The organism is Microcystis sp. CS-574 (assembly GCF_028329095.1).
GTDB lineage: Bacteria > Cyanobacteriota > Cyanobacteriia > Cyanobacteriales > Microcystaceae > Microcystis > Microcystis ichthyoblabe_A.
Map to the genome: position 1 here is coordinate 1 of NZ_JAQMSY010000259.1, position 57,671 is coordinate 57,671.

53 protein-coding genes and 1 pseudogene (1 of these 54 running past the window's edge) are annotated in these 57,671 nt (G+C 43.0%); 20 read left to right on the forward strand and 34 right to left on the reverse strand.

From position 1 onward, the window contains the following. The 7 genes and pseudogenes from PN470_RS21320 to PN470_RS21350 form a co-directional block, all read right to left on the reverse strand. Window positions 1-1,017 (reverse strand): annotated as a pseudogene (locus PN470_RS21320) (tetratricopeptide repeat protein); the annotation flags it as partial. A 166-nt stretch (window positions 1,018-1,183) separates the two neighbouring features. Continuing rightward, window positions 1,184-1,612, reverse strand: coding sequence for a type II toxin-antitoxin system VapC family toxin (locus PN470_RS21325; RefSeq protein WP_271936686.1), 429 nt, complete (start codon window positions 1,610-1,612; stop codon window positions 1,184-1,186). Window positions 1,613-1,621: 9 nt separating this feature from the next. Continuing rightward, the gene (locus PN470_RS21330) at window positions 1,622-1,861 is read right to left on the reverse strand and encodes an antitoxin (protein WP_002776594.1); all 240 of its coding nucleotides are present in this window, start codon (window positions 1,859-1,861) and stop codon (window positions 1,622-1,624) included. 261 nt (window positions 1,862-2,122) lie between these two features. After that, on the reverse strand, window positions 2,123-2,944 hold the full coding sequence (locus PN470_RS21335) for a hypothetical protein (protein WP_271936689.1): 822 nt from the start codon (window positions 2,942-2,944) through the stop codon (window positions 2,123-2,125). After that, window positions 2,937-3,704: a hypothetical protein gene (locus tag PN470_RS21340; RefSeq protein WP_002739822.1), complete on the reverse strand. Its 768-nt coding sequence runs from the start codon at window positions 3,702-3,704 to the stop codon at window positions 2,937-2,939. Before PN470_RS21340 ends, PN470_RS21335 begins: the two co-directional genes overlap by 8 nt. A gap of 209 nt (window positions 3,705-3,913) precedes the next feature. Beyond that, window positions 3,914-4,795 carry a tetratricopeptide repeat protein gene (locus tag PN470_RS21345; RefSeq protein ID WP_130757391.1) on the reverse strand — a complete coding sequence of 294 codons (882 nt, stop codon included), beginning with the start codon at window positions 4,793-4,795 and terminating at the stop codon, window positions 3,914-3,916. Between the two features lie 34 nt (window positions 4,796-4,829). Beyond that, complete coding sequence (locus tag PN470_RS21350; protein WP_002740204.1) at window positions 4,830-4,976, reverse strand: hypothetical protein; 147 nt, start codon at window positions 4,974-4,976, stop codon at window positions 4,830-4,832. Here PN470_RS21350 and PN470_RS21355 point away from each other — a divergent pair. Next, on the forward strand, window positions 4,918-6,402 hold the full coding sequence (locus PN470_RS21355; RefSeq protein WP_272105052.1) for an efflux RND transporter periplasmic adaptor subunit: 1,485 nt from the start codon (window positions 4,918-4,920) through the stop codon (window positions 6,400-6,402). The genes PN470_RS21350 and PN470_RS21355 overlap by 59 nt on opposite strands. A 194-nt stretch (window positions 6,403-6,596) precedes the next feature. Further along, window positions 6,597-7,814, forward strand: coding sequence for an ABC transporter permease (locus PN470_RS21360; protein WP_272105053.1), 1,218 nt, complete (start codon window positions 6,597-6,599; stop codon window positions 7,812-7,814). 60 nt (window positions 7,815-7,874) lie between these two features. On the opposite strand, the gene PN470_RS21365 is transcribed toward PN470_RS21360, so the two are convergent. Next, window positions 7,875-8,306, reverse strand: a complete 432-nt coding sequence (locus PN470_RS21365) for an NUDIX domain-containing protein (protein ID WP_002743786.1) — start codon at window positions 8,304-8,306, stop codon at window positions 7,875-7,877. 276 nt (window positions 8,307-8,582) lie between these two features. Between PN470_RS21365 and PN470_RS21370 the strand changes: the two genes are divergently transcribed. Next, entirely contained in the window at window positions 8,583-9,512 is a 930-nt protein-coding gene (locus PN470_RS21370; RefSeq protein ID WP_271936699.1) for an NAD(P)H-dependent glycerol-3-phosphate dehydrogenase, read from the forward strand. 118 nt (window positions 9,513-9,630) lie between these two features. Here the strand turns inward: PN470_RS21370 and PN470_RS21375 are convergent, their stop codons facing one another. From PN470_RS21375 to sir, 3 genes are all read right to left on the reverse strand, one after another. Beyond that, entirely contained in the window at window positions 9,631-10,710 is a 1,080-nt protein-coding gene (locus PN470_RS21375) for an MAE_28990/MAE_18760 family HEPN-like nuclease (RefSeq protein WP_271936701.1), read from the reverse strand. A gap of 2 nt (window positions 10,711-10,712) precedes the next feature. Continuing rightward, a complete protein-coding gene (locus PN470_RS21380) occupies window positions 10,713-11,972 on the reverse strand; it encodes a DUF262 domain-containing protein (RefSeq protein WP_334310469.1) in 1,260 nt (419 codons plus the stop codon). Window positions 11,973-12,101: 129 nt separating this feature from the next. Next, window positions 12,102-14,039: a sulfite reductase, ferredoxin dependent gene (gene sir, locus PN470_RS21385; protein ID WP_272105055.1), complete on the reverse strand. Its 1,938-nt coding sequence runs from the start codon at window positions 14,037-14,039 to the stop codon at window positions 12,102-12,104. A gap of 196 nt (window positions 14,040-14,235) precedes the next feature. Between sir and PN470_RS21390 the strand changes: the two genes are divergently transcribed. After that, window positions 14,236-16,626, forward strand: coding sequence for an FHA domain-containing protein (locus PN470_RS21390; protein WP_272105056.1), 2,391 nt, complete (start codon window positions 14,236-14,238; stop codon window positions 16,624-16,626). Window positions 16,627-16,803: 177 nt separating this feature from the next. On the opposite strand, the gene msrA is transcribed toward PN470_RS21390, so the two are convergent. From msrA to PN470_RS21415, 5 genes are all read right to left on the reverse strand, one after another. Further along, window positions 16,804-17,466: a peptide-methionine (S)-S-oxide reductase MsrA gene (gene msrA, locus PN470_RS21395; protein ID WP_103111463.1), complete on the reverse strand. Its 663-nt coding sequence runs from the start codon at window positions 17,464-17,466 to the stop codon at window positions 16,804-16,806. Between the two features lie 134 nt (window positions 17,467-17,600). After that, window positions 17,601-19,241: a DUF6930 domain-containing protein gene (locus PN470_RS21400; protein ID WP_272105057.1), complete on the reverse strand. Its 1,641-nt coding sequence runs from the start codon at window positions 19,239-19,241 to the stop codon at window positions 17,601-17,603. Between the two features lie 76 nt (window positions 19,242-19,317). Continuing rightward, window positions 19,318-21,393 carry a caspase family protein gene (locus tag PN470_RS21405; RefSeq protein ID WP_272105058.1) on the reverse strand — a complete coding sequence of 692 codons (2,076 nt, stop codon included), beginning with the start codon at window positions 21,391-21,393 and terminating at the stop codon, window positions 19,318-19,320. After that, window positions 21,390-22,559, reverse strand: a complete 1,170-nt coding sequence (sat, locus tag PN470_RS21410) for a sulfate adenylyltransferase (protein WP_002739877.1) — start codon at window positions 22,557-22,559, stop codon at window positions 21,390-21,392. Before sat ends, PN470_RS21405 begins: the two co-directional genes overlap by 4 nt. Before the next feature lie 124 nt (window positions 22,560-22,683). Next, window positions 22,684-23,988 (reverse strand): calcium-binding protein, encoded by a 1,305-nt coding sequence (locus PN470_RS21415; protein WP_272105059.1) that lies wholly within the window; start codon window positions 23,986-23,988, stop codon window positions 22,684-22,686. Window positions 23,989-24,721: 733 nt separating this feature from the next. On the opposite strand from PN470_RS21415, the gene PN470_RS21420 reads away from it, so the two are divergent. Both PN470_RS21420 and hppD read left to right on the forward strand, forming a co-directional pair. Beyond that, on the forward strand, window positions 24,722-25,426 hold the full coding sequence (locus PN470_RS21420) for an SDR family oxidoreductase (protein ID WP_002740268.1): 705 nt from the start codon (window positions 24,722-24,724) through the stop codon (window positions 25,424-25,426). Window positions 25,427-25,545: 119 nt separating this feature from the next. After that, window positions 25,546-26,631, forward strand: a complete 1,086-nt coding sequence (gene hppD / locus PN470_RS21425; protein ID WP_271936717.1) for a 4-hydroxyphenylpyruvate dioxygenase — start codon at window positions 25,546-25,548, stop codon at window positions 26,629-26,631. Between the two features lie 136 nt (window positions 26,632-26,767). Here the strand turns inward: hppD and PN470_RS21430 are convergent, their stop codons facing one another. Together PN470_RS21430 and PN470_RS21435 are read right to left on the reverse strand one after the other, a co-directional pair. Beyond that, entirely contained in the window at window positions 26,768-27,328 is a 561-nt protein-coding gene (locus PN470_RS21430; protein WP_271936719.1) for a retropepsin-like aspartic protease family protein, read from the reverse strand. A gap of 83 nt (window positions 27,329-27,411) precedes the next feature. Then, complete coding sequence (locus tag PN470_RS21435; protein WP_271936721.1) at window positions 27,412-27,753, reverse strand: histidine triad nucleotide-binding protein; 342 nt, start codon at window positions 27,751-27,753, stop codon at window positions 27,412-27,414. Between the two features lie 181 nt (window positions 27,754-27,934). Here PN470_RS21435 and PN470_RS21440 point away from each other — a divergent pair, with 181 nt between their 5' ends. Beyond that, window positions 27,935-29,461 (forward strand): YifB family Mg chelatase-like AAA ATPase, encoded by a 1,527-nt coding sequence (locus PN470_RS21440; protein ID WP_271936723.1) that lies wholly within the window; start codon window positions 27,935-27,937, stop codon window positions 29,459-29,461. A 180-nt stretch (window positions 29,462-29,641) separates the two neighbouring features. Here the strand turns inward: PN470_RS21440 and PN470_RS21445 are convergent, their stop codons facing one another. Further along, window positions 29,642-30,946 carry a hypothetical protein gene (locus PN470_RS21445; protein WP_271936725.1) on the reverse strand — a complete coding sequence of 435 codons (1,305 nt, stop codon included), beginning with the start codon at window positions 30,944-30,946 and terminating at the stop codon, window positions 29,642-29,644. 198 nt (window positions 30,947-31,144) lie between these two features. On the opposite strand from PN470_RS21445, the gene PN470_RS21450 reads away from it, so the two are divergent. Beyond that, window positions 31,145-31,573: a hypothetical protein gene (locus PN470_RS21450; protein ID WP_002740194.1), complete on the forward strand. Its 429-nt coding sequence runs from the start codon at window positions 31,145-31,147 to the stop codon at window positions 31,571-31,573. A 21-nt stretch (window positions 31,574-31,594) separates the two neighbouring features. Here the strand turns inward: PN470_RS21450 and PN470_RS21455 are convergent, their stop codons facing one another. From PN470_RS21455 to PN470_RS21465, 3 genes are all read right to left on the reverse strand, one after another. Continuing rightward, the gene (locus PN470_RS21455; protein ID WP_002793040.1) at window positions 31,595-32,179 is read right to left on the reverse strand and encodes a pseudouridine synthase; all 585 of its coding nucleotides are present in this window, start codon (window positions 32,177-32,179) and stop codon (window positions 31,595-31,597) included. Between the two features lie 166 nt (window positions 32,180-32,345). Beyond that, complete coding sequence (locus PN470_RS21460) at window positions 32,346-33,134, reverse strand: ABC transporter permease (RefSeq protein ID WP_103111453.1); 789 nt, start codon at window positions 33,132-33,134, stop codon at window positions 32,346-32,348. Between the two features lie 324 nt (window positions 33,135-33,458). Next, complete coding sequence (locus tag PN470_RS21465; RefSeq protein WP_024968674.1) at window positions 33,459-34,766, reverse strand: hemolysin family protein; 1,308 nt, start codon at window positions 34,764-34,766, stop codon at window positions 33,459-33,461. Window positions 34,767-35,034: 268 nt separating this feature from the next. Here PN470_RS21465 and PN470_RS21470 point away from each other — a divergent pair, with 268 nt between their 5' ends. The 3 genes from PN470_RS21470 to PN470_RS21480 all read left to right on the forward strand — a co-directional run bounded on the left by PN470_RS21470 (window position 35,035) and on the right by PN470_RS21480 (window position 38,376). Continuing rightward, window positions 35,035-36,519, forward strand: coding sequence for a glycosyl hydrolase family 57 (locus tag PN470_RS21470; RefSeq protein ID WP_271936730.1), 1,485 nt, complete (start codon window positions 35,035-35,037; stop codon window positions 36,517-36,519). 221 nt (window positions 36,520-36,740) lie between these two features. Beyond that, on the forward strand, window positions 36,741-37,208 hold the full coding sequence (locus tag PN470_RS21475; RefSeq protein WP_081330910.1) for a cobalamin biosynthesis protein: 468 nt from the start codon (window positions 36,741-36,743) through the stop codon (window positions 37,206-37,208). Beyond that, window positions 37,201-38,376 (forward strand): lipid-A-disaccharide synthase-related protein, encoded by a 1,176-nt coding sequence (locus PN470_RS21480; protein WP_271936732.1) that lies wholly within the window; start codon window positions 37,201-37,203, stop codon window positions 38,374-38,376. Before PN470_RS21475 ends, PN470_RS21480 begins: the two co-directional genes overlap by 8 nt. Before the next feature lie 251 nt (window positions 38,377-38,627). On the opposite strand, the gene PN470_RS21485 is transcribed toward PN470_RS21480, so the two are convergent. Further along, on the reverse strand, window positions 38,628-39,476 hold the full coding sequence (locus PN470_RS21485) for an alpha/beta fold hydrolase (protein WP_272105060.1): 849 nt from the start codon (window positions 39,474-39,476) through the stop codon (window positions 38,628-38,630). 58 nt (window positions 39,477-39,534) lie between these two features. On the opposite strand from PN470_RS21485, the gene PN470_RS21490 reads away from it, so the two are divergent. Then, on the forward strand, window positions 39,535-40,428 hold the full coding sequence (locus tag PN470_RS21490; RefSeq protein ID WP_103111450.1) for an alpha/beta fold hydrolase: 894 nt from the start codon (window positions 39,535-39,537) through the stop codon (window positions 40,426-40,428). Window positions 40,429-40,444: 16 nt separating this feature from the next. Here the strand turns inward: PN470_RS21490 and aroH are convergent, their stop codons facing one another. Both aroH and sppA read right to left on the reverse strand, forming a co-directional pair. Continuing rightward, the gene (gene aroH / locus PN470_RS21495) at window positions 40,445-40,846 is read right to left on the reverse strand and encodes a chorismate mutase (protein WP_043998359.1); all 402 of its coding nucleotides are present in this window, start codon (window positions 40,844-40,846) and stop codon (window positions 40,445-40,447) included. A 68-nt stretch (window positions 40,847-40,914) separates the two neighbouring features. Further along, window positions 40,915-41,736: a signal peptide peptidase SppA gene (sppA, locus tag PN470_RS21500; RefSeq protein WP_002739893.1), complete on the reverse strand. Its 822-nt coding sequence runs from the start codon at window positions 41,734-41,736 to the stop codon at window positions 40,915-40,917. 166 nt (window positions 41,737-41,902) lie between these two features. On the opposite strand from sppA, the gene PN470_RS21505 reads away from it, so the two are divergent. Together PN470_RS21505 and PN470_RS21510 are read left to right on the forward strand one after the other, a co-directional pair. Continuing rightward, on the forward strand, window positions 41,903-42,175 hold the full coding sequence (locus PN470_RS21505) for a DUF4160 domain-containing protein (RefSeq protein WP_233256324.1): 273 nt from the start codon (window positions 41,903-41,905) through the stop codon (window positions 42,173-42,175). Window positions 42,176-42,177: 2 nt separating this feature from the next. After that, window positions 42,178-43,002, forward strand: coding sequence for a DUF2442 domain-containing protein (locus PN470_RS21510; protein ID WP_272105061.1), 825 nt, complete (start codon window positions 42,178-42,180; stop codon window positions 43,000-43,002). 4 nt (window positions 43,003-43,006) lie between these two features. Here the strand turns inward: PN470_RS21510 and ligA are convergent, their stop codons facing one another. From ligA to PN470_RS21530, 4 genes are all read right to left on the reverse strand, one after another. Then, the gene (gene ligA, locus PN470_RS21515; protein WP_272105062.1) at window positions 43,007-45,016 is read right to left on the reverse strand and encodes an NAD-dependent DNA ligase LigA; all 2,010 of its coding nucleotides are present in this window, start codon (window positions 45,014-45,016) and stop codon (window positions 43,007-43,009) included. Between the two features lie 14 nt (window positions 45,017-45,030). Then, complete coding sequence (locus tag PN470_RS21520; protein ID WP_272105063.1) at window positions 45,031-45,597, reverse strand: Uma2 family endonuclease; 567 nt, start codon at window positions 45,595-45,597, stop codon at window positions 45,031-45,033. Window positions 45,598-45,619: 22 nt separating this feature from the next. Then, the gene (locus PN470_RS21525; RefSeq protein ID WP_272105064.1) at window positions 45,620-46,183 is read right to left on the reverse strand and encodes a Uma2 family endonuclease; all 564 of its coding nucleotides are present in this window, start codon (window positions 46,181-46,183) and stop codon (window positions 45,620-45,622) included. A gap of 128 nt (window positions 46,184-46,311) precedes the next feature. Beyond that, window positions 46,312-47,631: an aminopeptidase P N-terminal domain-containing protein gene (locus PN470_RS21530; RefSeq protein ID WP_123231059.1), complete on the reverse strand. Its 1,320-nt coding sequence runs from the start codon at window positions 47,629-47,631 to the stop codon at window positions 46,312-46,314. Window positions 47,632-47,692: 61 nt separating this feature from the next. Here PN470_RS21530 and PN470_RS21535 point away from each other — a divergent pair, with 61 nt between their 5' ends. Both PN470_RS21535 and PN470_RS21540 read left to right on the forward strand, forming a co-directional pair. Next, a complete protein-coding gene (locus PN470_RS21535) occupies window positions 47,693-48,166 on the forward strand; it encodes a hypothetical protein (RefSeq protein ID WP_272105065.1) in 474 nt (157 codons plus the stop codon). Between the two features lie 298 nt (window positions 48,167-48,464). Then, window positions 48,465-49,409, forward strand: a complete 945-nt coding sequence (locus PN470_RS21540; RefSeq protein WP_193979264.1) for a PhzF family phenazine biosynthesis protein — start codon at window positions 48,465-48,467, stop codon at window positions 49,407-49,409. A 95-nt stretch (window positions 49,410-49,504) separates the two neighbouring features. Here the strand turns inward: PN470_RS21540 and PN470_RS21545 are convergent, their stop codons facing one another. The 5 genes from PN470_RS21545 to PN470_RS21565 all read right to left on the reverse strand — a co-directional run bounded on the left by PN470_RS21545 (window position 49,505) and on the right by PN470_RS21565 (window position 53,545). Further along, complete coding sequence (locus PN470_RS21545) at window positions 49,505-50,275, reverse strand: peroxiredoxin-like family protein (RefSeq protein ID WP_002751310.1); 771 nt, start codon at window positions 50,273-50,275, stop codon at window positions 49,505-49,507. Next, window positions 50,272-51,408, reverse strand: coding sequence for an anhydro-N-acetylmuramic acid kinase (locus PN470_RS21550; RefSeq protein ID WP_272105066.1), 1,137 nt, complete (start codon window positions 51,406-51,408; stop codon window positions 50,272-50,274). Before PN470_RS21550 ends, PN470_RS21545 begins: the two co-directional genes overlap by 4 nt. A 33-nt stretch (window positions 51,409-51,441) precedes the next feature. Continuing rightward, on the reverse strand, window positions 51,442-51,651 hold the full coding sequence (thiS, locus tag PN470_RS21555) for a sulfur carrier protein ThiS (protein ID WP_002751314.1): 210 nt from the start codon (window positions 51,649-51,651) through the stop codon (window positions 51,442-51,444). A gap of 128 nt (window positions 51,652-51,779) precedes the next feature. Beyond that, the gene (locus PN470_RS21560) at window positions 51,780-52,796 is read right to left on the reverse strand and encodes a thiamine phosphate synthase (RefSeq protein WP_272105067.1); all 1,017 of its coding nucleotides are present in this window, start codon (window positions 52,794-52,796) and stop codon (window positions 51,780-51,782) included. Between the two features lie 137 nt (window positions 52,797-52,933). Next, on the reverse strand, window positions 52,934-53,545 hold the full coding sequence (locus PN470_RS21565; protein WP_002739943.1) for an IS607 family transposase: 612 nt from the start codon (window positions 53,543-53,545) through the stop codon (window positions 52,934-52,936). Window positions 53,546-54,336: 791 nt separating this feature from the next. On the opposite strand from PN470_RS21565, the gene hisIE reads away from it, so the two are divergent. From hisIE to PN470_RS21585, 4 genes are all read left to right on the forward strand, one after another. Continuing rightward, the gene (gene hisIE, locus PN470_RS21570; RefSeq protein WP_103111441.1) at window positions 54,337-54,972 is read left to right on the forward strand and encodes a bifunctional phosphoribosyl-AMP cyclohydrolase/phosphoribosyl-ATP diphosphatase HisIE; all 636 of its coding nucleotides are present in this window, start codon (window positions 54,337-54,339) and stop codon (window positions 54,970-54,972) included. A gap of 301 nt (window positions 54,973-55,273) precedes the next feature. Next, window positions 55,274-56,659, forward strand: coding sequence for a dihydrolipoyl dehydrogenase family protein (locus tag PN470_RS21575; protein WP_271938310.1), 1,386 nt, complete (start codon window positions 55,274-55,276; stop codon window positions 56,657-56,659). 27 nt (window positions 56,660-56,686) lie between these two features. Continuing rightward, a complete protein-coding gene (gene tmk / locus PN470_RS21580; protein WP_271938312.1) occupies window positions 56,687-57,310 on the forward strand; it encodes a dTMP kinase in 624 nt (207 codons plus the stop codon). 4 nt (window positions 57,311-57,314) lie between these two features. After that, window positions 57,315-57,671, forward strand: the 5' end (the start) of a protein-coding gene (locus PN470_RS21585) for a thymidylate synthase (RefSeq protein WP_016516092.1). Its footprint extends 1,137 nt past the window's final position; only the first 357 of its 1,494 coding nucleotides appear in the window; its start codon is at window positions 57,315-57,317; its stop codon lies off the right edge, out of view.

Genomic DNA, 57,671 nt, shown 5'->3' on the forward strand with positions numbered 1-57,671 from the left:
CAGATTATTGAGGGTTTGGGCTAAATCCCTTTCTAATCCGGGTTGGCGGAAGATGGTGGTGGCTTCGGTGTAGGCGGCGATCGCCCGTTCTAGGTTGGCTACCGGCTCTTTCCCTAGTCCGGCCTGGGTGAGGTAGGCTTTGCCCAGATTATTGAGGGTAACGGCTAAATCCCTTTCTAATCCGGGTTGGCGGCTGATGGTGGTGGCTTCGGTATAGGCGGCGATCGCCCGTTCTAGGTTAACTACCGGCTCTTTCCCTAGTTGGGACTGGGTGCGGTAGGCATTGCCCAGATTATTGAGGGTTTGGGCTAAATCCCTTTCTAATCCCGGTTGGCGGCGGATGGTGGTGGCTTCGTTGTAGGCGGCGATCGCCTGTTCTAGGTTGGCCACTGGCTCTTGCCCCAGTTGGGCTTGGGTGAGGTAGGCATTGCCCAGATTATTGAGGGTTGTGGCTAACTCCCTTTCTAATCCCGGTTGGCGTTCAGTTGCAGCACAAAACTCGTATCCATAGACGGCAATGGCTAGGTTAATGCGTGGATTACCTTTAGTAAACCTAGAAAAAGCATCAGCAAGACGATAGAGGAGTACCCCTAGTCCGTAAGTTTCCTCTGGACTGGCTTGTTCCTTGGTATCATTTCCCCAAGCACGGAGGAGGTTAACTAAGTTTTCATCTAAGAGATGGAGGTTATTGTCGAGCAGGGGATAAATTGCTTGGGGGTTTCCGTCACTTTCTGCGATAGTTTGCAGTAGGGTTTGTAAAAAACTGATGTAGAGGTCTTGGTTGTCTCTTGGTGGGTCTAAAATTTGCTCTAACTGTTGCGCCATATTCAGCAACCATCTCCCGTTATTGCTTTGTCCTTGCTGTTCTAAGAAGTCTGCATACTGCTTCATCACAGCGACTAAGCCTGCATCAACTAATTCCGCGTTAGCTTGTAATAGTGCTGGTTCCAGACCATTTTCGCACTGGAGGAGCGCTTGGATTAGGGCTAAGTAAGCTTCTATTCTTGCTTCGTTCATGATTGGTTTTAGGTTGTAGTAGGGTGCGCCCTTCGATAGCGTAACGCACCAAATAAATTAATGATAGATGTGGTGCGTTACGACGGATTGTTAGATTTAAGTTTAAGCAGAGATTATCGCCGTCTAACGCACCCTACATTTTACCATTCTACATTTTTTAATCTGATCAAATTTGACTGATTTTCTCATCATCAATCAACCAATTCTCTAACTTTAAACCAGGAACACGCTCAAATTCACGAATATTTGCGGTAACAAGAGTCAAATCAAGCGCTAGAGAATGAGCAGCAATCAGTAAATCATTTGGACCGATTGGGGTTCCTGCTTGCTCCAAATGTTTACGAATTAGGGCATAGTGCTTATCTACAGTTGATTCTAATGGCAAAACTGTCAAGAACTCAAGGATGCGTTCTAGTTGCTGTACCAGACGGTAGGAACCACTTTTAACCACTCCAAATCTTAATTCACACGCCACAATGATGCTCGTACAAACGCTTTCTTCGCCGACATCCACAATATGCTGGAAAACCTGACCTTGGGGATACCTGATCAAATGTGATAGGATGTTAGTATCAAGCAGATATTGATAGGTCATTGGGTGGTACTAAAATGTAATGTCATCAAGGGGAAGCAACCCTTCATCTATATCAGGAAAATTGTCTGTAATGTCTGGCAAAGTAGTCAGCAAAGAAATTAGAGAACCGGAAGAAATCGGCTCAATGATTAAGCGATGACCTTCTTTGCGTAACAAAACCTCTGTGCTTGATAAGGCAAGTTCAGGAGGAATATTTAAGACTTGCTCTTGTCCACTTGTTAGTAAAGAAACCTGACGTAAGTTTTGCATCTGTTGACCTCTTTTTTAATGATCACCTTACTATTTTATAACAGGGAACAGGGAACAGTATTAGTAGGGTGCGCCCTTCGATAGCGTAACGCACCAAGTAGTAGTTAAATTAATGATAGATGTGGTGCGTTACGACGGATTGTTAGATGATTGAGTAGGGGCGAAGCATTCGGACAATAACCTATTACTGAAACCCTAGATTTTCTATCCGAATGCTTCGCCCGTACCCCCAACGCACCCTACATTCTGATATTATTATTTTTAAATACATTTTCCCAATTCATCAAGCAAATCCATCGCCACCTCTAGCCAGTCCACCGCACCCTCTGAAGACGGCTCAGGCGTTGCTTCCTTTACCCCTTCCGGACGCGAGACTAAGGGTTTAAAATTCTCATGATTCTCGCTGGCCTTCTCTTCTAAAAACTCCTTTAATAGCGTCGGACGCTCATAGTCCTGCCGATAGTCCCAGACCCAGTTTAACACTGTGATTACCTCCGATCGCTGTTCCACTGACCAGCCTTGTTTATCGATATACTGCGCCATGATTTGCTGACAGTTTTCCCACCGACGGTAAGCCTCCCACAGCGCCGATATAGGTTTCCTCATCGCCAAGGACACCGCACCGCCTTCTGGGAAATCCTGACGCAGGTCCGAACTCAACAGAACCCCAGTTAACCAAGCTCCTCCTTCCCCTAACTCGATTAAAATATAGGCCAATGTTGCCGGATTTAGGTCAATTTCGACCCTAATTTGGCTTAAATCTAACAGTTCTTCACCAGAGTCTTGAGGAATCAATACAGCTTCCAGTTTACCTAGCTTGGGTAGTACCACTTGAGCATTATCAGCCGCCGCAGCATCTACCTCTATCCCATGCTCTTTTAGATAATCTGTCAGCACCGCCGCCGCTAAGGTGTTTTGGCGAAATTCCCCAAAGCTGGGATAGGGAACCCAAACAGAGTCGGCTAAATCTGTTTTAGGGTCTAAACCCGCAAGTTTAGCTAACTCAACCAGATCATCTGTATCTGCATTAGCAAGACGCAGGTACAGTTCTTCAACTTCTCGAATAAAATCTGCATCACTCATAACGTAATACCTGACGACTTAGATAGGGTTGGGTTTTATGCTTTAAAAATAACTTAGCTACTGCTAACTCAAATACGTTTAATTTGTGTCCAGAAATATCATCTTTAAATAAATTTTCTAAACCCGTAATCACAACCTGACGCATTTCATGAGTAAATGTCGCTTCAACGCTCCAGGGAACACCCGCAATTAACATTTTACCCAGGGAATCCGCTAATTCCCCAATCAAAACAGGCTCACCTGTCCTATTCTCGAACACCCACACAGGCTGATTATTTGCTCCCTTGTGACTAATTTGCGCTATTTTAAGCTGAAACTTATCCCCCTGGGACTCTTTCTGACGCTTTTCTCTAACTCCCTTTAAGCTTGCTTTCCATAAATCAGGAGTTGCAGAACCTTCTAGTTGAGACTTGCTTTCCTGTTCTCCCCCTAACTGACGTTCAATCTCTAATTCCCTTGCTAAAATCTTTTTCAACGCTTCATTTCTCAACTCAGAAGGCATTTGGCCATTCTCCAGTTTTAAGCGTAACTCTCCCCCCCGCAAACCAAACTTAACCCGTCCAAAGCGAAAATCAAGCCACTGCTGATTAAAAATAATCCGCACCGATAGGGAAAACGCCTCTGGTTCAGACTTTTTCAAAAGCGAAAAAAGTCCCTTCGACTCAGGCGCAACGGGTTCTCCCGAAATCTCCAAGTGCAGACATTCGGGACATTTATTATCATGTTCTGTTACCGCGATCGCCCCTGATTGCTTTGCCATCATCCTAGGCCTTTCAAACCCTTAACTGTAATAATTGTACTGTCTGTGGGGTTTGCGGCAAAAAATTTGTTGTTTTGCTAATAAAGTCCCAAAACCATTTTTTAGCAAAGCTGCTAACGATATTCAGCCAGCCCTAATTAGTTAGAGCAAGCCTCAAGAATTCCTAGCCAATTAACTAAGGGGTTATCTTAATGCTTGCTGCCATCAGCTTAATTTTCTTCGTCCGCTTCTGGGGTTGGTTGTGGCAAACGAGCGATAAAATCTTTCATTTGGGGATGATTAAACATTTTCTCCGTGTCTTGCAGAAGACGTTGACCCCAGAGATTTTCCTCTAAAAATTTTAGACTGACATAACGACTATCGCTAGTGAGAGCGGCCTGAGCTAATTTGATGCCCTCCTCGGTTTTTCCTTGACTATAAATAGCCACCGCAATAGCTAACTGAGGTTCCGGCTGTTTAGGATCAATTTTCAAAGCGGCCCGCCAATCTTTAAGAGCGGCTTCCTTATCACCCTGTTCGTATTTAACTAAACCAATATTATTAATAGCCGGCCAAAAATTTTTATCTTGACTAACAGCCTTTTCGTAAGCTGCGATCGCATCAGGATATTGTGCTAACTTGAGATAGGAATTACCGAGATCAAAAAGAGCGGGGGAGACATCGGGTTTAATTTGCAAACCCGCTTCAATCTGGGCAATAGCAGACTGGTAATCTTGATTCTGAAAATAAGCACTACCGAGAGAAAATTTAATATTAGCGTGGGCATCGGCGGGAGCAAGGGACAAAGATTGATTTAATGCCTCGATACCGGGTTGTACCTGATCGTCTTGCAGATATAAACTACCGAGAATAAACCAAGTTTGATAGAGATGAGGGGCCAACTGCACCGCTAACCTAGCCCGTCCGAGGGCTGCATCGGTACGGCGAAAACGAGCTAATTGGATAGCATCCTCAGCCATTTCAATTCCCGCTTGTTCCATCTGTTCTAACTCCGGTTCGATGGCGTAGGGGAGTAGCGCTTGGGAAAAAGCTGGCGGGCTGCCAGCGACGAAAAAAATGAGCAAAGAAATGATTAATCGAAGTTTTGGCACAGTTTACCCCTGGGATAGGCCTTTTTTAATCAGTCTATCTCGCTTGGGAGTTGTTGGCTAAAGAAACAACAAAGGCAACTCTAGAGACGTTAGTATATAACCAATTAACTTTTGGCTGATCGATGGCAATAACCGTGTTGGGAAAATCAAATCGCCCCCTATTTTGGATATTCGGACTCATGGCTAGTAGTTTTCTGGCGGTGGGAGTGGTTTCTTATCGTTTGTTGCAAACTCCTCCTCCTGGCGTAGAATTGGCGGAAATGACCGTTCCTGCTCAACGGGAAACCCTCGCTGTGGAAATTAAAGCTAGTGGTAGGGTGGAACCAATCCAAAGTGTCAACATTAGCCCGAAAAACCCTGGCCGATTAGTGCGATTATTGGTAGATCAGGGCATGATCGTTAAAAAGGGACAAACCCTCGCCGTCATGGATAATTTAGAGGTATATGCCCAAGGAATGCAGTCAGAAGCGCATCTACGGGAAGCTCTAGCCAGTCTGGAACAGGCTAAACGCAGTATTCCGGAAGATATCCGGCAATTACAAGCCCGATTTTATCAGGCCCAGGCCAGTTATAAGCAATTAGAAGCCCGTTTAGCTCAGGCCAAAGAAAGAATTCCGAAAGATTTAGACCAGCTGCAAGCTCAGGTACAAGCGGCCCAATCCCGGTTTCGACTAGCAGAAAATCGGGTTAAACGCAATGAAAATTTAGTCCGGGAAGGGGCGATCGCTCAAGACCAATTTGATGCCGTCCTCAATGAATATCTCAACGCTAAAGCCAATTTAGACGAATCGATCCGCCGTTTGGAACAAGCGGATAAAACCGCTTCCCCAGAAGTAGCCGGAATTGAGCAGGAAATGATAGGAGCGGCAGCAGCGATCGCAGAAGCAAAATTTGCCCTCGAACAACGCCAAAAAACCCAAGAAACCGAGCTGGCTCGACTAGAATCATCTGTAGCAGCTGCTAGGGCCAGTTTAGAGCAAATTAAGATTCAATACCGCGATACGGTTATTACTGCTCCCTTTGATGGCATCGTCACCCAAAAATACGCCACTGAGGGTTCTTTTGTCACTCCCACCACTTCGGCCTCTAGTACCGCTTCCGCCACTTCCACCTCGATTATCGCCCTAGCATCGGGATTGGAAGTGATTGCTAAAGTGCCGGAAGTAGATGTGGGTTTATTGCAGCGCGGCCAACCAGTGCGAATTGTCGCCGATGCTTTTCCTGAAGAAGTCTTTGAAGGTCGAGTTATTCTTGTGGCTCCCGAAGCAATTATCGAGAATAATGTTACTTCTTTTGAGGTCAGAATCGGTTTGGTAACGGGACGGGACAAACTCAAATCAAAAATGAATGTAGATGTAACTTTTGTCGGCCAGCAGTTAGATAATGCCCTCGTTGTGCCGACTGTCGCCATTGTCACCAGGGAAGGCAAGTCAGGGGTTTTAGTTCCCGATGCCGCAAATAAACCCGGTTTTAAACCCGTTTCGATCGGTTTGGTCTTAGACGATAAAACTCAAATTTTATCAGGTTTGGAAGTTGGAGAAAAGGTCTTTATCGATCTCCCCGAAGGGGCTGAAGATACCTCAAAAACTAATCAAAAATCTCAATAATTTTCTTTAACAAGTATTCCTAAATTGTCTTTTTTATGCTAGGTCAGGATTCGGGAAATGGGGGAATGGGGGAATGGGGAAATGGGGGAATTCAACTAATACCCCAAAACCCCAAAACCCTACAACTATCTAACTGATAACTGATAACTGATAACTGATAACTGATAACTGATAACTGATAACTGATAACTGATATGTTTATCATCGAAAGTTTAAAAATGGCCGTCTCCACCCTAAGGGCCAATAAAGTGCGTAGCGGCCTGACCATGTTAGGAATTATCATCGGTAACGCTTCGGTGGTGGCCATGATCGGTATTGGCCAAGGGGCGCAAACCTTAGCCAATGACCAGTTTGCTAACTTGGGACCCAATACCATTTTTGTGGTGCCGGGGTCGCGACAAGCACGCAATACAACCGTTGATTTACCGAAAACCCTAGTTTTAGCCGATGCTCAGGCGATCGCCAAACAGGTTCCCACCGTCGCCGAAGTCGCCCCAGAAATAAACGCTCGTTTCTTGATTTCCTATCGTAATCGCAACATGACGGCTCTAGTGACGGGAAGCACCCCAGAATACGCTTCTGTTCGCAATTTTACCCTAGAAAAAGGTCGTTTTATCAATAATATCGATCTAGCCCGCAACAAACGAGTAACGGTAATCGGCCGTGAAGTGGTAGCGCAACTTTTCCCCACCCAAAATCCCCTCGGTCAACAGCTGCGGATCAAAAATCTCAGTTTTGAGGTGATCGGGATTTTAGAGGCGAAAGGCTCCTTTTTTGGCAATAATCAGGATGAAATGCTGATTATTCCCCTTAGCACCATGAACTCGCAACTGGTGGGCAAAACCTCTGCCTACGGTGTCGAGTTGAGTTGGATTAGTCTCACCGCGCGATCGGGGGAGGAAATCCGGGCCGCTAAGTTCCAAATCCAGAATCTTCTGCGTTTACGCCATAAAATCGTCGCTGAGGATGATTTTCGCGTCGAAACTGCTAAACAGATGATCGAAATCTTCGGCACGATTACCCAGGGTCTCACCCTACTTTTGGCTCTAATCGCCGGTATTTCCCTGATTGTCGGGGGTATCGGGGTGATGAATATTATGCTCGTTTCGGTTTCGGAAAGAACTGGGGAAATCGGACTAAGAAAAGCGATCGGAGCCAGAGAACAGGATATTCTCTTACAATTCCTGATTGAATCAACTCTCGTTTCCATCGCTGGCGGTGCGCTTGGTATTCTCGTCGGTGCGGGAGCGATCGTTCTTGTCTCCAGTTTCTCCCCCCTGGCTGCCACTGTTTCCGCCACCGCCGTCGCCCTGTCTTTGAGCGTTTCCACGGGTATTGGTCTCTTTTTTGGCGTTTTTCCCGCCTATCGTGCCTCTAAATTGGAACCGATTGTCGCCCTCAGAAGTGTCTAATTTTTTAAGTTTTTTCGGGGACGTTTTTGGCAAGGATTGCTTTTATAGCTAAGTTGGGGTCTAATATGTGGGACGGATTTTATAATCCCGATAACGACGATAATCATTGAGGATGCGATCGTGATCAAAGCATAAAGGTTGGGGGAATTCCCAGAGATGAAAAATCCCGACTTTTTTGGCATCATCGGCAGCGATCGGTTTTCCTTTTGCCGTGGCGATAAAAACGATACTAATGGTGTGTTGACGTGCATCGCGGCTAGGATCGGAATAGACGTGAAATTGCTCGATTAACTGCACCTGCAAGCTGATTTCCTCGTAAGCTTCCCGAATGGCCGCCGTTTCCACCGATTCGCCGTAGTCCACGAATCCCCCCGGAATTGCCCAGCCAAAGGGCGGATTTTTTCTCTCAATTAGTACGATCGGACGGTGGGGCGAGTCGATCAGTTCGATGATAATATCAACAGTGGGGGCAGGATTGCGATAGGGTGTCATTTTTTTCAGTTATCAGGGAACAGTTAAGTAAGTAGTTATAATTAAATTGAAGATAGATTTTGTCTCTGATCCCCCCTGCCCCCCTTGATAAGGGGGGTGCCGATAGGCGGGGGGATCCCCCTTGCCCCCCTTGATAAGGGGGGATCAGACAACTTTTAACACCTACCTACTTATCAGGAATCGGTCAATAATTTCATTTAAGACTCATAACCTTACAATCGAATGCTTTCTAACCAGTCACTGATCAGGGATCACTAACAAGGAGGATCATAAAAGTTGTTAGAAAATGCCAAGAAAATTACGGTTATAGGTGGGGGAATTTGGGGACAAACTCTCGCTAATTTGGCTAGACGTAATCACTTAGCTGTTAGGGTTTGGTCGCGTCATACTGGGGAAGATTTAGGGACTATTATAGCAGATACTGATGTAATTATTTCAGCAGTTTCGATTAAAGGAGTTGTTCCCACGATCGAACAATTACAGCAATTACAATTAAATTCTTCCACAATTATCGTCACCGCCACTAAAGGATTAGAGCCAATCACCACTCGTACCCCTTTTCATCTCTGGAATCAAGCTTTTCCTGCTAATCCCCTTGTGGTTCTTTCCGGTCCTAATTTAGCTAAAGAAATTAATCAAGGTTTACCCGCTGCGACGGTGGTAGCAAGTTATCAGCAAAAAGCAGCAATATTGTTACAAAAATTATTATCTGGCGAATCTTTTCGGGTTTATCTGAATAGCGATCCCTTGGGGACTGAGTTAGGTGGCACTCTTAAAAATGTCATGGCGATCGCTTCTGGGGTTTGTGATGGTTTACAGTTAGGTACTAATGCCAAATCTGCCCTATTAACTCGCGCTTTACCGGAAATAATTCGGGTGGGAACTTGTCTAGGAGGTTGTCAAGAAACTTTCTTCGGTTTATCGGGTTTAGGGGATTTATTAGCTACCTGTAATAGTCCTTTATCCCGCAATTATCAAGTGGGTTATCAATTAGCTTTAGGTTTATCTTTGCCGGAAGTTTTGGCGAAATTAGAGGGAACTGCCGAAGGAATAAATACCACAGAAGTTTTGATGAGAATTGCCCAAGAAAAAAATTTATATGTACCGATTACCTGTCAAGTTGATCGTCTTTTGCGCGGGGAAATTTCTCCCCAAGTTGCCGTTTATGAATTAATGCGTCGGGATCTAAAAGCAGAATTTGATTAAGAAACAAGAGATTTTTTAGTAAACAGTAAAAAGTAATCCGTGAGGGGTTGGGAAGTGGGGAAATGATGCCAAATCTGGTTATAATTCACATTTACCAGAAACGCTATATTCATTTCAATCATTCCGAAATAACTAAATAAACTTCTAATCCTTTTTGACTTTCTTTGTCAAATTTTAAGCCTATTTCAGAATCTTTTATCTCTCTTATTGGAATTCTTCGGCGAGGGGTATTTTTGCCATTTTTATTAACTTGAATACTTTCAATAATAGCATTTTTACATATTTTTTTATTTTCACTGACTAAAAAAACTTTTTTACCAACTTCTAGTCTTTTATTGGGTTCCTGTGGCTCATCTGATATTTTGATAGCACAAGCTTGTTGCTGTTGATACCAATTGACAACTTTACCGATCTTTTGAAGCTTTCCTATCTTTTTCTTCCTATCAACAAAGCAATAAAGAACTAATTCACTCATAGCTTGAGATATAGCTTCGACAAAATCACATAATTGTAGTAACTCATTGGCATTAAGAACGGTATCTATTTCTTTACCATGAGCAGAATTATTACGAAGTTCTATAAAATTCTTTAATTCATTTTCCACACTACCCCTACTATTATTGTCAATAAAATTCTTAACTTTTTTATGATTTTCTATCCATTGCCAAGAATCAGTTGCAGATATGCCAGCATCGACTAAAAGTCTGGTTAATTGATCTTTTCTCAGATTAGCTTCATGTAACAAAAAAGCAGCTGATGTGAGATTATATTTAGTTGTATTTTTGTATTCAGTATCAAATAAATTTTTGATACTGTCCCTCTCTGAAAGAGAATCGAAGCGATTTCTTTTATTTTCATTGCCCAGTAATGTAGCACAACCAGTCTGATGCTTATTTCTTACAGATTCAGGTAAATCTTGATAGCAACTATATAATTGAGGCAGCAAAATAATCCAATCTCCCACTAGATTTTCGACAAAATTTTCGTAAAGAGCATATAACCTTGTGATAGATGAACAATGATCGTTAACTAGCCACTTGTCTCCTAAAGGAGCATTTGCTTGAAGATATTTTAAGTCTTCTGTGTTGAGTTGTGAAGGATTATCCGCAATAATTTCTCTAAGTTTTTCACTGATATTAATTATTGATCGAATGGTCTTTATCTCATCCTTTAGGTTATTTAAAAGTCCTTCAAACATTCTCAAATACTCTGCTTAAGAACTCGTTGAATCAGAGAATCAAAAATTTGAATACGAGCTTTAAAATCATCTTTTGTATCCCCTTCTCCGGTGAAAAGTCCTTTTTTTAATTTTTTATCTTGATGAGTAATTCCCTGGGAATCTTGAGTAAATAAGCTGATAGTTTCATCAATTATCGCTGATTTTCTAGTAATTAATTCTTGATAATCAGATAAATGGTTGCTGAAACTGATCATCACTGCATCATAGTAAACTTTATAAGCTTTCGATTTATGTGTTTTGGTTTTACTATCGAAAGGCTTAAATAACTGATCCTGATAAATGTTAGATACTAACTCTATAGTTTGGTTAAATAGTTGCTCGAACTCTTGGATATTCTCGTCGGAAAAATTAAGACTTTTTTTCATCATATAATTATCCAGATATTTAGATAAATTACCAGTATATTGATCAATATCCCTCAGGGCAAAAAAACGGAGGATTAATTCTACATCTTCCATCTTTTTATAAAATCCATTTTCTTTAAGTTCTTCTTTATCATCAATAGGAATATCCCAAGCTTTAGCAAAAATAGTATTCTCAGAAAGCTTTAATAAAAGTTCATTGAATTTCCCAGAGTAAAGACAGTTTCTTATTTCTTGTCGACTCAAACGTACACCTCCTGTATTGAGGCGTTCAAAAACCAGTTGTTTTAAAGATAAAGCTTCCTCTGGGTCCGATAGAGACTCGGTAATAACAACTATAGTTGAAATGGCTCGTCGATTGATACCATCTTTGATTTTTGCAGGAAGACTTTCATAGGTTCTTCCTTCTAATTCAGGCCAGATCTCTAACCCTGTTAATTTTAATTTGTTATTATAAAAATTCTCAATTGCTGTGATTCTTTGTTGACCATCCATTACTTCATAGGAGTTATAGGAAGTTTCATAGAGAATCAGAGGAGGTACGGGAATATTCATCAAAAAAGATTCAATTAGTCTCGATTGTTTTTGTGCGTCCCAGCGATCCCGTCTCTGATAGAAAGGACGCTTTTTCACATAGTTAGGTTTATTTAAAGACTCAGCAAAACTAGGCAACTTTTCTCGATTCATTTCTAATAATATTCTTCGTTCACCTTGTTCATATTTTTCATTAATTTCATTATCTGATAATTTTTTAACATCCTTTCGGGAACGTTTTTGCCAAGGATTTGTTTTAGTTCGTGAGATTGTCATAATTTCCCACCAGAGGCGTACAAATTGATATGACCGGACTTCCCTCATTCATTTTTAAGCATAGACTGAGGATATATACGAGAATTAAGAGTTATTGGTAATCTTCCCAGATAACTCTCAAAAGTTAATTCTCTTAAATTGACAACTGGTCACTGATAACTGGTCACTGATAACTGATTAGGATTTTTGGCTAAAATAGGCCTCTAGCGCCTCATTGATGATTTGATTCATTGGCCGTTTTTCCGTTTCCGAAGCTTCCTTGAGACGGACAAACATATCATCGGGGACGCTGACACGGTTTTGATTTTTACGCACGCGTTTGGGTTTTGATTCAGTAGTAGTAGTTTCGGTCATTTTAGGTGTGTAGGTGGCTGAAAATGCTTGTAAAGCAGGGAAATTGACTCGATGACAGAATTCTCCGAAGGTTTCGTTATTTTGTTGATCCTGTTGGAAGTAAACGAAAATCGGTTCTAAGACCTTTTCTAGATCATCGATCGCCATTTTATCCAAATAGGGGCGCGCTAGTCGAGTTTGATCGGCTGTTCCCCCCAACCAGAGTTGGTAGGAATTGGGAGCGCTACCCACAAATCCTAATTCTGCCATATAGGGACGCGCGCAGCCATTGGGACATCCTGTCATGCGGATGACAAATTGCTCTTTGCTTAATCCTAAACGATTAAGCAGGGTGCGAATGCGTTCAATCACCTGGGGTAAGATTCTTTCCGACTCAGTAATCGCTAATCCACAGGTGGGCCAAGCGGGACAGGCCATGGCATAACGAGTTAAAGGGTCAATTTCGGCGGGATTGGTGATAATTCCGTGTTCTTTCAGGATCGCCTCGATCGCTTGCTGATCCTTGGGTTCAATTTCGTAGAGAATGATATTATGGTTAGCCGTCAAGCGCATGGGCAACTGAAAACGCTCGACAATCACTTTTAAGGCGGTTTTTAGCTGAAAACTGCCTTCATTTTTGACCCGGCCATTCTCCACAGAAAGACCAAAAAATAATTTTCCGTCTCCCTGTTCATTCCATCCCAAAAAGTCTTGATATTTCCAATCGGGGAGGGGTTGGTAGGGGGCAATTTTTTGGCCGAAATAACCCTCAACAGTGCTGCGGAATTTTTCTACTCCCCATTCTTCGAGGACATATTTCATTCTCGCATGACGACGATCGCCGCGATCACCGTAATCCCTTTGGGTTGCCACGATCGCTTTTACCAGATCGTACACATCTTCTTTGTCCACATAACCGATCGCATCGGCCATTCTGGGGAAAGTTTCTTCCTTATTGTGGGTTCTTCCCAGTCCACCCCCCGCAAGGATGTTAAAACCTAGCAATTCCCCGTTTGCGTCGGTAATCACCACCAAACCGATGTCATTGGTGTAGATATCGATGGAGTTGTCTCCCGGCACGGTGACACCCATCTTGAACTTACGGGGCATATAATGTTGACCGTAGATCGGTTCGATGGGATCGTTTTTGTTAATGCCATTTGTATCTTTTTGTCTCGATGCCTTGACTTCTGGCGCTTCTTCTGCACTGATCACTTTTTCGCCATCGAGCCAAATTTCGTAGTAAGCTCCAGTTTGGGGAGTGAGCAAATCGGCGATATTATTGGCATATTCCCAAGCATAGCCGTATTCGGGGCGATTTTTGTAGGGGGCTGGCGGTGCAGTGACATTGCGGTTAACATCACCACAGGCCGCTAAAGTGGATCCCATACTGCGGATAATTTCCCCGAGGGTTGCTTTGAGATTTTTCTTTAAAATGCCGTGTAATTGGAAGCCTTGGCGAGTTGTCACGCGTAAAGTGCCGTTACCGTAGCGATCGGACAAACTATCGAGGGTAAGATATAGTTGCGCGGGAATAAAACCCCCCGGACTGCGGGTACGCAACATCATTTGATAGTCTTTTTCTTGACCTTTGGCTCTATTGTCGCGATTATCCTGTTGATAGGAACCGTGAAATTTGAGGATCTGCACCGCCGCATCGGTAAAATGGGTTGTATCTTCGAGGAGTTCACTGGCCAAAGGTTCTCGTAGATAATTACTGCGTTCTTTGATACCTTCGACTTTAGAAACCTTGGCGGTAGGAGAAATAGGAGTTGTAACCATCGTCTAACAGCACGATAACCTGTGGATAGGTCTTAGGAATAGGAATTTAGACAAGCTCGATCGATCCTAAGAAGTTTTACTAAGATGATCTCTAGAGTTCGTTCCAGACTCTGAGGTTAACAGTAGCGATCGAGACATTAATTCTATCTTAACTTCTTACCGTCCCCCGCGAACGCCATCTACCGATCAAATTTTTATGACCAATTCTCTTAACATTAAAACGGTTATTAGTCAAGAACCCTACATTATTCTTAACAATCAGGGAGAAATTCTCCCTTCTATTAATCTGAGTCGTCCTAATTATAAATTGGGACGGGATGGTCAACAGGTGGATTTAGTTGTTCCCCAACACTGGACGGTGGTGAGTCGAGTCCAAGCTTGTTTTCGTCGTCAGGGAGATGATTACTATATCTACGATGGAGACGGGACTAATCCTAGTTCCAATCAACTTTTTATCAATAATCGCGTCATTACTCCCAAAGAGGGCTATCTTTTACGAAATGGGGATGAGATTAATATCGGTCAAGATGTCAAAAATTCGGTCAAGATTACCTATTATCATCCTAACCAACAGGTAAAAAGCCCACCTTTAGCTTTTAAATCGGTTTCCCTAAGCAATCGCAGTGTAGTTTTAGGACGAGATAATGCTGCCACTGTGGTTTTAGACGCTCCGACAATTTCCCGACAACACGCGATTATCGACAGCGATAACCAAAATCGTTATATTCTCCACGACAAAAGCACCAATGGAGTCTTTATCGACGGACAAAAAGTATCGGGTAGTGCCATTTTAGCCAACGGTTGTACGGTGAGAATCGGACCCTATAGTTTTCGTTTGCAGGGAGATGACTTAGTTTTATTAGATACAGGGGATAATATCCGTCTGGATGCCGAAGATATCGTCAGGATGGTGCGGGATAAAAAGAAACGACCGTTGATAATTCTCAATCATATCTCCTTACCGATCGAACCGAGTCAATTAGTGGCGATTGTTGGGGGAAGTGGTGCGGGAAAATCGACTTTCTTAAAGACTTTATTAGGAATTGAACCCACCACCTCGGGAACTGTTTATCTGAATGGGGAAGAGCTGCGCCAGAATTTTAATATCTATCGCACCCAAATCGGTTATGTTCCCCAATACGATATCGTTCACAGGGATTTAACCGTGGGAGAAGTGTTATATTACGCTTCTAAATTAAGGCTACCTCCGGATATTAATTGCCAAGAAGTGATCGAGAAAACCCTGCAGCAGGTGGAATTATTAGAAAGAAGAAATACTTTAGTCAGAGACTTAAGCGGTGGTCAATTAAAAAGGGTGAGTATTGCGGTAGAATTATTAGCTAATCCCAAATTATTCTTTTTAGATGAACCCACCTCGGGATTAGACCCTGGTTTAGATAAAAAGATGATGGAATTGCTGGCAAAATTGGCCAAAGAAGGCAGAACAATTCTCCTAGTCACCCATGCTACTAATAATATCAATCTCTGCGATCGATTAGTTTTTCTTGGTCAAGGAGGCAATTTATGTTATTTTGGTTCTCCGGGGGAGGCCTTAAATTTTTTCTCTTTACCTCAGGGGGATTTTGCCGATATTTATATTCATCTGGAAACTAGCGAAAAAGTTGAGCAAGAATGCCAACGTTTCCAAAAATCCGACTACTACAAAAATAATATTGAAGCAAGAATCGGTAAAATATTTCAGCAAAATCATAGTAAACCGCAACAGGTTCAACAATCTTTTTGGTCGCAACTACAGGTTTTATGTCAACGCTATAGCCAGTTAATTATCCGTGATCAATTTAGTTTAATTTTATACCTATTAACCGCCCCGATCGGAATTTTCTTAATGGCCATGATTTTACGGGGCAAAGATCCTTTATTTTTGGCAGATAATGCTGGGACTGAAGATGCTATCGAATCGGCAACTTTAGCCTTAAAAACTCTCTTTGTTTTTACCAGCGCGCAATTGTGGGTAGGTTTTGCCTGTTCCCTACAGGAAATTGTCAAAGAATCAGCCATTTATCAGCGAGAAAGATTAGTTAATCTGGGATTATTACCCTATTTATTCTCAAAAATTCTGGTTTTAGCAGCCTTAGCTTTTCTGCAAACAATTGTAATTACCTGCGTGATATTTTGGGGATTTACTGACCCGCAACCGGAATTAATGACTTGGTTAATTGGTTGTTTTATTACCACATTTTTAACTATATTTGCGGCGATTAATCTCGGTTTATTAATTTCTGCTGGGGTTAATAACATCACCCAAGCAAATAGCGCCTTACCTTTAATTTTAATTCCTCAGATTATCTTTGCTGGGGTATTATTTAGCTTAGAAGGTCTGGGGAAATATCTATCATGGTTGATGATTAGTCGCTGGTCGATTGGTGCCTACGGGGTATTAGTAGAGGTGGAAGATATGATTGCACAAGCAAAAAATCTTAATATCCCTTTACCCTTTGAGGATGTCAATCAAGTTTATCAATTATCTATCAATAATTTGTTATTGAATTGGGGAGTTTTAATTCTTCATTCCCTTATTTATTTTCTCCTTACCTATTGGTTGCAAAAAAGAAAAGATATTTTGTGATCTAAATTATGAATGATAAATGATAAGTAGGGAGGCACAATTATTGGTAGGATGGGTTAGCGGTAGCGTAACATAATCGGGGGTTGGGTTTCATGCTTCAACCGAACCTACATTCTAAATTATAACTGATCACTGATCACTGATAACTGATCACTGATAACTGACTCCTAACCCTACTTAATTTAACTTCAGATCAAGAGCGATCGGACATTCCACTTTCGTTCCCCCTAAACCGCAGTAACCGCCGGGATTTTTCGCTAAATATTGCTGATGATAAACTTCAGCATAATAAAATTCAGGTGCGTCGATAATTTCCGTGGTAATTTGACCATGGCCCGCTTTATTGAGGGCTTCTTGGTAGATCGAGCGAGATTTTTCCGCTAATTGCTTTTGCTGGGGACTATAGGTATAGATACCCGATCGATACTGAGTTCCCGTATCATTACCCTGACGCATTCCTTGGGTGGGATTATGACTTTCCCAGAAAACCTTTAACAGTTGTTCGTAGGAAATCACACTGGGATCATAGACCACTAAGACCACTTCATTATGCCCAGTCATGCCGGTACACACTTCCTGATAGGTGGGATTGGGGGTGATACCAGCCGCATAACCTACGGCCGTGGTGTAAACTCCTTCTAGTTGCCAAAATTTGCGCTCTGCTCCCCAAAAACAGCCTAAACCAAACATTGCGCTTTCCATACCGCCTGGAAAGGGGGGCTGCAAAGGATGACCGTTAACGTAGTGGGTGCTAGGTACGGGCATTTTTTCCGATCGCCCGGGTAGTGCTTCCCTTACTGTGGGCAAAGTTAATTTTTTTCCGAATCCGAATAACACCATAATTAAGAATTTGTCCAGAAAGTTTTACTTTACTTTACATTGTCGCTTAATTTTAGGGATTTCAGTGATCAGATTAGAGTTTTCAGTTCACTGATTACTGATCACTGAAAAAGAGCCGCCGCTGCCGGTTCAAATTAACCAAAGTGAGGCATAAGAGTCAAAACTCCCAAGTCTAAATCTTTACTATCGATCGATTTTGCCTCGTAGAGAGCTAACATATCGTTTAATTGGGGATTACCGCAGGAGGAACCCGTTACGCCCATGGCAATAATCAAACCACAATAACCCTCGGTATTTTTGATGCGTTTTTGCCAATTGCGGCGAGCATTACGGTGGTCGGGATCATCTTGCTCGAATTCTCCAAATAGATAGAGATCACCGTTAGCCATTTTCAGAATCCCCAGATCATAACGGGTATCTTCGAGGGGATCTTCGCCGGGGTTAAAACCAATAGCCGCCAAACCGCCAGCTTGTTCGATTTTTTCGATAATTTCCTTGGCTTTCGGTCGGGAGGTCTGGATCATCACCACGGGGAAACCCTCTCCTTTTGTGGGTACGGATTGGGGTTGATAATGGATTTTCGGACGACTGCGAATTTTATCTAATAATTGCCAGGGAACCATTCCCAGACTCAGATGTGCATTATCAGGGACTAGATTTTCCTTGAGTACGGATTCTTCCTCATCATCATCCTCATCGTCGTCCTCCTCCTCTAAGAGTTGCATAAATTCCGCACATAGATCGGGCATCGTAGCCACCGTCACGGCCACGGTTTCTCCTTTTGCTTGTTCGGGATCGAGGGGAATGCGAAAACGACGCTGTAATTCTCCGATCGGTTCTTCGGATAAAGCGGATTGATTGCCTTTAAAAAAGCGCAACAGAGCTATTAAAGCCAAATATACCGTGATGGCTTCTTCTTCATCCAAGTAGGGGCGAATACCTTCGTAGGGATGCACGCTGCCGAAAACTGGATGGATTTGGGAGGGGGCAGCCGAGGCTAGATCGTAGTCATCCTCATCATCGTCCTCATCATCATCGGCCAATTCGTAGCTTAAAAACCAGCAATCTTGGGAAAGAAAGGCTTTTTCTAATCTTTCCATCGATTTTTCTTCTAAAGCGGCCTGCCGGAATTGTTTGAGGGATACTAGGGAACGATAGAGAATGACTCCGTATTCCCGACCGAGCATTCCCATGATACAGGCGTAAAGATTCGGGAAATCGGGGCGATCGATCTTAATTTCCAAGATATCGTAATCAGCCAAAGAGGACCAGGGTTCAGCTTTCCAAATTTCGTGAGCAGTTTTCACTAAAGCGGACTGCCAAGCGGGGGGAATTGCCGGGGGGCGGTTATTTTGGAATTCCTCGAATCCACGAAAGAGATCATCGATCAGGGGCAAACTGGGAACATAATCGATGGTGATATCGATATCTTGTAGTACCCCGCGCAGAAAAAACTGTGTTTCTCGATCGCGGACGATAATTTTTTTCGGTCTCGCTGGCCGGGCGGGACTTTGCGGTGTTTCGATGGCGCGGATTAAGGTTCTCACCATGGCCTCTGGTCCGGTTTCGGGGGAAACTACTTCCATAGCGCGTACACAGCCCTCGCTGCCGTCCACCCAGATCACGCACTCGCCACCGCTTTCTTGATTTGGTTCTAGGGTGGCCCGGGGCATTCTCTCGGATAAGGATAAAGCACGACGATCTCCTTCCCAAACGCTGGGAATTTGTGGGATTTTTTTGAGGCGGCTTTGGGTCGTCCGGGGCAGAAGATTCATCGGGAAATTTAGGGGTAGCTGTGTTAGGATTTTAACCTTTTCTTTTCAAGGATTCCATAAGAATTATTCTATCGATTTAGTCCATAACCTGATAGATAAACCGGAAACCTGACCAAGTTGCCAGATCAAAGGCGTATTCATCAATTACACTGCCAGAATTATCCATTTTTAAGCCTAAATCTAATTTTAGATCGCTCCAGAAAGCTCTGGCTATTTCTAGGGGGTTAGTCAGGGTGAGCAGTGGGCTGGCTTCTCCCTTGAGGCTTTGAGTGGCATTGAGAAGGGTCAAGGTGTTCGGGAAAGGATGGCGACTGAGGATCAGTATATTCTCTCTGATGCCCTTGGGTTGACTAATTTTCCAATGCCCTTGGCCGGAATTGGGGATGGTGGCCTTGGTTTTGGCCGCCACGACAAAGGGGGCTAATGGGCTAGAATTGCTGAAATTATCGGGGTTTTCTGAACGGGAACAGTATAAAAGCGGTTGGCGATCGCTGTTGAGGACAAGGATCATTGCGTAGAGGGGTTGTTCTTCTTGATTCTCAATTTGATAGCGAATTTCCGTCCCGACGGGCAGAATTAAGTCATTTTTAGCGGTATTAATCCCCCTGCTACCCGCAATTTTTTGGGTTTGTACCGTCGAGATATAGGTTTGATCGAGGCTTTCCAGGGTGACAATGACGGCTAAACCGGAGGATTCTTGATTGATCAACAAGTGCCACAATTTGCAGGCCAGCAGAGTTTCTAGTTGGGATTGCAGTCGTTTGATTCCCGATTTAATTGCTTCGTTGGCTGCCCCTAAACTACCGATAATTAGGGAGCCATTGGCAGATAATAACTGATAATTGCCAGTTTCTTCGCTACCAACTCGACTTAAGAGACAATCTACCGTTTGTTCACCAATGTTAACCACAGCGGCCACATCGGGCAAACCGGCAAAGGTGCTGGTGGCATCTACCCGTTCAATCCGGGTTAAATTACTATCCAAACCGACGATTAAACCGATTTGACTGGGAAAAACCCGCAATTTTTCCTGTAGAATCTGTCCTATTTCTAGGGAAGCAGCCGGGGATAATAATTGCGCTTTGGCTTTTAAACCCTGACGGGAGAGAATTTGTAGGCTAATTTCCTCCCCAGTCGCCTCAATAAAGCTTAAACAGGAGTTAATTCCATAATTTTCTAGGATTTCTAAGGGCAGGCCGACCAGATTGACTTCTAGGGTGCGTTCATCAATAAGATTTGTAACAATTGCCGCCCCACCCCTTGACGTTTCTGACGTTGTATGATAGGTCGGCGCAGAATTATTTTTTTGATTACTGGTTAGGATTGCCGGCTGCTGTTGGTCACTGCTGTGACTAGCGACAAGATTACGGAGATGGGGAAAAGCGATCGCAATTGTCGGACTAGGGCAAGCTTGCCAGAGATACTGAGTTAGATCATAGGTGAATAAGCCAGCATTAGGGCTATTACCGCTCAATTCCAGGGCGATTTGCTCCGGTTTAGCGGCAGCGAGAATAACGCCGTTACTAGGCTTATTTTTGAGGTTAAAACGGGTTTTAATATCGGTAGCGAAAGTTAATTCGGCGGGGTTAAGATCAGTAAGGCTTTCGGGATAGGAACGAACGCGAAGATTACCGAGATAGGGCTGAGGTTGGGGGAGATGACTACTATCAAAAATCAAGCTAAACTTATCCGTAGCTAGACAGCGAGCCATCAGCAGGATATTTTCCTTAAGTAAAGCATTTTCTGCCCCATTAGCAGTAATAAAAACCTCTTTTCCGGCCCCAAGACTGCCATAACCGCTAAAGTGAAAAATTACCACATCCCCCAACCTGGCTTGGGCGATCAGGTGTTCTAAAAAAGCCGCTTCGATCGCTTCTCGACTGGCTTGTTGTCCCGTTAAAGTCACTATATCAGCATCCTGAAAACCAAAACGATAACGGAGAAGGTCTTTTTGTAACTCCACATCGGTAAGACAACCGGGCAGCGGCGGAATATTCGCCCCATACTGGTCAATACCGACTAAAAGAGCCAATTTTCGGGGATTAGGGGCGGCGAGAGCGGCCAAATGACGGTTAACTGTCCCTTGACTAATAGCCAAAGTCAGCAACCCCCAACCTGTCTGCTGGATCAATTCTCGCCTAGTTATGTTCATGATCCTTGCATAGCCCGGATTAATTCGGCAGCCACTTCTGGACGGGAGAATTCCGGAGGTGGTAATTCTCCTTTACGCAGCAGTTCCCGGACTTTGGTTCCCGAAAGATGTATTCTTTCTTCCGGTAAACTGGGGCTAGTTTTGGTGGTTGCCATTCCCGAAGTGCGGGTACAGTAGAAAGCGTGTTCAAACTTCATCGGCACGATTCCCAATTCCCCCGGCTCGAACTCATCAAAGATATACTGGGCATCGTAGGTTCCGTAGTAGTCGCCGACTCCGGCATGGTCACGACCGACGATAAAATGGGTACAACCGTAGTTTTTACGGATAATAGCGTGGAAAATTGCTTCCCGGGGGCCGGCGTAACGCATAGCTGAGGGGTTGATAGCTAGAATAACGCGATCTTGGGGAAAGTATTTATCCATCATGATCTCATAGCAACGCATCCGCACATCGGCCGGCACATCATCGCTTTTGGTAGCGCCGACAAGAGGATGCAAGAATAAACCATCTACCACTTCTAGGGCGCATTTTTGAATGTATTCGTGGGCCCGGTGGATGGGATTACGGGTTTGGAAACCGACAATCGTTTTCCAAGCTTTTTCGTGGAACATTTTGCGCGATTGCAGAGGATCGATCTGATATTTGGGAAACTGGGGATGAGGATCGCGCTGAAGTAACCATATTGGACCTGCGAGGTTAATTTCTCCCTGTTCGTAGAGGACTTTTACCCCGGGATGTTTCTGGTCGTCGGTGCGATAGACGTTAACTGCTTCGTGGGCCTTATTATAACGGTATTTTTGGGTTAGTTCCAGGACTCCGACAAAGTTGCCTTCGCTGTCATCTAAACGAATCCAGTTGCCTTCTTTGAGGGGATCCGCCACTTCTTCGCTAACGGAAAGAGTCACGGGAATTGCCCAGGGTAAACCATTGATTAGACGCATATCATCGACGACTTTTTCGTAGTCGTCCTGTTCCATAAAGCCTTTGAGGGGACTGAAACCACCAATAGCAATCATAACTAAATCCGAGAGCGCTCGTTCATCTAAGGAAACTCGCGGTAGTTTTTCAGCTAGGGCCAGAAATTCGGCTTTTTCGGCAGCGGTAGCAATACGATTAATTAATTGCCCACCGTGGGGCGCGATTCCTTCGGTCAGTACAGTCATAAAAATTTCTTTACATTGTCACGGTTTATCCTATCAGAAGTTGGTTAAAGCTCTATGGGATTCCAATAAAAAGGCTTGTACTGAAACAGTACAAGCTCTTACCTTAGATTGAAAAATTTAGATATTAGGCAATTACACTGAAGTTGCTTTGGTTAAGTGTAGCCAGACTGGTAGAGGTAGAACTTAAGGTGGCGAGAAGGTTAGCATCTGTACCGAATAGGAGGGTATTAAAAGTATTACTTGTGTACCATACCTGTACCCCTGCAGCCGTGTCAACACTCAAAATTGCCGCACCAAAGAGAGACCCCGCAAAAAATGCCGCACCGGCGGCGACAGACAGGGAGTTACCTTCACCGTAGCGACTAGCGGAGAGGCTACCGAGAGATAATCCCGCAAAACCAGAAGATCTTAAGTTAATTCGATCAATAGAGATGAAATCAGTAATCAAATCTACTCCTTCAAAACGAGAATCGTAGATGAAAGTGTCAGCCCCTGTTCCTCCAGTGAGAGTATCTGCCCCAGCACCACCCACAAGAGTATCGTTACCGCCACTAGCACTGATCAGATCATTTCCGCTACTACCGTTGAGAATGTTGTTTTGAGAATCGCCAATAATTGTATCATTGCCGCTAGTCCCGATGACATCATCAAAATTGAGAAAAGTCCGATTGATGGTGGGAAAAGGACCAGAAACAGAAGCCGCACCCGTGGAGAGATTGATAGAAAGGGAAGCTCCCAACGAAGCAGTGCTGGAATCGATAGTGTTACCGCCCACCAGAGGATTGGCAATAATCGTCTCCATACTGATCGTATCATCGACCCCTGCAAACCTTTTCTCAACGATTCCCGTCGGTTTGACAGTAATCGCTCTTCCTAATCCCCGATAGTCGGCGGTATCATTGCCTGTTCCCCCCTCAAGGGTATCGTTTCCTGTCGTGCCGAAAAAGGTGTCGTTACCCCCATTTCCTCGCAAACGATTATTTTGACTATCACCTTTTATGAAGTCATCTTGATTAGTTCCTGAGACATCATCGAAGTTGTTAACAGTAAAGTTTAAAGCACCGAGAAGAGGAACATTTCTGACGATTAAACGGGAGATACTGAGATCAACCTCGATAAATGAGGGGGCAGCGGCCGTGGAAGCATCGATTAAATTATTACTAGCAAAAGGATTGGCAATAATTCTTTCCACAGAAGTCAGTTGATCACTGCCGAGACTACCTTTCAAGATTTTGCCTGTGGGCAAAATAGTAATACTCTGTGGAACAGAGACTCTTGAGGAAAAAGGGTTGCGAAGATTGCTGTAGTCGGCAGTGTCAAAACCACTGCCACCATTGAATACGTCGTTGCCGCTACTACCGATAAAAGTATCGTTAAAACTGGTCCCCACAAAGTTATCGTTAAGTATAGTTCCAGGAAAAATTGCCATTAGTTACAAACCTCCAATTTGGTCTTTTCAAGAAAGTGTGCAGTCAATAGTTATAACCATTGACCAAGCTTTTTACAGCATTTTTGGTTAGGGAAAAATTTGCTGATGTTTCACCTTATCCTTTAGGCAATATCACAACGTCAGAAAACTAGGAATCAAAAGGGATGCCATAAAGTTCTGTTAGGTAGTTTTCTTAGTCAGTAGTTAGGGAATGAGTCAAAATAAATCAAGGCAAATTCTTTCGCCTTCTCGATGAATGCTAAGAAATACTAACTTAATGTTGTGTTTAGTTTTAGGATGTAAGCTTATGTTAAGTTGTGTTTCAAATGTTGTCAAACTCTATATAAAGTTTAAATAAGCAGTTTATCGGGGAAAATTGTTGAATTCGGTTTTTATGTCCAGAATCGTACTTGCCACTGCTAATATCGTTGATTATCATTATCAAGGAAGAATCCGGTTACTGCGACGATCTGCTGAAGGCTCAATCGCTACTGACTGGAAGCCTGATATCACGCCGAAGTCTCACCGTCGAAGCCTTTTGCTTATCCTGATAAGTAGCCTATACTCAACGAATTTAGTATAGTTTACCCGCTAATAGTCCCAGGTCACTCGATCGCATCCATGTTCCTGTCTATCCCCAAACTCCCCAATCACTAATCAAGGGGTTGGGTCTAGCGATGATTTTCCAGTTGGAACAGTTTACAATAAGATTTGTAAGGAATTGTAAATAATTATGAGCGAAAAAGTTGTCCTGATTGTCGGTGCTACGGGGGGTATAGGTGCCACTTTAGCGCGTAAACTAGCTGTTAATGGTCATAAACTCGTATTAGTGGCCAGAAATGCCGATAATTTATCTAATTTAGCTGGTGAGTTGTCTTGTCCCTCGTTAATTGTACCGACGGATATCACTAATCCGACTCAGGTGGAAACTTTGATGGAAAAAATTGTCTCCCATTACGGCCGGTTGGATGTGTTGGTTAATGCGGCCGGAGCCGGTGTGATGAAACAATATAATAAAATCACGCCGGAAGATTTAGATAAAATGCTCGACCTTAATCTGAAGGGGAGTTTTTATACCTGTCAGGCTGCGGCTAATGTGATGAAGGAAAATAAGGCCGGTCATATCTGTAATGTGGTGGGAATTTTGGGTAAGCATTCTATGGCTATGGCTGCCGCTTATTGTGCTTCTAAGTACGGGGTGGTCGGTTTTAGTAAATGTTTGGCCGATGAGTTAAAACGCTATGGTATTAAAATGACTTTATTCTATTTTGGTGGTGTCGATACTCCTTTTTGGGATCAGGTGAGCTTAAAAGTTGATCGCAATAAAATGTTAACCGCTCAAACTGCCGCCGATGCTATCTATTTTGCCATGAATGCTGAACCCCAAGCTGTCCCCATGGAAATTAATATTCAACCCGATAGTCATCTCTTTTTTTAGTCGTCAGCTTTTTCAGTTATCAGTTATCAGTTATCAGTGAATAGCATTAAGTGGCAAGTTCGGAGTTTTATTTTCACTGTTTACTGCTCACTGAAAAAACCCTTTTTTTGACTTTATCTATGTTTGTTGATCATATTCATTTTTATGTAGAATCGGCCAAAAAATGGCGAGATTGGTTGGTGCGGGTGATGGATTTTCAGGCGATCGCAAGTTTAGTTAATCTCCACACGCACACGGAAATAGTTGGCAATGGCATCCAAAAAGATAAAACTAAACAGATTATTTTTATCTTATCTTCTCCTTTAAATTCCCTTAGTCCCGTGGCGGAATTTTTAGGTAAATATCCTGAAGGGGTGGCGGATGTAGCTTTTCAAGTGGAGGATTTAGACAGTTTAGCTAGGAGAATTAAACAGGATATTTTGATCAAGGAAACTGTTTTGCCTAGGGGTAAGATAAAAAGCTGTCAAATCTCTAGCATTGCTAATCTCAAACATACGTTAATTGAAAGACAGGGAATCACGCCAATTTTAGCCGATCCTAATCTGATTGAGTATGATAGCAAGGAACAATATAATCAGGATATTCTGGCAATTGATCATTTAGTTTTAAATGTTTTTCAGGGAAATTTAGAGTTAACAGCCAATTGGTATGAGGAAAATTTAGGCTTTAAAAAAAGGCAAACTTTTACTATTAAAACGGAGCGTTCTGGTCTTTATTCCCAGGTACTTGTTCACCCAGAAACTGAATTAAAATTACCAATTAATGAACCAGATAGTAACAGTTCTCAAATTCAAGAATTTTTAGATATTAATCAAAAATCTGGCATTCAACACATTGCTTTAAAAACAGAAAATATTTTAAGATTAACTCAAAAATTAAAAGAAAGGAAAGTAGAATTTCTATCAGTTCCCAACAGTTATTATCAACAAATTGACTATCAAAAAAAAGATTTTAATATTGCTGATTGGGAATGGTTAGAAATTAAAAAACAGGAAATTCTCATTGATTTTGAAGAAAATAGTTATTCCCTATTAGAAAAGCCGACTTTACTGCAAATTTTCACTAAACCAATTTTTTCCCAGCCGACTTTCTTTTTTGAATTAATCGAGCGCCGTCATGCCGCTAGAGGTTTTGGAGAAGGCAACTTCCAGGCCCTATTTGAAGCGATCGAACGGGAGCAAATACAGCGAGGAACTTTAGATTAAAGTCAGGAAAGCGAGCATTTTTCCCATGAGACTAAGTAGGTAGGTGTTAAAAGTTTTCAGGCACCCCCCTTATCAAGGGGGGCAGGGGGGATCGAACCTAAAATCCATTTTTAATTTAATTATAACCAGCTACTTATCAACGATAACGTAATTCAATCACATCTTTTTTGATCGTGACATCATAGGAACCAAAAAAGGTTTGTCCCAAGAGTCCTAACCCTTTCATTTGGGGAGAAATATTAACAATCTGATTATATAAAGTCATCTCGCCAGCTTTAACAAAATTAATGCGACCAAGATAACCAGTAACGACACCGCCGGCGGTATTATTGATTACTTTCCTTTCCCGTTTGACTTTCATCGCTTTCGCCATGGCATCGGTGAGGACGATGCCACTAGCACCTGTATCAAAAAGCATTTCATAGGAGTGACGGTGATTAAAAACTACCATCACCGTGGGAATGCCTTTAACCCGGCGTTGAATCGGTAGCTGATAAACTTGCGGGGAATTTTTCCTATTTCTAGATGAACTGCCACAGAGACGACTAAGATCTATGTGTTGTCCATCTGCTCTTTGGAGAAAGCATAGTAGAAAACATTCTGGTAGAAAGCATTGCGATTGAGCGAGAGTCGCAGCGGTTAAGGGAAATAACAGCAGGGTGCTGGACAAAGCGATCGCAGAAAGAGACCTATTCATGGGTTTAACATCGAGAAGACCGACTCAGGAAAAAAACGCTTCTAGCTCTATAATTCCCCAAAAATGCGGGAAAATAAGAGGGTTTAACCCGGAGGCCAGTCCATTGGGCGATCGCCCAAAAGATGGACATGAAGATGATCGACGGTTTGACCTCCATGTTCCCCATTATTGATCACTACTCGATAACCTTGACTTAATTTAGCTTCGGCGGCCACCTTTTTAACAGTTAGTAACAAATGTCCCAATAAATTGCGATCGCTTTCGCTGGCTTCCTCTAGTTTCGGAATCGGTTTTTTGGGGATAATGAGGATATGGGTGGGTGCTTGGGGATTAACATCTCGAAAAGCGAGAACCAGATCATCTTCATAGACGATCGAGGCGGGAATTTCTTTCCGGATAATTTTGCTAAAAATAGTCTCACTCATAGACAAATTGCTTTTTTTTTCAACTATACCATTAAGCTCTCAGCTTTTCTGGCTAGTTTATACCGAGAAATAGGCTGATTTTCAGGGTAAATTCCCAGATAAAATCATTTTTATGCGGAAAACTAGCCTAACATCCTGTTTCATTTTCCTAAGAACTCACTTTATTTTTACTTGAGCCAAAATGTTAGCAAGGGTTTGGAGTGCGGCAATTATCGGCATCGATGCCATTAAAATCGGGGTAGAGGTGGATGTATCGGGGGGATTACCTGGAATTGCCGTGGTGGGTTTACCCGATACCGCCGTGCAGGAGTCGAAAGAAAGGGTAAAAGCTTCCCTAAAAAATGCCGGATTTGCTTTTCCCATCCGCAAAATTGTCATCAATTTAAGTCCCGCCGATATCCGCAAAGAGGGGCCGATTTATGATTTACCGATTAGTATCGGCATTTTAGGAGCCTCCGAACAGGTAGAAGCCGATTTACTGGGGGATTTTCTCTTTTTAGGTGAATTATCCCTCGATGGTAGTTTGCGTCCCGTGGCGGGGGTTTTACCCATTGCTGCCGCCGCCGAAAAAATGGGGATCAAGGGTTTAGTGGTTCCCGCCGATAATGCCAAAGAAGCGGCCGTGGTCAAAGGCGTACAAGTGTATGGGTTTCGTCATCTATCGGAAGTGGTAAATTTCTTAAATGAACCCGATCGCTATTCACCGATGACTTTTAACGCTGCCGAGGAATTTGGGCGATCGCAGGTAAATCTCCCCGATCTCAAGGATGTCAAAGGTCAAGCAATTGGCCGGCGGGCCCTGGAAATTGCCGCAGCTGGAGGTCATAACCTAATTTTTGTCGGGCCCCCTGGCAGCGGTAAAACCATGTTAGCGCGACGTTTACCCGGTATTCTGCCCCAGCTTACCTTTGCTGAATCCCTAGAAGTCTCCCAGATTCATTCCGTCGCCGGATTACTGAAGGATCGAGGTTCCCTGGTGCGCGAGCGTCCTTTTCGCAGTCCCCATCACTCCGCTTCCGGGGCAGCGCTGGTGGGAGGTGGCACCTATCCCCGACCGGGAGAAATCTCCCTTTCCCACCGTGGTATTTTATTTTTGGACGAATTAACGGAATTTAAGCGCAGTGTCTTGGAATATCTCCGACAACCCCTAGAGGATGGTTATGTGAGCATTTCTCGCACTCGTCTTTCCGTCGCTTTTCCGGCCCGTTTTACCCTAGTGGCGAGTACCAATCCCTGTCCCTGTGGTTATTACGGCGATTCAGTGCAACCCTGCAGCTGTTCACCGCGACAACGGGAACAATATTGGGCGAAATTATCGGGTCCGCTTTTAGACCGTATTGACCTACAAGTGACGGTAAATCGCCTGAAACCGGAAGAAATGACCCAAGAGAGTCGGGGAGAAGCTTCTGAGCAGGTGCGGCAACGGGTAGAAGGGGCCCGGCAAAAGGCCAGCGATCGCTTTCAGAATACGGGGATTCGCTCTAATGCGGAGATGAATTCCGAGCATTTGCGGCGTTTTTGCGCTCTTGATCAGAGCAGTCGCCATATTTTAGAAGGGGCAATCCGAAAATTGGGTTTATCGGCCCGAGCAATGGATCGCATTCTCAAAGTTGCCCGCACCATTGCCGATTTAGGAGATAGTGAAATGCTGAAAAGTTCCCACGTTGCCGAAGCAATTCAGTATCGCACTCTCGATCGTTTAAGTTAGGGTTTGCGGCAAAAAGTTTGTTGGTGGGGTTAGGAGTCGGTCGTCAGGATTCAGGATTCAGGAGGCAGTATTCAGGAGACAGGAGACAGTATTCAGGAGATTATTTTTATTTATTCTCCTCACTCCCCACTTCCCCATCTCCCCACACCCCACACCCTACACCCTCTTTCAAGTCAGGAGTCAGGAATCGGGCGATTCTAAGCGTTTTTGCCATTCTTGATCGATTTTATCGGAGCGATCGATCTCTTGTTCGAGATAGTCTTGATCGGTAGAATAACTAATATCAGCATCTGTAATCACTTTTTGGTCAGCAAATTGACGAGAGTAGTCCAGTTTTTGCTCCAATTCAGGATTACTTTGGGCTAATAAATCTGCTCTTTTTTCTCGCTGTTGATTGCGTTGATTAACCCGCTCATTTCTCCACTGTAAAAAGAAATAACGACCGAGGGGAATCCCCAAAAAAGCACCGGCATAACTGAGGAGAAAACCGTAGATTCCTGTGACTATTGACCCCAGAGAACCGCTCAAATTCACACTATCACTGTTGAGCAAAGATCCTAAAACTAAAGCGAGGATAAAGTTAACCACCCCTAAACCTAAAGCTAGGATAATTTGACCGCTATCTGCTTCGCTAAACTTCCAGCGTTTTTCCTTTAGATAGGGGGAAACTGTTTGTAATTTTCTCTCTTTGGTTGTCACCTGTAGATCAGGAAAATAATAGATAATATCGCCTCGATCGGATACTTGCGGCAATCCATTAAAGCGAGTTAAAACTGGTAGTATATAATCTTCTGTCTCCTCATGACTGGGGGTAATACTATCGAGATAGGGGGCAATTTGTGGAGCGATAATCGAGCCACGATTATTTTGAATTACTTTACCGATAATTTGCCAGCGTCTCTCCTCTAAATTAAAATTAGGATCGCCATCGCCAAAAAGAAAAGAAAAAACTGCCTCGAGAAAATTCATCTTACTAGGGGGTTTGTCTGCCTTAACTTCCCGATCTCTTCTTTCGTAGTAGTTATTACCAAAATCGGGATAAAAAATCCAGAAAAAGTCCGTGGGAAAGAAGTTAATATTAATGTTATTATTTCCCGAATTGTTATCCGAGTCACTATCTTTAAACATTAAGCCGATCAGGATCGCTAGGATAGCCAGCAACAGGATTAAAATCGAAATAATTAAAACAATGCCGAAGGAAATGCGAATAACATAAAAAACTACTTTCCAGATTTTACTCCCGAAAGCTTTTAACTGCAATTGCCAATATTTATTCAGAAGAATCGACCGAAAATTTTCGGGGAAAAGATAGATAATCTCCCCCGTATCTGCTACCTGTAAATGTCCCCCCGCTTCCGCAGCTAAAGCTAATAATCCCTGTTGTGCAGCGTTAATCTCTAAACCCGATTTTGCCGCCACATCACCCACCGTAACCCGATAGCCTAATTTTTCGATCGATTGTAATAGAGACTCTTGGGGATTCATAGAAAATACTGTTCCTCTCGATTATCCTATTTTCTAGTGTAGTTTTGATTTTGTCTTTTTGGCAGCGGCTATCTGGATTGACAGGTGCGGCATTTTGGACTCGATCGAGAAAATATCGTTATAATTGTCCCAATAGTCGCAAAAAGCAGGGCTAAACTGTATAAATAGTTACTTTATAAGCAATTATCAGAGGTGAGCATGAATGCGTCGGAACAGGCAAAAGGATTAGAATTAACGGCGAAGATCGCCACACTCGTCAACCTGTTTAAACAACAATTCCCCGATGCAAAGGCAGATCTGAAACCTTGGCGCAATGATCCCCACACAAGGGAGTTAACGGATCCCGACTCGATCGATATCGCTTTCCATTTTCCCGGTTGGAGTCCCAGAATTCAAGGGCGCAGTATTCTGGTACAAATTCGTTTTCATCTCGATAGCGAGGATCAGCATCAGCGTTTGATTGGCTTAGAAATGCAGGCTTTTAACCATCAAGGAACCGCTTGGCGACTATCTACGGTGGAAAATTGGCAATTAGTCGGCAATTATCAACCCTCTCCTAAGGTGGCTGATAAGTTAAAATATTTCAGCCGGCAGGTGTTTGAAGTTTTTAAAAATGAGCATCTATAGCTGATTTATCAATAATTTAATCTACAATTTTTCTAAGGCTTTTCTCTCTTTTTCAGTTACTTCTCGCCATTGACCGGGTTGTAATCCTGTTAAGCATAATTTATTGTTTTTGTCAATAGTAATGGCTGTTCTAATTAATCTTAAAGTCGGATAACCAACGGCAGCCGTCATCCGTCTTACCTGACGATTTCTTCCCTCAGTTAAGGTAATTTCTAACCAAGCGGTGGGAACAGATTTTCGATAACGAATCGGTGGCTCTCTGGGGGGTAAATCTGGTTCAAAATCTAGTAAATTAACTATTGCCGGTCGAGTGCGATAATCCTGAATAGGAAGACCTTGACGCAATTTTTCTAAAGCGTTTAGGTCTGGAATTCTTTCGACTTGTACCCAATAGGTGCGCGGATGGGCAAATTGACGATGACCCAAACGATGCTGTAATTGACCGTTATCTGTGAGTAATAATAATCCCTCGCTGTCCCTATCTAAACGACCGACAGAATAGATATTCGGGATAGGAATATAATCTTTTAAAGTCGAGCGCCCATTTTCATCAGTAAACTGACATAATACATCGTAGGGTTTATAAAAAAGGATATATTTATTCAAGGGAAAAAGGAGTCAGGAGATAGGAGTCAGGAGTCAGGAGATAAGTAGTCGTGTAAAATAAATTTCCTAGTGAAGATAGGCAAAAGGCAAGAGGCAAAAGGCAAGAGGTAGTTAGATATGTTTAATTAATTTTGCCTGGGTACTTAACTGATAACTGATAACTGATTTAATCCCGTTGATGGGAGAATTGATAAGCACCGACAATCGAGAGAAGAAGAGCGACGATTAACAAAATGGGGATAGCGAACCAAGGAAATTGATTAATATCGTAGGCTGCGGCTCTTAATCCCAGACTAGCATAGGTGAGGGGCAAGGCATAAACAATAATTTTTAATGCCCAGGGTAAGGTTTGGGGATCGAAAAAAGTTGCTCCTAAAAAAGACATCGGCACGATTAAAAAGTTATTATAGAGACTGGCACTTTCGAGGGATTGAACTCGCAATCCGACAATTGCCCCTAAACTGGCAAAGACGGCACAATTTAAGATTAAAACTAATAAAAAGAGGGGATTGAGAAAACTGGCAAATTTTCCTGTAAATAAGATAGCAATGAGAATCACCGATGCAGAAGTCATTACACCGCGCAAAATTCCCGCGAAAACTTTGCCTAAAAATAATGAGAGAGGATGGACGGGAAGTAATAATAATTCCTCGAAGGTTTTACTAAATAAGCGATCGCCACAGATGGAAAAGGTGGTTCCCCCGAAACTGATCGCCATTGAGGACAGGGCCACCATTCCGGGTAAAATAAATTCTAGATAAGAATCGCCGATCGAGGGTTTCATCGAGCGATCGAGGGCGCTTCCCAACCCCAACCCGAAACCGATAATATAGATTAGGGGAGAAACTAGACCGGTGGCGGCGATCTGAAGGACTCTCGCCCGTAAATCTAGCCATTCTCCCCAAAATACGGTTAAAGTGTCTGTTAATATCGTCTGAGCTTGAGCTAGTTTCACTGGTATTTTGGTTAATTAGTAAATATACTTTTAATAATAATTAACAATTGTCCCCTTTTTCAAGAGCGAGCTTTTCGGACTAGAAAAATAATCATCCTAAATCCGTTGAGCATGATGCTACTTAGGGTTTGTGGCAAAATTGGCTAATGACTTGACCGCTCAAGCTTGCAAAAATAGTCCCTTCGGGTGCATCTCATCAGCTGTTAGGTGTTATATAGCGTTTTTCCGTCTGCTGAGGTACAAAAGTTATGGGTTTTAGGCAAAAGGGAAGAAAAATAGGCGTACCTCACCAGCTTAGGAAACGCTATATAACCAGCTACTTACTTACAAATCATCCAACAAGAGCGTTACTAACACCTTATCGACGCGATTACCGTCCATATCCACCACTTCCAAACGCAACCTTTGCCATTCAAAATGATCGGCAGCCCCCGGAATCCTACCAAGATGGGTAATAATAAAACCCCCTAAAGTGTGATAATTGCCCTGTTTTTCCCCCGGTAATTCACTGATTTCAAATAATTCTTTAAAATCTTCGATCGCCACTGTGCCATCAATCAACCAAGAACCATCTTCCCGCTGCACGATCTGTGCATCTTCAATATTATCTAATTGGGGTAAATCGCCGACAATTGCCTCTAAAATATCCTGGCGCGTCACCAATCCTTGAATCACCCCGTACTCATCCACTACCAAGGCAATATGATGACCACTTTGCTGCACTAATTCTAAAACTTTTAAACCCCTAGTGCTTTCCGGCACAAAAAGCGGCTGCTGTAAATCCTTCGTTAGGTCGAAACTTTCACCGGTTAAACAATCGGCCAATAAGTCTGTGACTTCAATTACCCCCAAAACCTCATCTAAACTGCCCTGACACACAGGAAAACGGGTATGATTGCTCTCAATTAGCTTCTGGCGATTAATTTCGGCACTATCTTCCAAATCTAACCAAACAACATCCGGACGCGTGGTCATAATCTGACTTACTCGGCGATCGCTCAATCCTAACACCCTTTCCACCATATCCTGTTCTGCTTCCTCAAAGGTTCCCGCTTCGGTTCCCTGTTTAAGCATAATTTTCAATTCTTCTTCCGTAATTGGGGAATCATTATTATTACCGCTAATCCCCAACAAACCGAGAATCAGATTAGTCGATTTACTCAAAAGATGGACAACGGGCGAAACAATTTTTGATAACCTATCGAGAGGACTAGCAACAAGGATAGCGATTTTTTCTGGATTACTTAAACCTAACCGTTTCGGCACTAATTCCCCCACCACTAGGGATAGATAGGTAATAATTAACACCACTAATCCTAATCCCAAAGCTTGACTATAGGGGGCTAAAACAGGAACTTGCGCCAATAATTGCGCCACACTGACCGATAAATTAGCCCCTCCGTAGGCCCCAGCAAAGATACCCACTAGGGTAATGCCAATCTGCACCGTCGATAAAATTTGATTGGGATCATTGGCCAATTTTAAGGCCACCGCCGCCCGTCGATCATCTCTGGCTAATTGTTCCAAACGGACTTTGCGGGCCGAGACAATAGCAATTTCCGAGAGAGCAAAGACTCCATTGAGGAGGATGAGGAAGAAGATAACAAGAATTTCGGTAGTCGCCGAGAACATGGTTAAAGGTTACAGGTAAAAGGGCGGATAGTTGTTTGTATCATAGTGCGAGGATCGGTTAAGTTCAGTAAAGAATCATCTTGATTTTTAACGAGTTACGAAGGCTTGTGTCTGGAGGGGGTTACTCCCAGTATAAATGGGATAGGATCAAGTCCGCACTCTTAGCTCAGTTAGCAGTGAACAGTCAGGAGTGACCTGTTGCCAGTAAAAAAAAGTTGTCCCTGGGAGAGTGGGGACAAACTATCTCAATCTATTCGCCTGAAAAATTATGATCGCTACACCCGTATCATCGAAATCGAACCCTATCACGGAAATACGCCCCGGACTACCAACTATTTGCGGTTGGGAACAGGAAATCGCAGCGATTGTTAATCACGATGATCCGATCTTTTTACCGACAACAAATCTCAAATTAGACAATATTAAGGCTGGTTTTGCCTGTGCCTTGCATATGCACCAACCCACTATCCCGGCGGGTGTTAATGGTGAATTAATCTGCAATCTCCAGCATATGTTCGAGAATCAGGGGGATGGTGATAACCATAATGCCAGCGTTTTTGCCTGGTGTTACAGTCGCATGGGTGATTTTATCCTGGAATTGGTGGCGGAAGGCTGTAATCCCCGGATTATGCTCGATTATTCCGGTAATCTCCTCTGGGGTTTGGTACAGATGGGACGGCAGGATATCCTCGATAAACTCAAATTAATCACCTGTAACAGTCAATATCAACCCTATGTGGAATGGTTGGGGACGATGTGGAGTCATGCGGTGGCTCCTTCCACACCGATTCCTGATCTAAAATTACAGATGCAAGCATGGCAAACCTATTTTGCCTCGATTTTTGGCGTGGATGCTCTAAAACGAGTCAAAGGGTTCTCTCCCCCGGAAATGCACCTTCCTAATCATCCCGATACCCTCTACGAGTATATTAAAGCTCTGAAAGAATGCGGCTATCGTTGGTTATTGGTACAGGAACATTCGGTGGAAAATCTCGACGGTTCGGGATTGAGTCAGGAACAAAAATATATTCCTAATCGCCTGGTGGCCCGTAATTCTCGCGGTGAAGTGATTGCGATTACTGCTTTGATTAAAACCCAGGGTTCCGACACCAAATTAGTCGCCCAAATGCAACCCTACCACGAGGCTAAATGCCGAGGTAAACAGCAAATCGGCGGCGTTTGGGTTCCTTCCCTAGGTTCCCAGATTGCCGATGGTGAAAATGGTGGCGTGATGATGAATGAATTTCCTCGCGATTTTCCCAATCCTTGGCGGGAAATGCAGGGGGGTTCCAGTGTGGCAGGATTTAACGGTACGGAATATCTGGAGTTAATCGAGGCTGCTGGCGTTAATCCCCAAGATTATCCGGCAATTCAAGCCGTACACCAGCATAAAATCTGGCAGCGAGTTAATCCGGATGCCGCTACTCCGGAAGCGGTAGAACAGGCGATCGCTGAGTTAAAACAGACCGACCACCGTTTTAGCATGGATGGGGCCTCTTGGACAAATGATCTCAGTTGGGTGCGCGGTTACGAAAATGTCCTCGAACCGATGAACCAATTAAGCGCTCAATTCCACGAGAAATATGATCCTTTAGTACAGGCGGATCCTAGCTTCACCCGACGGCCGGATTATCTGGAGGCACTGCTTTATAATTTGCTCGTGCAAACCAGTTGTTTCCGTTATTGGGGCCAGGGTACTTGGACCGATTATGCCCGCACTTTATACGCAAGAGGCGCGGCCTTAACCCGCTAGGATAGTAAGCTATCTAGGGCGCAGAATCTGCGCCCTATTAGCACAAGTGTATTAAACTAAATCCTGTTAAAAAGGTATCGGGGAGCGGCGAGAAACAATCCATCTTCCTTACATTAATTTACGAACCCTCTCTTAACTGTTTTTTAGCTTACCAAACAGCCCCAAGGTGATTCTCCCCGTTGGCAACCCTAATCCCGCAACAATTAGAGACAACACCGATGATGACTGGCGCTTCCCCTGCTTTCCACCCACCCGCCGATTCTTCCGGGGTAAAAGTGCAGTGCCATGGACGATTATTATGGCTAGGGATAGGTTGCATCCGTGGCACGGAGAAAGCGGTCATAGATAGGGCAATTAGGGCTGTTTTTCAGCGTTATCACCTCTCTTTAGCCGCTATTGCCGGTATCGCCACCCTTAATATCAAAGCTGATGAACGGGGTTTAATTGCCTACTGTCAGGAGAAAGGATTGCCCCTAAAAACCTTTACTGCCGAGGAGTTGAGAGATATTAATGTCCCCAATCCCTCAGCCATTGTCAACAAGCAAGGGGGAACCCCTAGCGTCGCTGAGGCTGCCGCTTTAAAAATGGGCGAGATTTTGCTAGTCAGCAAGCAAATAGAAGCAAAATCGGTGACGGTGGCAGTTTCTTTGGCGGCAAGGGAATATAGAGGATACGAAATCGATGCTTAAACAGGTTTTATTTCTTAGTAATGGTCATGGTGAGGATTTAAATGCTAGTTTAATTGTGGGGGAATTACAAAAAATTCAGCCCCAATTATCTATAGCTGCTTTGCCTTTAGTGGGAGAGGGAAAAGCTTATCAAAAATTGCCAGTACCAATTATTGCCCCCACTGCTACTATGCCATCGGGGGGAATTATTTATACTAATCCTTTTAATTGGATTAAAGATATTGGCGCGGGATTAATTAGTCTAACTATTAAACAAATTCAGGCAGCTTTTAAAGTTAGCAAGAATTGTGATTTATTGATAGCAGTGGGGGATATTGTGCCGATTGCGATCGCTCGTTTAACTGGTCGTCCTTTTGTGGCTTTTATTGTTTCTACTTCCAGTTATTACGAAGGTAAAATTAAATTACCTTTACTGACAGAATTAAGTTTAAGATCAGACAAGTGTTTAAGGGTTTTCACCAGAGATAAATATACAGCAACAGATTTACAAAATCGGGGTATTAAAAAAGCAATTTTTGCTGGTTATCCGATTATGGATGTCTTAACACCAACGGGTAAAGATTTAGAATTAGATAGTCAAATTCCCATGATTGCTTTATTAGCGGGGAGTCGTTTACCCGAAGCTTTGAGTAATTTAGCTTTACAGTTACAAGTCTGTGAGGAAATAGTTAAAATTAAACCGATGCAGTTTCGGGCTGCTATCATTCCTAGTATCAGAGAAACCGACTTAGAAAATTTAGCTAAACAAGAGGGATGGCATTATTTAGGAGCGGGAAAATTAGAGAAAAATGGGGCTTTATTGTGCTGTTATCGTGATGCTTTTGCCGATATTTTACACCATTGTGACGCTTGTTTAGCCATGGCGGGAACAGCAGTAGAACAAGCGGTAGGATTAGGAAAACCCGTCCTACAAATACCCGGATTTGGTCCCCAATTTACCTACCCTTTTGCTGAGGCACAAATGCGCTTATTAGGGGAATCGGTGATAACTATTGGAAAGAAACCCACGGAGGTAAATTTATTTAAAAATGCTGCGGTTAAAATTATCGATATTTTGGCAGATTCTCGTTATTTACATAGATGTTTAGAGAACGGTAAAATTAGAGTGGGAGAATCTGGAGGTAGCAGGAATATTGCCGAAGAAATTTATATAAACTTAGGGTGTTAAGTAGCTAGTTATAATTAAATTAAAAATGGATTTTAGGTTCGATCCCCCCTACCCCCCTTGATAAGGGGGGTGCCGATTACCCCTTAATCTCCCCTTAATAAGGGGGCGCCGATCCCCCCTACCCCCCTTGATAAGGGGGGCGCCGATCCCCCCTTAATCCCCCCTTGATAAGGGGGGCGCCTGAAAGTTTTTAATACCTACCTACTTAGGGCAGCGTAATCCAGCTTAAAATTAGCTCAATTACCTTTTAATTAAACATCGTCATTTTCCCGAACAGATAAAAACTCAGCCACCGCTTGATTAAAAGTTTCAGGTTCCCCTAAAAATGCCCAATGATTACCCGGTATCTTTTTAATCTCTAGAGAAGTTAAATACTTTTTATAGGATTGAATTTGCCAAGCAGTGCGATTTAATCCCTGTTGGGGAAGGATCAATAAACTGGGAATATCTAAAGCTTTAGTTAATCCAGCAAACCCCATGACATCCTCAAAAATTTCCCCGCGTGCCGATAAAGTAAATTTACTGCTCCAACTGCCATCAGCTTTTTGTTCGATGGCATTTTTAAACACCTCTTGCTGTAAATTTGACCAACCTTTATATTGTTTTAATTGACGAGCGATCGCTTCTATGCTCTGATAACTATCAAAGGAACGAGTAATCTTTAAAAAGGGCAAAACCTGATAGAGAATTGGAAAAGTTATCCTAATCCAACTAGGCATTTTATCGATAAAAAAGGGATCGACTAAAATTAAACTCTTAAATACTTCTGGCTGTTGAGTTGCCCAAATCGCCGCTATTTTAGCACTCCAAGAATGACCTAAAATATGTGCTTGCGTCCAACCTAAATGATTAATTAAAGCCCTTAAATCGCCGATATAATCCTGAAAGTGATAACCGGTTGTTGGTTTACCGCTTTCCCCATGTCCCCGCAAATCTGGGGCAATAACTTGATAATTTGAGCGTAAATAATCGCCCAAACTTGACCAAACCAAAGCATGATCCGCCATGCCGTGCAATAATAGTAGAGGCATACCTCGATCGCTCCATTGTAAATAGGAAATTGCCATCGAGTTATTGGTAAAAGTCCGGCGTTGTGGCATAAATTCTGGGCTGATTTTTATTCTATAATTTAAATATCACTTAATAAAACTTCATACAATGGCACTACAATCGCCCCTCACTGCCACTAGCTTAGAGCAATTGTCTTGGACATGGCAAGGTCACACCATCCCCTACACTGTGCGGGGAGAAGGACAACCCCTAGTATTAATTCACGGTTTTGGGGCATCTATCGGTCATTGGCGCAAAAATATCCCCGTTTTAGCGGAAAATGGCTATCAAGTCTATGCCCTAGATCTATTGGGATTTGGGGGTGCGGATAAGCCCGCTTTAGATTATAGTCTCAACCTTTGGCAGCGGCAAATACAAGACTTTTGGCAAGAAAAAATCGCAAAACCGACGGTATTTGTCGGTAATTCCATCGGGGGACTGATTACCTTAATGCTGATGGCAGAATCTCCCGAAATCACTGCCGCAGGAGTAATTATCAACTGTGCGGGAGGATTAAACCATCGTCCCGAAGAATTAAATTTCCCCTTGCGTTTAATCATGGCTGCCTTTACCGGTTTAGTTAGTTCTCCGGTGACAGGAAAGTTTATTTTTGAACAGGTAAGACAGAAAAATCGCATCCGGAACACCTTAAAACAGGTTTATCGCGACCATACTGCGATTACCGAGGAATTAGTCGAAATTCTCTATCAACCCTCCTGTGATGCGGGTGCGTGGGGAGTGTTCGCATCGGTGTTGACAGCACCCCCTGGACCTTCTCCCCAGGAATTATTACCGCCAATCGATCGCCCTTTATTGGTACTCTGGGGAGAGGATGACCCTTGGACACCGATCGCCGGTTCGGTAATTTACCAAGAAAGAGCTAAAATGGGCAATAATACCCAATTTTATCCGATTGCCAAAGCCGGTCACTGTCCCCACGATGAACATCCCGAAAAAGTTAATCAATTAATTTTGAGTTGGCTGTCGGAAATGGGGATTTAGTCAGTTATGGAAGATTTTAGCGATTAATAGTTACTGGAGAAATCTGCCAATCGGGGCGAAGATTTTTCGCCCCCCGGAGATAGACGTGCTGCATTTCCCCTTGTAGTTTGGGAGTATTAACGTGGAGAATTACGCGAATACACTTTTCTAGACTACTAGCGACCTGCATCTGTTGCACATCGAGGAGGGGGACATTTTGCCAGTCGGGACGTTCGCGAGCGATAGCAGCGGGGAAAATCGCGTCTAAATCCTGAGTTGCCGTAAAGATAATACTAACAATATCATCGGGATCGAGACTATTGTGAATTTCGATCGCTTCGAGGAGTTCTGTCACTGCTTCTCGTATAGCTTCAATAGTATTAACCGTTACCGTCGTTGCTCCCCGAATGGCTCGAACCTTCCACTGCACGATTGTTATCCTCCGCTAATCCTGATGAGTCAATTTTAGGGGTTAACGCGCCCTTTTTCTCGACTTTAATCTGGTCATCAGGGTCGGTATAACCACAATAGTTGTCCGTTAACTTCTAATTCAAATTCTAGACGCTGTAGGGTTTTTTGTAATCCTAGGGGTATTTGGGAACGATTGCCCGTCAGACGACTGAGCAGGGGTTTCGGTTCTTCGATAGTCTGACATTTAGTTTTATCTGGGGGTAATCCTGCCAATTCTAGCGCCCAAAGTCGGGCATCTTCCTCGGTTCCTAAGCGATCAACGACTCCTAATTCTAACGCCTGTTGACCGGTAAAAATGCGCCCATCGGCAAAACTTTTCACCTGATTGACATCTAAATTTCTCGCTCCGGCGACGGTTTGCAGAAATTGCTGATAACTGGTATCGATCATATCCTGGAGAATTCTTTCTTCTTCATCAGTTAATTCTCGATCGAAGGAGAGAATATCTTTATAAGGGCCCGATTTAATCACTTTAAACGAAACTCCCACCTTATCTAACAATCTTTCTAGATTGTTCCCTCTCAGGATAACACCGATCGAGCCGGTAATCGTGCCGGGGTTAGCCATAATATAATTAGCCCCCATACCGATATAAACGCCGCCAGAGGCGGAAATATTGCCAAAACTAGCGATTATTTTCGTGGTTTTTTGTAACCGCTTCAATGCTTCATAAATTTCTTGGGAATCCCCCACGGTTCCCCCGGGGGAGTCGATGCGGAGAAGTAGGGCGGGATATTGCCTTTCTTTGACGATTTCTAGGGCTTTTAAGACCCTTTTGCGGGTATCGGAGGCAATTGCACCTGTAATTTCTATTCGAGCGATTTGTTTGCGGGTTTTCGGTTTAAAAGGCCAGACCATCAGGTTTAAATATCTCTCAAAAAAGGACTCTCTCTAATCTAACGCTTTGATCGTTCTAGGTTAAGCAGACATTATATTTCAGAATTTAAGGACAAAATGTCTGGTTAAGTGTATAATAGCATTAAGTGACCAGAGTTGAGGTAGGCGAGGTGAACATTTGGGCAAGGTGGAATCCTTTAATTTAGATGGCTTAGATCTGTTTTTCAATTCTCACGATCATTGGCCACCTCATTTTCATGTTCGTAAACCGGGCCAATGGGAAATTAGAGTTTTTTTCTTACTTTGTAATCAAGAAAATGGTCTAAATTTTCAGGTGAAATGGCCCGCCAATGCCAAAATATCTAGTAAGGAAAAAAAGCAAATACTCGACCACGTTTTAGCCAATCGTTCTGCGCTCCTGATTGAATGGGAGGCAAAAGTCTGTACGCAGGGGAATTAATCATGTTAAATAAGCCAGAAATTACTGTTATAATTGAGGATAAAGAAATTTATAATTTCTTGCCAGAGTTTCAATCTGTGCAGATTCTTTCCTTACCAGATTTAAAGAATATTGATTCTTTAAAAAACATCTTTATTTGTACTTCTTTGACCAGTTTAAAAGCAGTGTCAGATATTGCCAGAAATGCTAATGATAAACATCATCTGCGAGGTCTTTTTATCCGAGCAGACATTGATTCTATCTGGTTGCCGCAACTATTTAAACAGGCCAATTTACGCACCCTGCGAAATACCCTCGTTTATCGAGATTTTATTTTACCGACAAGGGTGATTAATGCTTGGAGTTGGGGAGCGCAAGAGCATTTAATCGCCACAGCTTTAGTTATTGGGGAAAGTTTATTAATCAGTCGCTGTGATCTCGATGAGCTAGAAATTCCCTTTGCATCTATGCCAGCTTTACAGCGTATTCCTCTAGAAGAAAGAGAGAAGTTTATTATAGCAGAAGATGGTAGTTATATTCATTGGCCAGTCGTGGATATTCATCTTGATATAGAGGCTTTTTTGAGTGTGATTGAACCAAAAGCAAAACAAAAGTTTGCAGCGATTAAATTAAAACATGATCAGATTTTTGGTCGAGCGATTGCCTCTTTACGCAAACAGCATCAACTGCGACAATCAGATATTATAGGAGTATCCGAGCGTCAAGTGAGACGCATTGAACAGGGAGAAGGAACAAAGGTAGAAACCCTTAATTTATTTGCCCAAGCTCACAAAATGGAACTTAATGATTATCTTGATGCTGTTGCTGGGTTAATCGATAATACTTAAGCTTTTAACCCTTGATTAATTCGAGTAATTGTGCTTCGGTTAGCTGAGTAATGCCCAATTCTAGGGCTTTTTCTAGCTTAGAACCCGCCGCTTCTCCTAGCACTAAATAATCGGTTTTTTTGCTGACAGAACCCGTCACTTTCCCCCCAGCTTTTTCGATTAATTCTTTCGCTTCCTCCCGTTTGAGAGTTGGTAAAGTGCCAGTAATGACAAAGGTTTTCCCTGCTAAAGTCGCTTTAGTGGTGGTGGTTTTTGCTGCTGCGGCAAATTGTAAACCCGCTGCCTGTAATTTAGCGACTAAATCCCGATTAGCCTCGATTCTAAACCAATCATAGACCGATTGAGCGATTTCTTCACCGATACCATAGATAGAGGCTAAATCAGTCACGCTGGCGTTAGCTAACTCCTCCACAGTCCGAAAACTTTCGGTGAGAATTTTGGCGTTAACGCTGCCCACATAGCGAATTCCTAGCCCATAAAGTACCCTCGACCAGCTTTGATTTTTGCTCTGAGCCATAGCTGTAATCAAATTTAAGGCTGATTTCTCGCCCATTCGGTCTAATTTGGCAATTTCCGTTTTTTCGAGGCTGTAGAGGTCAGAAATGGCGGTGACTAATCCCTGTTCAATCAGCAAAATCACCACTTTTTCCCCTAATCCCCGAATATCGAGAGCATCGCGACTGGCCCAATGTACTACACTTCCCCGCAAAATCGCCGGACAGGAACTATTAACACAGCGCGTCACCGCTTCCCCCACCGGACGGACTAGGGGAGATTGACATTCAGGGCAATTAGTGGGCATCTGAAAGGGTAAGGTGTGGCTAGGACGCAATTCTGGCAGGATTCTCACCACTTCCGGGATAATTTCCCCCGCTTTGCGGATAATTACCGTGTCACCGACTCGGATATCTAATTCGGCCACTCGATCGCTATTATGTAAAGTAGCCCTTTGTACGGTGGTCCCTGCTACCTGTACCGGTTCCATCACCGCCATGGGTGTGACTGCGCCGGTGCGTCCCACATTGACGATAATATCTTTAACTACCGTGGGGACTTCTTCGGCAGGATATTTTAAAGCGATGGCCCACCGGGGGAATTTTTGAGTGAATCCTAAGCGATTTTGTCGCTGTAAATCGTTGATTTTGACTACGACACCATCGGTCATGTAGGCTAATTGATGACGTTTTTCTTGCCAATCTTGATAGTATTGCGCCACTTCTTGCAGGGATGGACAGAGTTGACGGTGGGGATTAACCAGAAATCCCATGGTTTCTAATCTATCTAAGGATTGCCATTGAGTAGTGATATTGTTATCGTCTAAATGCAGGGTATAGGCAAAAAATTGTAAGCGTCTTTTATCAACTATTTTCGGATCTAATTGTCGTAGGGTTCCTGCTGCCGCATTGCGGGGATTAGCAAAGAGAGATTCCCTTTTTTCTTCTCTTTCTTGATTGATTTTATCGAAGGTATCGAGGGGTAAAAAGGCTTCACCGCGCACTTCCACAATTGCCGGGGGATTGTCTATATTTAAGCGTAAAGGAATAGAGCGAATAGTCCGCACATTGGGGGTAATATCTTCGCCAGTGACTCCATCCCCTCTAGTAACACCTCTGACTAAAAAGCCGTTTTCGTAGGTTAAAGCTAACGCGGAACCATCGATTTTTAATTCACACACATATTCTGTGTCTTGGGTTTCATTTATATATCTTTGCCAACGGCTGCCCCATTTATTTAATTCTTCGAGGTTAAAGGCATTTTCGAGACTATACAGGGGAATATTATGACGAACAGAAACAAATTGACTAGAGATTTTATCCCCGACTCTTTGGGTGGGACTATCGGGGGTGATTAATTGGGGATAACGCTTTTCTATGTCTTCTAATTCCCGATAAAGTTGATCATAAACGCTATCGGATATAAAAGGATCATCAAGAACATAATAAGCATAACTGGCCCTTTGTAGTTCTGTTTTTAATTGTTGGCAGCGTTGTTGGATTTCTAAGGGGATAGTCATAATCGTTAATAATGCTACTGGGCAAAAACCATTTGAGGAGTTAATTTTAAATCGGGAAATGTTACCGATATTATTCTATCTTCGTTGTTAAATTCTGCCAGTTCATAAAATCCCGAAATCAGGGTTAAAACCGATATTTTTACAGCAATAGGATCGATAATCCAGTATTCAGGAATGCCTCTCACTGCATATTCTGAACGTTTATAACGGTAGTCATCATCAGCATTATTGGGGCTAACAATTTCTACAACTAACAGGGGAGGAAATTCAATCACTGCTATGGTCATATTTCTAATCTCTTGACATTGTTCGGCAGTTAAAATCATTAAGTCTGGGATTCTCGATTTAGCTTTATCGGTGCGAATTCCCACGGTAGCAGGCATGACTTTCCAAGTTAGATTTAATCTTTTAATTTCTGCCATTAAATAATCATAAATAAAGGCAAGAATTAAGGCATGAAAGCCACTAGCAGGAGGCATAGGAATTAATTCTCCGTTAAATAATTCATATTTATTATCTGTGGAGTCCTGAGAATTTAAATATTCCGCAAAGGTATATATTTTTTGTTGGGTAGTAATCATGATAACCTCCACCAAGATTTTACTATTCAAAGACCATTTGAGGAGTTAATTGTAAATCGGGAAATGTCACCGATATTATTCTATCTTCGTTGTTAAATTCTGCCAGTTCATAAAATCCCGAAATTAGGTTTAAAACCGATATTTTTAGGGCAATAGGATCGATAATCCAGTATTCAGGAATGCCTCTCACTGCGTATTCTGAACGTTTATAACGGTAGTCATCATCAGCATTATTGGGGCTAACAATTTCTACAACTAACAGGGGAGGAAATTCAATCACTGCTGTAGTCATATTTCTAATCTCTTGACATTGTTCGGCAGTTAAAATCATTAAGTCTGGGATTCTCGATTTAGCTTTATCGGTGCGAATTCCCACCGTAGCGGGCATAACTTGCCAGTCTAATTGTAGCCTCTCTATTTCCCTTTCTAACACCTTAAATATATATCTAAGTATCAAAGAATGAAAGCCACTAGCGGGAGGCATGGAAATTAATTCTCCGTTAAATAATTCGTATTTATCATCCGTGCAGTCCTGATAATTTAAATATTCCGCAAAGGTATATAATTTTTCTTTGGTGACAACCATAATAATCTCTAGAAAAAACTTAATTGAATATCCTTAAGGGGGGTAGGGTTGATTCATGAATCAACCCTACTATTAATCAACCCTAGGGTTAGGGGGAATCTGACAATTTTTAACACCTAGCTTTTTACTTAAGATTCGATATCCTCAACTTTTTTGGGAACCGTTGCAGTTAAAACCTCATTTCCTGTGGCAGTAACTAACACATCATCTTCGATACGGATACCGATACCTCGCCATTTTTCCGGCACTTCCGGCTGTCCTTCAGCAGGTTTAATATCGGGGGAGATATAAATCCCCGGTTCCACGGTTAAAACATGACCAGGCTGCAAAGTTTGCCAAGTTTCTTCGTTAACTTTATAACCTCCCGCATCATGGACATCTAATCCTAACCAATGGCCAGTTCTGTGCATATAAAAAGGCTTATATTTTTCCTCTTTAATTATCTCATCAATGTCGCCGACCAATAGCCCTAAATCCACTAATCCCTCCACAATTGTCCTCACGGCCGTGTCATGAAAAAGATTATAAGGATTACCAGTTTTTACCACTTCAATCGCCTTTAATTGAGCTTCCAGAACAATTTCATAGATAATTTTTTGTTCGGGGGTAAATTTACCATTAACGGGAAAAGTGCGGGTAATATCACCGTTATAGTAATTGTAGGCACAACCAGCATCAATTAATAAAAGCTCATTTTCTTGTACTTGGCGATTATTGTTGATATAGTGCAGAATACAGGCATTAGCACCACTAGCAACAATAGAAGGATAAGCGGGACCCATACCCCCTTCTAGGCGAAAAGTATGCTCAATTTCCGCTTGAATTTGATACTCATAGTGACCAACTTTGGTAAATTCTCTGGCCCGATTATGTGCCTGTGCTGAAATAGCAGTTGCTTGGCGAATATTGTCCAATTCGGCCTCGGTTTTCAGTAAGCGCAAAGGATGGAGAATAAAATTAGTATCCTCTAAAGCAGTCGGTCCAGTGCCGCGACGGGGAAAAGTGGCGATTAATTTTTGCCAGTGCTTTAGAACATTTGTATTAAAAGTTTTGTCCCGGCCGAGATGATAATAAATTCGTTCGGCTTTTTCGAGATATTGGGGTAATTTTTCGTCCAATTCTTCGATAGAATAGGCCTCATCAGCAGCAAAAATCTCCTTTGCTCCTTCCACACCGTGGAGATAGCCGGTCCAGGTTTCTTTTTCTGGGTCTTTTGGCTGCACGAACAGGATAAACTGATGTTCGGGGTGATGGGGTGCTAAAACCGCCACCGCCTCCGGTTCATTAAATCCTGTCAGGTAAAAAAAGTCACTATCCTGACGATAGGTGTATTCTACGTCATTGTGCATGACCACCATGGGCGCACTGCGAAAAATTGCCGTTCCATTGCCGATTTTTTCCATTACCTGCTGACGACGCTGCTGAAACTCTCTGCGATCGATGCCCATAGATATTCCTAAAAATGTCACAATAAGTCCTAGAGTCTATTATCGCTAATATTTTTAATTTATGACCCCTGAAGAACCGGATTTTTCCCAAGATATCATCGAAAGGCGCGAGTTTACCCTAGCAGATTTTATCGCTCAAGAGGGGGCGGATTTCCTCAAAGGAGAATCTCCTGTCCCCAAATTAGTGCAAGTTACCACAGAGATTAAACAATTTATTGCCGCTAATTTAGGGGATTCTTCGGGAGCTTTGCAGATAATTTTACAGCTTATCGTCGATGAAGAATTAACCAAAGTCAGTCAAAATTTAGATAATCCCGTTCAAGCTTTACAGTTAATCCTAGAAGAAATTATAGACAATCAAGAATTACTCTATGAATTAGTACACCGAGTCGATGTGAAATGGGGACAATTATACGGGGAACGTCCCTATTTTCAAAAACCCCATCAAAAACCTCACCCTGAAGACGAATACACTCACAATTCCGTCAGAGATAAGTTAGTCAGTTTATTAGCCAGATTAGAAGCGGATAAGTAGTAGAGCCTATGGCAGTTAGGCTCTCTTATTCTTTGTGTTATGAGTTTAACTTATATAGGAGCGATCAATCTTTGTGTCCTTTGTGTCTTTGTGGTTTCTCCCATAGGAGACTCCGAGACGATTCAAGACATACCTTATCTTTATGAAAAACTCTGTATTTTCATTATTTCTTAGTCAACAGAGACTAACAGGACTGACAAGGAGTATCTATCCCTAGACAGACAACCGGGGGGCGGTCAGGGGTGAAGATAGGTGTAAGATCAAAAAATTCTCCGATAACTGTTGCCCTATCCCCCGCGTGCCTACCTATTCCTACTATACCGCCGATGTTTTTAGCGATCGCATTTTTGGCGGTAATCCCCTGGCGGTTTTTCCGGAAGCGTCTGGATTAACCCGCACCCAGATGCAAAAAATCGCCGCCGAATTTAACTTCTCGGAGACAGTCTTCGTTTTTGCGCCAGAAACGCCCCAAGGCACTAAAAAAGTCCGGATTTTCACCCCCAGTACCGAATTACCCTTTGCTGGTCATCCTACCGTCGGCACAGCCTATATTTTAGCCCTAATCGGCGCTATTCCCCCCTACCAAGAAACCACGATTTATCTGGAGGAAGGAGTCGGTTTAGTACCAGTGAAAATTATCATGGAGGGGGAAAAACCGGTCTATAGTGAGTTAAAAGTGGCACAATTGCCAGAATTAGTGACGGATACTTATGCTCTCGATGATTTAGCGGCGATTCTTTCCCTACGCGTTGCCGATTTCTTACCCGGTTATCCCCCCCGCGCTTTTTCCTGTGGCCTCCCTTTTTTATTCATCCCCGTCAAAAATCGAGATATTTTAGGGAAAATAAAACTAAATCTAACTCTTTGGTCATCATTATTAGGTCAATCCCCCGCTAATTCCCTTTTTGTCTGCTGTTTTGACCCAGAATCTCCCCTATCTCGTCTCTATGGCCGAATGTTTGCCCCCGGTTTAGGAGTTATGGAAGATCCCGCCACTGGTTCGGCTGTGGCCGCTTTAGCGGGCTACCTAGTGGCCTTAGAATCTTCTAGGGAAGGGATGAATCAATGGACGATAATCCAAGGAGTGGAAATGGGCAGACCCAGCAGTTTACAATTAAAGTTTCAGAAAAACAACCGTAAAATTACGGAAGTTTCTGTGGGTGGTGCATCAGTTCTAGTCTGCCAAGGTAAGATGATAATTCCCGATGGGGAAACAAAAAGCCCTACAAAAGGGTTATTGTGATTATTATTCCCTGAAATCGGTGAGAAACAGGAAAGGATTAAAATTTTGGACTGGTATCATTTAATCGAAACTCTCTATATAGAGAAGAAAAAAGCTTAATCCCGCAAAAAAGCGAGAGGATAACTCATATTCTCAGCAAATCCCAAGATACCTCCATCTCGATGCTCATAGAGTAACTTTCCTTGACTATCAAATAAAAAAGTCCCTCCCCGTTGGGTGAGATAACTACTATCGGGGACATAGGTTGACCAATTGCCCAAAACTTGAGTCATATTACGCAGTCTCAGGGTGGCTAATTCAAAAGGTCGCTGAAAACCTTGACCCCCAGCAAGATTGAATAGGGAACCCCGGAAAGCTGGTAAAGGCCGCGCTTGTATTGTTTCCTCCTCGGCAATTAATTGGGGGGCTTTGCGATCGCCACGATAACCCCGCAGCACTTCGGCCAGAGTCCCCGGACTACCCACACCCGCACACATCAAAATTAGATTTAACCAGGCATTTTGTCCGGGGGAAAATCTCGGTAATTTTAACGATAAACCGCGATACAGTCCTAATAAATCGTGTAATTCAGCTTTCGGGTCAACAAACAGCCAATCTTGCCGAAATTTCGTATATTCAGCGAATTTTAAACCTGAATTGCGATCGCCGATACCGATGGCACGAATGGTAATCCCGGCATTTTGCCAAAGGGCTGCCTCTTTTTCTAACCACCAAGCGTATTCGAGACTGTCAAAATCTCCCAATTGCGGCCAAACAAGAATTAAAAGACGTTTATAGTCGGCACAATCGCTTAAAATTGGCACTATTTGCCCATCGCTGACTCTTTGGCGTTGAATTGTTGAAAATATTTCATATATACTGCTCATAGATAAATTTCTCCTAATAAAACCTCCTCTTTTGCTCCCGTGACTTTCGGTAAATTACTGGGGAAATTGTGCCAGCGCCAATAGGCCAAAAGGGCAAAAGCGATCGCTTCTTTAAAATCGCTATTTAATCCTACCTCATCAGTGGTCAAAAGCTTGACATTTGCCCCCAAATGTGCTAATAGTCTTTGGCGCAGGTAGGCATTATGAGCGCCACCACCACAGAGCAGCACTTCTGCAGGCATTTCTGGCAAAAAGGTTTGATAGCTGTGGGCGATCGAAATGGCGGTTAAATCGGTTAAACTGGCCAACCAGTCGGCATCACTGAGGGAATAAGCTTGGGCATCCCGGTGCAATTGGGCTAGATAGGCGGGACTAAATAACTCTCTGCCGGTGGATTTAGGGGGATATTGTTGAAAATAAGGCTCCTGTAGCCATTTATGAACTAATTCGGAGCAGGGTTGACCCTGGGCCGACCATTGACCGTTATGGTCGTAGGTTTGTTGGCCTTGGCTCAAAAATTGTACGGCCAAATCGATAAGGACATTGCCGGGGCCGGTATCCCAACCGAAAATTTTTTGCTGCCAATTTTCCCTTTGTCGGGGGGGTAAATAGGTTAAATTGCCAATACCGCCGATATTTTGGACGCAGCGGGCTTTGGTGGGGTGAGAAAGCAAATAAGCGTCAATTTTCGGCACTAGGGGCGCACCGTGACCAGCTTGCGCGATATCGGCAGCGCGAAAATTACTAATGGTGGGAATACTGGTGATTTTTGCGATCGCTGCTCCCCGTCCTAATTGTACCGTGTAACCGAGGCGATCGTTTGCGGGGGGTCGATGAAAAACGGTTTGACCGTGACTGCCGATTAATTGGGCTTTTGGGGCTTCTTTTTGGATATTTAAGGCGGCTTGGGCGAATTCTGCGGCTATATCATCATCTAAGCTGGCTAAAGCTTCAATAGATAGCTTTTTTCCCCCACAGACTTGTAAAATTGTCTCGCGTAATCGGGGGGAATAGGGATAGGTTTCCCCTGCTAATAACTGCACCTGTGGAGACTCCACTGTACCGCTAATCTCCACTAAAGCGGTATCGATGCCATCCACCGATGTGCCACTCATTAAACCGATAACTAACAAGTTTTTTCCCTCAACTGTCGATTGTTGATTATTTTATCCCCCTCCGACAATAGTAACAATTTCTAATTTATCCCCCTCCTTGATTTCCGTGTTTTCCCAATACTGACGATGGAGGATTTCCCCGTTATATTCCACTGCAACTAACCGAGGATTCATGCCCAAATTTTCTAGCATTTGCGGTAGTTTAGTTGCGGGTAAACAGGTTTGAGTTTTGCCGTTAATTTGCAAGGTTATTTCTGACATGGATTTGGATAAGTAGTCGTGCAAAATTAATTTCCTAGTCGAGACAGGAGACAGTATTCAGGAGACAGGAGACAGCTTTTTTCTCCCCACACCCTACACCCCACACCCTACACCCTACACCCCACACCCTACTTTAATTGGGTTAATAATTCTTGTGTCACCACATCGGGGTGCTGCGCTTCCATGATGGCCCGGACTACAGCTACCTGTTGCGCTCCTGCCTCTAAAACCTCTTTAATGTTATTACTATCAATACCACCGATCGCAAACCAGGGTAAAGGGCAATTTTCCCGCGCATAACGGACGTATTCCAATCCTGCGGGGGTTTTTCCCGCTTTGGTGGGGGTGGCATAAACTGGACCAACTCCCACATAATCGGCCTTTTCTTGGATTGCTTTGGCCATCTCTTGGGGATTAGTGGTGGACCGGCCGATAATTGCCGTCGGGCCGAGAAATTGCCGCGCTAGGGAAATCGGTAGATCCTGTTGACCGAGATGAACACCATCAGCATGAACGGCCTTAGCAATATCGACGCGATCGTTCATAATAAATAAAGCATCGTAACGGTGGCATAACTCACACAGTTTAGCGGCTTCTTCTAAACGAATCGTATCAGCGGCGGTTTTATGGCGGTACTGCACCAATTTTAAACCTGCTTTTAGGGCTAATTCGACGATTTCTAACAGATTTTCGGCGGGAGAAGTGACTAGATAGAGGGGAGATGCTTTTAGTTTTTCCAGAGGTGGCGAGATTAATAGTTTACTCTCTAGCTGATAAACCCGATAGCGCAGCTGTTTACAGGCTATCCCTAGCTCTAGATCATAGAGTTTACCGTATTCTTCTAAAACCCTAAAAGCCTCCTGTACGCGAGCGAGATTTGCCTGCAGCAGTCCCTCGACAGTCTCCCGGATTTCTTCCCTGGGATGGCTTAAATCCCTGCCGATATCGCCGGCTGTGTCCCGATGTCGTTTAAGATCGATCGAGTGCCAACTAGCTAATTGATGGCGCATTTCTTTACATTCTTGGGCTAAATTGGGATTATCTAAGCCAAAACGACACCATTCTTCGATAATTCGCAGTCCTTCTCTAGCGCGGTCAAGGTTAGCATCGAGAATCCGTTTAATCGCCGTGGTTTCTAGTTTCATTTGCCGTCAATGTAGAGTTATGATAGCCGTTAGTCGTCAGCTAAAATATTACTATTCTTGGCCCTTGTTCGGGGAATAGCCGAGTCGGCATCAGACAGGCAACAAAGAGGGAGGAGAAACCCAGTCCAAGGATAATTTTAAGCCGAGGGGAGATTCTTAAGCGCCCCTAGGTATTCCACCAATTGCCGATGATCCGGGTTATGTAGCGGGTAGAGACGATTGTAACAGATGGTGACGAGGGCTTGCAGATCGTCCACTAAATCCTCAGCTGCAATGGATTTCTGGGGTTGATTGAGGAGAATGACTTGGATTTTAAAGAAACTGCACAAACCCAAAATAAAATCATGACAAAAGCGGCCAACACTTTCTGGATGGGTTAAAACTAGACATTCCAACCCACCGTTACACATCATCTCTACTAGACGCATAAGATTAGGGCGATTGTGACTGACTCCGTTGCCGATATCGCTGAGAATTTCAAAGGGTTGACCCTGCTGATGACAAAAGTCTTCTAAGGCTTTTATCTGATCCTCTAGTTGTTGTTTTTGTTCAGGTCGGTTAACACGAGCATAGCCAATGATAAATGGGGTTGATTGAACAGATTGTAATATATCTTGCCGTCGGTAGCGCCGATGACCACCAGGGGTACGAATTGAGGAAATTTTCCCCTGTTGTTCCCAGCGCCGGAGGGTTTTAATGCTAACTCCGAGCAAGCCCGAGGCTTCTCTAATCGTGATTAGGTTATCCATACATAGTAACTTGGTTTTAAATTAGAAAAATTTATTGTAGGAGAATCGTTCAACCTGAGACAGTGTAGTTGTCCACCTTCACCCTGTGATTACCTCGAGTAGGAATAATAGTCATTTCAGATAGGTTTAATATAGTCTAGACCGACAAAACTCTTAGGAAATCTGGTATTGATATTCTCAAGCTTAATTGAAATTACTATATACATAACTCTATCGACAGGACTCGGTTTTAAATCAAAGAAATTCCTGAGGGTAGAATTGTCTAACTTAAGACAGGTGTTTGTCCACTTTCATACTGTGATTAGCTCCCAATGCTGATTGAAGAAGATTTATGATGGCTCATAATACATCTTTCCACAGAGATTTGGAAAAAAATTCTTTGTTCTCCTAAAACCTGAGTTTCCCCGATCATCGCACGGGATAACTTGTTATGGGTGCCAATCCAAAAGACTCTGCTGTAGGGATTAGTTGTATTCTTAACCTTATCCCCATTTTAACGCAGCTGCCTGGTTAGGAAATTGATTGGCTTTGAACTGAAGTTTTGACGTTAAACAATGTTAAGTTTTGTATATGATCCCTCTCTTGATTAAGTTTTATAACAGTTTGAGATATTTCTTAAAACTAGAGCCTGTTTATTTATCCAGCTTTCACCAAAAAGCTTGGGTATAGATCATATTATTGTGGTGGATTCCTTTAGTAATGATCGCACTGTGGAAATTGCCCAACGTTAAGGCTATATAATTAAGCTTTGGGCAATTTGTCCCACCATAATTCTTGACCGCAAAAAACTGATGTCCTCTTTACTCTCCGCTATTCCCCTCGACGCAATCGCTTATAATCCCCAGGGTTTAGTACCAGCGATCGCTCAAGACTATCTTGATGCTACAGTGTTAATGATGGCCTGGATGAATCGGGAATCCCTCGAAAAAACCCTCACCACCGGGGAAGCGTGGTATTGGAGTCGTTCTCGTCAAGAATTATGGCACAAGGGCGCTACTTCTGGCCATATCCAAAAGGTGCGTCAAATTCGCTACGATTGCGATAGTGATGCTATCTTGCTGACTATTGAGCAAATCGGTGATATTGCCTGTCATACCGGCGAAAGAAGCTGTTTTCATCAAGTAAATTGGCAAAAATCACCGCCAGCGGCCGACACCCTCTCGGAATTGTTTAAGGTAATTTGCGATCGCAGAGACGATCCTCATCCGGAATCCTACACCTGTAAACTTTTGGCCGGGGGAGATAACAAAATTCTCAAGAAAATCGGCGAAGAATCGGCAGAAGTGGTCATGGCCTGCAAAGATAATGATGGCGATGCTATTGCTGCAGAAGTGGCCGATCTTTTTTATCATACTCTCGTCGCTCTCGCCTATCATCAAGTTCCTCTGCGAGATGTCTATAAAAAATTGCAAGACCGGCGCCGGTAATCAGTTATCAGTTATCAGTTATCAGTTATCAGATTTGAGTTTTAAGTGGGTGGGTGGAATTAAATATAAGATGAACGTAGGTTGGGTTGAAGCATGAAACCCAACGCCAGATTATGTTACGCTACCGCTAACCCATCCTACAAATAATTGTGCCTCCCTACTTAAGTGTTAAGTTTCCGATTCCTGAATACCGACTCCTGATTCCTGAATACTGTCTCCTGAATACTGTCTCCTGAATTCTGACTCCTGAATACTGTCTCCTGACTCCTGAATACTGACTCCTGATTCCTACTTTATATTTGTGGTTTACGACTTAGTAATTATCGGTGCCACTCCTGCGGGGATAGAAGCGGCTTTGTTGGCTGTTCACCTCAAAAAAAGGGTGGCTTTAGTGCAACAGCCTTCTAGGGACAATTTAGAGGCATCTGAGGACATTTTTAGCAAGGGATACAGCCAAATTATCCATCTCTATAAACTGCTCAATCATTGGCAAGAAACGGCCATTTATCCCCAATGGCAACGGTTGCGGCAATGGTTAGAGGAAGTGGATAAAACTATTAATAAACATCATTCTTTAGCGAGATTAGCCACGGAAGGAATAGATGTGATCCCGGGTGGGGGGGAATTTGTCCGGCTGCCCCATTTGGGATTCGTGGTTAACGGTCGGCAATTGTTGGCTAAACACTATCTTATCGCCCCGGGTTTTTATCTGCAAGTCCCGAAAATTTTCGGCTTAGATGAGGTTAATTATTTTACCGCTCAAACCCTTTGGCAAGAGCCAAATTTAGACAATTTGGGACAACATTTAGCGATTATTGGTAACAGCAGCATGGCTGTGAGTTTAGCGCAAATTCTCCGACGTTTGGGGAAAGAAATTAGCTTAATTATCGAGGATAATTATCTACTGCCGGATATTGATCGGGAAATCTGCCATTTAGTTACTGCCATTTTAGAAGCGGAAGGAATTAAGATTTTACCCGGCTATTGTCCTAGTCAAGTGAAAGCGATCGAGGGTCAAAAATGGCTACAATTAGGCAATCGTGTTATCGAAGTTGATGATATCATTTTTGCTGGTAATTATCAAGTCGATGAACAGGGATTAAATTTGGCTGGGGTGGGAGTTAAACTAGAACAAGGATTAATCAAGGTTAATCAGCAATTACAAACCGATAATTCCCGCATTTATGCCCTAAATTTGCTCAGAAATAATTATCCCGATCCTACTTTAAATCACCGGGCTGCTTTTGGGTTAGTCAAGCATCTGCTCACGGGAGAAAAATTTAACTTTAATCCCGATCAAATTCCCTCATTTATTGCTTTTGATCCGGCTATTGCTTGGGTGGGTTTAACTGGAAAAGCAGCCCGGGAGAGCTATGGTGAGGAGGTAAAGATGATTAACTATCCCATCAAAAATATAGTGGCACAGCAAATCTGGGGAGAAACCACCGGATTTTGTCAATTAATCTACCGACAAGATGGTAAAATACTGGGAGCGCAAATAGTCGGTAATCAATCGGCAGAAATGATCGGTATCATCAGTTTAGCTTTACAAGAAAATTTAACCATACAATCCCTCAATAAAAATATTTATATTTGGGGAAGTATGGGAGAGATGCTCGGAGAAATGACGCAGTTAATCCCCCCAAAAAAATCTTGGTTAACTTGGCTAAAAAAATTATTCAGATAATTAGATATAAAAAAAGAAGATTAAATTATGAAACCGAAATTTATTGTCTTTGAAGGTATTGACGGATCTGGAACAAGTACCCAAGCAAAACTCCTACAAGAATATTTTTTCAAGCGAGGGGAAAAAGCAGTTTTAAGTCCGGAACCTTCCGAGGGAGTCATCGGTAGTTTGATTCGAGAAATAATGCAAACTAATCTTATTTCTATCCAAGATCAAAATCAATTTGACCGACAAATGGCTTATTTATTTGCAGCTGATCGCCATTATCACTTATATAATGATCACGATGGCGTTTTTAAACTTATTCACCAAGAACAAACCCACGTTATCACTACTCGTTATTATTTTTCTTCCCTGGCCTACAATTGCAATAATCCCGAAGAATTTGCTTTTGTTCGGCAGTTAAATCAACATTTTCCCAATCCAGATATAGTTATTTATATCGATGTTATTCCCGATATTTCTCTAGCGAGAATTAAAAACAGAGCCATCACAGAAGTGTACGAAAAACAAGAAAAATTAATGAAAGTTCGTCAGATGTTTATCGAGATATTTAAAGAATATAAAGATAATTGTTTACAACTGGATGGCAATGATACAATAGAACACCTTCACCGAAATATTATTAATTATCTTGAACAATTAATTTAAATCCATGCTCAGTACAGAAACCACCCCTAAATTCATCTACCAACCCCACTATAAACCTAATCAATTAATCTGCGGTCACGGACAAACGGCAATTATCACGGGATGGACAGTAAAACAGTCCCTTGCTAAACATTTAAATCCCGACCAATACGCAGTAATTGGCAATCTTTATAGTCCCACCAGAGGAATTAGTCCCCTGCTGAGAAACTTAATCGCAAATCCCCACGTTAGATATTTAGTTATTCTCAACGCAACTAAGGAAGATAAGAACTCTGGTAGCTGTCAGTGTTTGCTAGATTTTTTTAGTCAAGGATTCCAGTTAGGAAAAAGTGACACAGGTAGAGAATGTTGGCTAATTAAT

Coding starts and splice junctions, on each gene's coding strand:
- PN470_RS21325 (WP_271936686.1), bottom strand. CDS start 1,612: ATGACCTATCAATATCTGCTTGATACTAACATCCTATCACATTTGATC.
- PN470_RS21330 (WP_002776594.1), bottom strand. CDS start 1,861: ATGCAAAACTTACGTCAGGTTTCTTTACTAACAAGTGGACAAGAGCAA.
- PN470_RS21335 (WP_271936689.1), bottom strand. CDS start 2,944: ATGAGTGATGCAGATTTTATTCGAGAAGTTGAAGAACTGTACCTGCGT.
- PN470_RS21340 (WP_002739822.1), bottom strand. CDS start 3,704: ATGGCAAAGCAATCAGGGGCGATCGCGGTAACAGAACATGATAATAAA.
- PN470_RS21355 (WP_272105052.1), top strand. CDS start 4,918: ATGGCAATAACCGTGTTGGGAAAATCAAATCGCCCCCTATTTTGGATA.
- PN470_RS21350 (WP_002740204.1), bottom strand. CDS start 4,976: ATGAGTCCGAATATCCAAAATAGGGGGCGATTTGATTTTCCCAACACG.
- PN470_RS21360 (WP_272105053.1), top strand. CDS start 6,597: ATGTTTATCATCGAAAGTTTAAAAATGGCCGTCTCCACCCTAAGGGCC.
- PN470_RS21365 (WP_002743786.1), bottom strand. CDS start 8,306: ATGACACCCTATCGCAATCCTGCCCCCACTGTTGATATTATCATCGAA.
- PN470_RS21375 (WP_271936701.1), bottom strand. CDS start 10,710: ATGTTTGAAGGACTTTTAAATAACCTAAAGGATGAGATAAAGACCATT.
- PN470_RS21380 (WP_334310469.1), bottom strand. CDS start 11,972: ATGAGGGAAGTCCGGTCATATCAATTTGTACGCCTCTGGTGGGAAATT.
- sir (WP_272105055.1), bottom strand. CDS start 14,039: ATGGTTACAACTCCTATTTCTCCTACCGCCAAGGTTTCTAAAGTCGAA.
- PN470_RS21390 (WP_272105056.1), top strand. CDS start 14,236: ATGACCAATTCTCTTAACATTAAAACGGTTATTAGTCAAGAACCCTAC.
- msrA (WP_103111463.1), bottom strand. CDS start 17,466: ATGGTGTTATTCGGATTCGGAAAAAAATTAACTTTGCCCACAGTAAGG.
- PN470_RS21400 (WP_272105057.1), bottom strand. CDS start 19,241: ATGAATCTTCTGCCCCGGACGACCCAAAGCCGCCTCAAAAAAATCCCA.
- PN470_RS21405 (WP_272105058.1), bottom strand. CDS start 21,393: ATGAACATAACTAGGCGAGAATTGATCCAGCAGACAGGTTGGGGGTTG.
- sat (WP_002739877.1), bottom strand. CDS start 22,559: ATGACTGTACTGACCGAAGGAATCGCGCCCCACGGTGGGCAATTAATT.
- PN470_RS21415 (WP_272105059.1), bottom strand. CDS start 23,988: ATGGCAATTTTTCCTGGAACTATACTTAACGATAACTTTGTGGGGACC.
- PN470_RS21420 (WP_002740268.1), top strand. CDS start 24,722: ATGAGCGAAAAAGTTGTCCTGATTGTCGGTGCTACGGGGGGTATAGGT.
- hppD (WP_271936717.1), top strand. CDS start 25,546: ATGTTTGTTGATCATATTCATTTTTATGTAGAATCGGCCAAAAAATGG.
- PN470_RS21430 (WP_271936719.1), bottom strand. CDS start 27,328: ATGAATAGGTCTCTTTCTGCGATCGCTTTGTCCAGCACCCTGCTGTTA.
- PN470_RS21435 (WP_271936721.1), bottom strand. CDS start 27,753: ATGAGTGAGACTATTTTTAGCAAAATTATCCGGAAAGAAATTCCCGCC.
- PN470_RS21440 (WP_271936723.1), top strand. CDS start 27,935: ATGTTAGCAAGGGTTTGGAGTGCGGCAATTATCGGCATCGATGCCATT.
- PN470_RS21445 (WP_271936725.1), bottom strand. CDS start 30,946: ATGAATCCCCAAGAGTCTCTATTACAATCGATCGAAAAATTAGGCTAT.
- PN470_RS21450 (WP_002740194.1), top strand. CDS start 31,145: ATGAATGCGTCGGAACAGGCAAAAGGATTAGAATTAACGGCGAAGATC.
- PN470_RS21465 (WP_024968674.1), bottom strand. CDS start 34,766: ATGTTCTCGGCGACTACCGAAATTCTTGTTATCTTCTTCCTCATCCTC.
- PN470_RS21470 (WP_271936730.1), top strand. CDS start 35,035: ATGATCGCTACACCCGTATCATCGAAATCGAACCCTATCACGGAAATA.
- PN470_RS21475 (WP_081330910.1), top strand. CDS start 36,741: ATGACTGGCGCTTCCCCTGCTTTCCACCCACCCGCCGATTCTTCCGGG.
- PN470_RS21480 (WP_271936732.1), top strand. CDS start 37,201: ATGCTTAAACAGGTTTTATTTCTTAGTAATGGTCATGGTGAGGATTTA.
- PN470_RS21485 (WP_272105060.1), bottom strand. CDS start 39,476: ATGCCACAACGCCGGACTTTTACCAATAACTCGATGGCAATTTCCTAT.
- PN470_RS21490 (WP_103111450.1), top strand. CDS start 39,535: ATGGCACTACAATCGCCCCTCACTGCCACTAGCTTAGAGCAATTGTCT.
- sppA (WP_002739893.1), bottom strand. CDS start 41,736: ATGGTCTGGCCTTTTAAACCGAAAACCCGCAAACAAATCGCTCGAATA.
- PN470_RS21510 (WP_272105061.1), top strand. CDS start 42,178: ATGTTAAATAAGCCAGAAATTACTGTTATAATTGAGGATAAAGAAATT.
- ligA (WP_272105062.1), bottom strand. CDS start 45,016: ATGACTATCCCCTTAGAAATCCAACAACGCTGCCAACAATTAAAAACA.
- PN470_RS21520 (WP_272105063.1), bottom strand. CDS start 45,597: ATGATTACTACCCAACAAAAAATATATACCTTTGCGGAATATTTAAAT.
- PN470_RS21525 (WP_272105064.1), bottom strand. CDS start 46,183: ATGGTTGTCACCAAAGAAAAATTATATACCTTTGCGGAATATTTAAAT.
- PN470_RS21530 (WP_123231059.1), bottom strand. CDS start 47,631: ATGGGCATCGATCGCAGAGAGTTTCAGCAGCGTCGTCAGCAGGTAATG.
- PN470_RS21535 (WP_272105065.1), top strand. CDS start 47,693: ATGACCCCTGAAGAACCGGATTTTTCCCAAGATATCATCGAAAGGCGC.
- PN470_RS21545 (WP_002751310.1), bottom strand. CDS start 50,275: ATGAGCAGTATATATGAAATATTTTCAACAATTCAACGCCAAAGAGTC.
- thiS (WP_002751314.1), bottom strand. CDS start 51,651: ATGTCAGAAATAACCTTGCAAATTAACGGCAAAACTCAAACCTGTTTA.
- PN470_RS21560 (WP_272105067.1), bottom strand. CDS start 52,796: ATGAAACTAGAAACCACGGCGATTAAACGGATTCTCGATGCTAACCTT.
- PN470_RS21565 (WP_002739943.1), bottom strand. CDS start 53,545: ATGGATAACCTAATCACGATTAGAGAAGCCTCGGGCTTGCTCGGAGTT.
- hisIE (WP_103111441.1), top strand. CDS start 54,337: ATGTCCTCTTTACTCTCCGCTATTCCCCTCGACGCAATCGCTTATAAT.
- tmk (WP_271938312.1), top strand. CDS start 56,687: ATGAAACCGAAATTTATTGTCTTTGAAGGTATTGACGGATCTGGAACA.